Origin of the sequence: Micromonospora sp. NPDC047527, assembly GCF_040643015.1 — a bacterium.
Classification (GTDB): domain Bacteria; phylum Actinomycetota; class Actinomycetes; order Mycobacteriales; family Micromonosporaceae; genus Micromonospora.
Genome location: NZ_JBEYTK010000009.1, coordinates 169,869 through 212,148 on the forward strand (window position 1 = coordinate 169,869; position 42,280 = coordinate 212,148).

The window sequence follows — 42,280 nt, forward strand, 5'->3', positions numbered from 1 at the left end:
CGACAACATCGTGCAGCTCTCCGTGCTGCGCGGCGTCTGGGGGCTGGGCAACGCGATGTTCTTCGCCACCGCCATGGTGGTGCTGGTCAACCTGGCCGTCGACCGGGAATGGGCGGTAGGCCTCTTCGAGACCGCCCTCGGTCTGGGCTTCGCCGTCGGCCCGCTGATCGGCGGCCTGCTCGGCGAGGTCAGCTGGCGGCTGCCGTTCTTCGTCTGCGGCGTGTTCATGGTCCTCGCCCTCGGTGTGGCCGCCCGCAAGCTGCGCGAGCCGACCAACCGGCAGCCCTCGGTACGCCTCGGCCAGATCTTCGCCACCTACCGCCGCCCGGCGTTCATCGTGCTCTGCGTGGTGACCGGCACGTACAACTTCGTGTTCTTCGTGGTGCTCGGCTACACGCCGCTCTTCCTGGGCCTGGACGTCATCCCGCTGGGGTTGGCGTTCACCGGCTGGGGGCTCGGCCTGGCCGCCGGCATCCTGGTGATCGGCCACCGGCTGGCCCACCGGATCGGCGCGGTGCAGACCGTCGGCGTGGCCATCGCCGGGCTGCTGGTCTGCATGGTCCTCTTCGCCACCTCGACCAGCACCGCCGAAACGCTCGTGGTGCTGGTGCTCGCCGGGCTCTGCATGGGGCTCGCCAACGCCAACCTCACCGACCTGGCGCTCGGCCTCGGTTCCAGCGACCGCCGGGTGGCCACCGGCGCGTTCAACCTCGTCCGCTGGGGTGCCGCCGCGCCCGCGCCGATCATCTCCGGCAAACTCGCCGAGCAGTCGCTGTCGCTGCCGTACTGGGTCGGCTTCGGAGTGCTCACCGTCGGTGTGCTGGTCTACCTGGCCTTCGCGCACGTGATGGCCGCCGGCTACGGCGAGCGGGTGCTCTGGTCCCGGTGGAACCGCGCCGCCGCCGACAGCGAGCACGCCGCAGAGGAGCCGGTCGGCGAGGCGTACTGACGACCGTCGGGGCTCCGGCCCCGCCGATCAGTTCAGGGCGCGCCAGAGCAGGTAGAGGCCGATCGTCGTGCCGAACACCACGATCAGCGTCTTGAGCACCACCGGCGGCAGCCGGCGGACCAGCCGGGCACCCGCGTACCCACCGATCAGCGTGGCCGGCGCGACCACCGCGACGGCCGCCCAGTTCACCGGGCCGAACAGGGCGAACACCACAAGCGTCGTGAGCCCCACCACCGCGGAGAGCAGATTCTTGATCGCGGTCACCCGGGCCAGGGTCGCGTCCAACACCAGGGCCAACCCGGCGACCAGCATCACCCCCAGGGCCGCGCCGAAGTAGCCGCCGTACACGGCGCCGAGCGCGACCATCGTCTGCACCGCGACCGTCCGGCGACGCGGCGACAGGTCGCGGGGGTGACCGACCAGCCGGCGCAGCGGGTCCTGGAAGGCCAGGACCGCTGTCGCGCCGAGCACCAGGAAGGGTACGACCACCTCGAACGCGCGGGCCGGCGTGGCCAGCAGCAGCAGCGCCCCGAGGATCGTGCCGACCAAGGTGGTGGGCACGAGAGTGGCAAGCGCCCGCGGGCGCGGCAGATCAGCCCGGCTGCCCGCCACGCTGGCCACGTACCCGGGGAACACGGCGACAGAGTTGCTGACGTTCGCCGGCACCGGCGGCAACCCGACCGCGATCAACGCCGGAAAGGTGATCAGGGAACCACCACCGGCCACCGCGTTGACCGTGCCAGCGGCGAGACCGGCGGCGAGCAGCAGCGCGGCGTGGGGGAGATCCATAGCCCTCAGAGGTTAGCCCTTGCCTCCTGGAACGAATTCGCCGGACCACCGCCCCTGAGCTGCGCGATCTTGCCCGGGCAGGGCGGCAATACCGTCGGCCCGTACGTCGTTAGGATGAGAGCGCGACGGACGAGTCGACCGGGCGGTCGCGTCGGCGGGCTCCGGCCCGCCGCCGAGGAACGTCCGGACTCCACAGGGCAGGGTGGTTGTTAACGGCAACCCGGGGCGACCCGCGGGACAGTGCCACAGAAAACAGACCGCCGACCCCCTCGGGGGACGGTAAGGGTGAAACGGTGGGGTAAGAGCCCACCAGCACCCCGGGTGACCGGGGTGGCTCGGTAAACCCCACCCGGAGCAAGGCCAAGCAAGGGCCGTCACCGCAAGATGACGACCCGGCGCAGACGCTTGAGGGCTGCCCGCCCGATGTCTGCGGGTAGGCCGCTGGAGCCTGCCGGCAACGGCAGGCCGAGATGGATGGCCGCCGCCGGCGCAAACCCTCCGGGGTACGCGCCGAGCACAGAATCCGGCGTACAGGTCGACTCGTCCGTCGCCCGCGTGGTCGCAGCCTTGATCAAGGATGCGACCACGTTTCCGGCCGCCTATGAGCGTCAGTGGTCTTCATCGGTCGCCGTTTGACGCCCTGCAGACGCCCTGACGCCCTGGCAGCGCCCTGATCTTGATCGTTCAGGGAGTTGCCGTTGGATGATCCGATCCGGATGGACTTGCGCATTGTTGGGGCCACTCCAAGCCCTGCAATCGACGTTAAGCCGACAATAAGGTTCCCTAACGCGCTTGAATCAGTTAGGGTCGGACGCTCTTGTGCACCTTACAAATCCTAACCGAGCTTGCGGGGGGCGTGTGACCACTCCAGTAGCCTGGGATCCGAATGACTGGGAACGATGGTGCATCCAGCTCCTCCGTGTGGCTTACGGTGCCGATCAGTTGCAGGAAATGCCTGCACGACACGGCGGAGATTTGGGTATCGAGGCATTCACCTTCAGTGGGCATGCATTCCAATGCTATGCGGCCGAAGAGCCTGCCAGCGTGGCTGACCGCTACGAGAATCAGCGCGATAAGCTCACCCGCGATATGAGAAAGCTCATTACCAAGAAGAAGGAATTCGAGAAGCTTCTAGGTAACGTGAAGCTCAATTGCTATTTCTTCCTTGTGCCATATTTCGATTCTAAAGAACTCGTCCTTCATGCTCAGCAGAAGGCCACAGAGTACCTGGGTACGAATCTTTCGTTCCTTGACGGCGATTTCAGGGTCCGGGTGGTAACTGACGCTGCGTTTAAAGAAGCCAGGTCTGCCCTGCTGAGCCGGCCGAAAGAGCTTATCTCCGTGCCTCCTGTGACCGAAGATGGCTTGAGGGACTGGCTGGACGAAAACACTGAGATGCGCCAAACGGTTGAGCGAAAGCTCTCTCCACTCTTTCCGGTTGCCAGCCAGCGGGAACGCTATGTGGGTGAGGTAATTTCGCACTACCTGGATTCTGAGAACTATCTGCAGAAGCTTCGAGAGCGGTACCCGGATCAGTGGGAAGACGCCTCACGCACTAAGAGCCGCACTGAGCGGCGGCTCAACATGGAGTACCTGTCTTCTGGCGAACCTCACACTGGGCGCCTCATTGTTCAGATTGTGCGCGATCTAGAGACGAAACTTTCCCAGGGTGTCCCAATTCTTGATGGGGACGCAGCGACAGCTCTGGCGTGGGGGGCAATCGGGGATTGGTTGATCCGATGCCCGCTCGATTTTGACGGCGCGGGAGTGTAGCCGTGGGTATTCTCGAAGAGGCATTCGCGAGTGCCGACGGGGTAGTTCGTTTCACTCCTCGGCCCGACCCAATTCCTGGGGACCTACGGCTCAGCTGGCGGTTGTCGGCACTGGTCTTGGTCCTAGACAGGTCACGTGGGAAAACGGCCAGCCTGGAACAGATACATTTCCTCACTTCGGCCATCAGGTCCGAAGAGATGGCGCGTATGGCAATCCGTTGGTTCAATGGCTCGAAAGCGCCAGATGACCCGGTTGTCCGTTACGACCCCGCGATGTCCCGAACAATTGGCTTAGCTATCGCTTGCGGCCTTACTGTCTGGAAGGGGCCATCGGTGTCGTTAACAGGCGATGGACTTGAGCTCGCGACTGCGATTAAGCATAACGAGTTGGTTATGCAACGTGAAAAGTCCTTCTTGTTGGAGCTGCCGAGGGCAATCTCACAGAAGTCCGTACGCGAAATGCTGGAGGTGTAGGTTGCTTCAAGTTAACGCCCTTCAGCTTCGAGCGGAGACGTCTGGGCCTGTCTTCGGCGCCGACATTACTTTTCAACAGGGCCTCAATGTCGTAAGGGCGGACAACTCAAGCGGGAAATCGACTTGTCTCCAGGCGCTCTTATACACTCTTGGTCTTGAGGGCATGTTGAGTCCACGCCGAGAGGTTCCGCTACCTCACGCTATGACGGACTCGATCGAGTTGTCAGGGCGGCGCCTGGATGTTAGGCGTTCGCTCGTCCGCCTAGAGATCCAGAATGGGCGAGGCGACGCTGCCACCGTTGAGCGCGCGGTAAAGGGACGCGACTCAGGCAACGGCCTTGTGAAGGTACTAATGGGCAGGGGCCTGACGGGTGACGGGATCGGGCAACGGCGCGACTACTTCGTCAGACGCAGAGGTGCGGCGCAGAACGAGGCCGGATTTCATCGGTGGCTCGCGGATTTCATAGGCTGGAAGCTACCACGCGTCACCCGCACGGACGGTAGCGAAGGTCTTCTCTACTTAGAGTGTTTGTTCCCCTACTTTTTTGTAGAGCAGAAGCATGGCTGGCTCGGGTTGCAGGCACGAATCCCTACCTACTTCGGAATTCGAGATGTTGTTCGGCGCTCCGCCGAATTTGTCCTAGACCTAGACGCCTACGGCCTAGTTCTTCAGCGCCAGCGCCTTGAATCGGAGGCAACAAACATTGAGTCAGAGTGGCGGCGCCACGTAGAACGTGTCAATACCACTGCTGCCGCAGCCTCGGTGGTGTCAAGGGGGCTCACCTCCCGCCCGCCAACTGATCCTGATTCGGTTACCTTTGATCTACTTATGCCTTCGGGGAGTGAGTGGGTAGATTTGGATGAGGCGATCCGGCGTCTTAGGCTGCAGTTTGCAGAGGCGTCAGCGTTGCCGCTTCGTACGGTAGTAGAAGACCAAGAGGGTCTAGATAGAAACCTTGCGTCGGCTCAGACGGAGTTGACCGTAATAACTGTTGCTCTCTCCGAATCTCTTAAAGAGTACGAGGATTCGCAGGTCAGGGCCAGTAGCTTGAATACCCGGCTGTCGGCGCTCAAGGAAGATTTGCAGCGTCATAAGGATGCGGCGGTATTGCGTGACCTTGGATCGCGTAATGTGCAGGTGTTCGATTCGGAACCCCACTGTCCCACGTGTCACCAATTCCTGCCTGACGGATTTGATGTCACCGAGAATCCGATGTCGGAAGAGCAGAATATCACCTTCATTGAGCAAGAGGTGCGCAGTTTTAGAGCGATGCAGCAGGATGCGGATCGGCTCACCGACGCGCTGCGTGTGCGGGTGCAGACTTTGCGTCAATCGGCTGCTCTGGCGAGGGCTCAGATTCGCGACATTAAAGACAGCCTCGTGGCGCCATCGTCCACTCCTTCCCCTGCTGAAATTGCTGCCAGGATTCGGCTTGAAGCGCAACTTCAGGCACTCGAAAAGCTTCGAAATGAAGCGGAGGGCGTCGAGGATGTATTGCGGGGGATCGCGACGCAGTGGGCAACGAATCGCCGTCTGTTGAGCGAAATCGGTAGGGATCGTCTAAGCCCAACCGATAAGGCTAAGATTGGTGAACTGGGATCCAGTTTCCAACGTCAACTCGACCTTTACGGATTCCGGTCGCTAAGTTCGGCTGATATCCGGATCTCGGAGGAGACGTACCGGCCGACGCATGATGGATTCGATCTAGGCTTCGATCTCTCAGCAAGCGACATGATCCGTTCCATCTGGGCGTATCTACTATCGCTGGCCATGTTGGGTCGCTCGTATGAGACTAACCATCTTGGGTTCTTAGCGCTTGACGAGCCGCGCCAGCAAGAGGTCGAATATCCCGACTTTGTGTCGTTTATTCGCCGTCTAGCTGAGGTTTCGGGAGTTGGTCTGCAAGTCTTAGTCGCAACCAGCGAAGAAGAGTCCCGAGTGCGGGACATGCTGGCAGGCCGCAGGCACACCCTAATTAGTGTTCCACCCCGCCAGAAGTTGTTGCGGCCTGTAGACGAGGAATATGCGGAGTGGTAACCAGTTGCTGGAGTTCGGCATCGCCGTAGAGTGCTTCGGCTTTCCGCCGCCATCCCGATGCTCCTATGGATGTCAAACCCGCGACCCCTTTACCTCAGTCAACCAACACGATTCGCTGACTTGGAGTGGCAGGCGCTCTTAGCCGTGGTGACCATCGATGAACGTCCGTGATTGGGCCCTACCGATCACGCCCGCGTCTCCAACTAGCCACCCGTGCTGCCGACTGGTCGAAGCTTCACCCGTCCACCAGGTCCACGCACGGCAGTGCCCCTGTTCGACAATCGTCACCCGGTTGGCGTGCTCGCTACTCAAGAAATTCTTGCTAGGTAGCCAGGGCCAAGTAGGTCGTAAAAGACACCAAGGTAAGCAGGCCGAGAATGATAACGGCAACGAATACATAGAAGCCGCCGCCCCCATCAGGCCGCGTCCTGTGGTTCCGATAGGCGTCGGAATACTGGGGCGAGCTTTCGACGTCTGTCGATCGGGGGTTAGGCTTGAGTACAGTCCGCTCAGGCAATGTCTGATCGGCACGCCTCCAGGTCTTACCATTGCAATCAACGAAGGTGGCCGTCACACCGAACCCTTTGAGTTCGTCAACCCCAACCGGTCGGGAGACTTCAACTACGCCGGAACAACTTTCCTTTACGACTGCGAATGTTTGAGAGAGGCGGATTGAAAAGACGTCTTGATAGGTAATTCTGACTCGAACACTGAAGATGGGAGCGTCACTGTAGTTGATTACCTCCCACTTCACTTTTTCGATCATTCGCGGCTCATCTGAGCCGCCTGTTCCCGCAGCGTAGTCAACGATCCGTGGAACAACGAGCCGAGCCTGGGCTGCCTCTGCGTCTTGCTGCTCACGGCGACGCGCTCTTACCTCATGGCGAAACAGAAGGCCGGTGAAGAACACTGCGGCAGTGGACATCACGACGCCCGCGATGCTTCCCCATGCTTGCATCCAGTCAGTGATTTTGGGAGCCTCGGCAACGAGCACGCCATAGCTTAAGCAGGCATGCCGCCCACAGTCATCTCCTGATCCATCACTGTCTGCCGCCGACCCACACCTCGGTGGAGCGGGCCAGGGCCGGGGCGACAACGTGGAGCGCCCTACCGGACGTACGACCTTGGCGCCTTGGCCCTGGTCTGCTCGGCTTGCCTGGGTCGGTGGCGGGCGGGATGGCAGCTTCCCAACCACCCACCCACTGGAACCGTTCGGCAACTCCATTCTGGAGTCGTCTGGCCCCCGCCGGAGGCAGCTCTAACCCCGCCCGGTCCCCTCACCTCTCACCCTTCCCACTCCCTCCCCTCCTGCGGCCCCCAGCGGCACGCGTCAGCCCGTTCGGCAAGTCCAGCCCTGCCCTCCGTGGTGGGCTCCGGGCCATCGTGCGTCTCTGGATCGGGGAAAACGGGTGAAGGTGCCCGCCTGGCCCACGGTCACCCCTAGGGCTCGGCAGTGGAGTCGAATCGACAGTGGTGAGGGCGTCTCGCTTGCGATTGCTGATGCGGTGACTGATCAAGCGCTCGGTTCGGTCGTGCTTATGCTTCGGCCGCAGCCGGAGGCGTGGGTGGAGCCGGACAACGAGGCGTCCCGGCGGGTTCTCACCGCGGCTGCCTTCGAGCGGGAAGGTGTGCTGCGCAGCTTCCTGTCTTTCCGGGCCGTCGCGCTGACGCGCTGGTCTTCTCCAGGATCCGCGGCCTTCGTCCTCGGCAGGCCTGACCGTGGCCTGGCCCGGGCTCAGGCGACGTTGGCTTGGCCGTCGATGGCGGTGAGGCGGTTCTTGAGCCGGTAGCTGGGCCCGTTGATCGCGACGACGTCGCAGTGGCCAGATGGCGTGTCCCTTCAGCAGGTATCCGGTCCAGTAGATCGTGAACAGGATCAGGAAGCATGTGAAGAACACTCCCGAGACGATGCTCGCGATTACGAGTGCTTCTCTGCCGTCGGCCAGCCCGTGTGCCGCGAAGCTAACGAGGCCCAGGACGAAGAAGATGACCATGTAGATGGGCAATGTTTAGCTGTCGGCTGGGTGTGGCACGCGCGGCAGCCAGGGGGCGCGTGGATCGTTGCTGATCACGCTGCGAGTATCGGGGTGGTGAAAGCCAGCGGATCACTCCTGCGGCCATACGCAGGCCGCAGAGCCACTTCGCCGCGAGTCCCACACAGCGTGGAGCTGGTCCCTGGTCGGCTCGGCTCTGCCTGGGAAGGCACCATGCTCGGATGAGCAATGCCTACGAGTCGGGCCGCTCCGCTGCCGTCAGCAACCTGGATCAGGTCGTGTCCCGCGCCGATGTGGCGCGAGTCGTCAATGAGATGGCCGACGACCTTCGGCGTCACCCGAACGACTGGGAGAACCTGACTCTGGAGCGCTTCCTCGACGCATTGTCGGCCTCGCTGGAGGCGCTGCCCGGCCTATACGTGAACCGGGGTGACAGTCTTCCCGACCAACCCAACTGGAAGATCTCGCCGAGCTGCTGGTCAGGGCGAGTGGCTATGAGTAAAGGAAGGACACCACTGACGTTGCTGGACGACGCTCCGAGCCCTTCGCAGTGACCTCACGAGGGCGAACGCCGGCAGAGGGAGCGTGCGTAGAACGGTCGGTGCTCACCGCCTCCTGCCGAAGACGACCACGTTGTTGCTACGAACCGAGGCTTCCCGACCCGCCCGGGTCAGGCATGCTCTGTTGGCTCGGTTACTGCTGGGCGGCGACGTGAGCGACGAAGGCCCGCCAGGCCGCCGGGCCGAAGGTTAGGGCCGGGCCGGCAGGGTCCTTGCTGTCGCGGACGCCGACGACTCCGGGCAGGTTGTCGGCGACCTCGACGCAGTTGCCTCCCGACGAACCGCTGCGCTGGGCCTTGCGCCACGTGGCGTTAGTGAGGTCCATGATGGCTGAGTACCTCCTTCATCAGTTCGTTGGACTGTCGGCGCGGAAGGGCTTCGTTCCGGACGTTCTCCCACCTCGCCTGAAGAGTATGTAGCCCATCTTCGCTGTCGACCACGATCCCGCCCAGCTGATTTTCGAGGTGCCCGACCCACGCCCCGTCGCTCGCCCGCGCCAGCGCGAACGGCCCGGACAACCCGATGTGGAGGCCGGCGCCAGCCGGGATCACATGCACGTGGACGTGGGGCAGTTCGGCGACGGCGATGAGGTGGGCGACCTGCTCGGCCATGATGCCGGCGTGTTCCTCGCCTGCGCGGCGGAGTGTGGACTCATCCAGCACGGCCACCACCTGTGGCGGCGAGTCGCCAGTCAGGATCTTGTGCCGACTCATGCGGGCGCTCACCTGCTGGTCCACCTCCGTGGCCGACATGAGGTCGTTCAAGCGCATCACGACGTGCGCGTAGTTCTCGGTTTGAAGAAGGCCCGGGATCAGTAGTGGCTCGAAGAGGCGAAGCTGTCGCGCGCCGCGTTCGGCGTCCAGCCACGGCAGGAACCACGACGGTGCGCCGAGCTTCCCGACCAGGCGTCCGAACAGACCGCCGTTGCCGAAGGCGCGGTCCGCTCCGCGGATCAGGTCCATCGTGAGCGCTCGGGTGCCGCTCTCGACTGCGCTGACATGGGAAGCGCTGAACCCTGCTGCCCGGCCGAACGCCTCTTGCGTCATCCCGGCCGCTCCGCGAGCGCGGCGGATCTCGCTGACGATGAAGTCCGCGAGAGGACTCGGCACATCGCCCATTCAACGCCTCCCAAATCAGAGATCGACTACCCGAGGCGCCACACGCCGGGCACCTGTTCTGCCAGCTCAGCCCGGACGCCGTGAGCACCTTCCGAGCGTAGTGGCCTCCACAGCAGAGTGTCACCAGGCGGCAGTCGGTGGGGACCATGACATCGGCGGCGGCGTCTGTAGCGAAGCCGCACTGCACTCGCGGTTGCGGCTCTTTCCCAACGGCAACCAGGGGGAGCACTGTGCCCGGCGACGAGCATGAGAGCAGAAGACCACCGCCCGCGAACGACGAGTCCGGGAGCCCCGAGCAGTGATCGGGACGATGAAGGCCGGCGACGTGGTCTACCTGACCACCGCCGCGAGCGTGCAGTTCCTGCGCCCGATCTTCGTACGCGTCATCCGTGAGCTGCCCGAGCGGCACACGTACGACGGATGGGTGTGGGTTGAGGGCTACGAGCTGGACGCGGCAGGCGACGCGGTGGCGCGGCGGGAGTTGTTCGTGATGCGCGCGGGCGTGCGGTTGCTGGCGCTGCCCGCCGTACCGTCGGGGCCTGTGAAGCGCCGGCCCGCCCGCCGGGGTCCGGTGCGGGTCGGATGACCGCCCGCCCTCGCCCGCACCTGCCGATGCGCCCGGCGTGGTTGTGCCGCAACTGCGCCGCGCCCTGGCCGTGTGGCCCGGCTCAGCTTGACCTCATGACCGAGTTCTACGGCCACTCGATCGCGCTGGCGTTCTATCTGGCCGCGTCGATGCGCGAGGCGATCGATGACGTACACGGCCTGGGTCTGCGTCCGGACCTGCCCGCCATGCACGCCAGGTTCCTCGGGTGGTTGTCTCTGGCCCGACGGCCTCGCCGGTCAGCAGCGGGGGGCGTTGAGCGGAGCGGCGCCGGCGAGCGCTTCGACGGTCGCCGTTGATGCGATCGATTCGGACGGGGTCGGCGAGGGCGCGATGCTGGGGGACGGCGGAGCCGAGGGTGAGCTGCTGGGCATGGGGGAGGCGAGTACGGCCGTGCTGCGTTGGACCTGCTTCGTGACCATCCGGATGGTGGTGGCGGTCGCCTGGCGTCCGTACACGTCGGTGACCCTGATGCTGTAGGGCCCGGGGCCGAGCCCGCCCTCGACGGTCCAGTAGTTGTCGGTCTGGCGGGCCGCCTTGCGGAAGCCGCCGCTGGGCCCCTTGGCCTCGACCGAGCGGAGCGGGTTGCCGTGGTTGCCGACCTGCACCGCGAACCACCACTGGGAGGCGCCGTCCTTCATCCGGAAGGTGAGCCCTCCGTCGAGCGGCGGGTTCACCACCGCCTGGTACGTCACCTGCGCGATGCCCTGCGCCCGGTCGGCTATCTTCGCGAACGCCTCGTCGGAGAGGTCGATCTTGCCGGACCCGCACCCGCCGCACTGGTCCATGACCATGACCCGGACGGTGCCCTTCGGGCCGGTCACGTCCAGGTAGCTGCCGCAGGCCGCGGCCCCGGAGTATGCCGACGAGCCGAGGGCCACGTAGAGCCGGTCCGCGGGTGGGCCCGGGAAGGAGCAGTTGCCGCCCGAGCGGCCGGCGTCGTAGAAGCTGGCCTTTGCCTTGTGGACGGTGTTTCCGGTCGGTGGCGCGGCGCAGGCCGGGGTGGCGCCGCCACGTACGGCGAGGGTGATGCCGAGTATGGCGGCCAAGGCGGTGATTCCGGCGCAGGCCAACCAGTGTCTGAGCCGCCGAGGCGACTGGCGTGTGCCGTTGGTGCCGGCCGGGGTGTCGTTGTTGGGGTCCGAGTCTGGCGCCGTCACGGTGCCTGATGCTGCCGCAGCGTCCTGCGGTAACGCAAAATCGTCGAGCGGACCGTCACGTGCCGCACCGGCACATTCCCGGGCATCGCAGCCCGGTGAGGGCTCCACGGTCCAGTCCTGTTGCTGATCCGCTCTAGAGTCCCGGCTGTGCACCGTCAACGGCCGAGCCGAACCTTCCTGCGGGTGTTCTCGGTGTGTGGGCTGCTCTTTGCGGTTGCCCTGACAGCCGGGGGCGGCTGGTCCGTCGCGGACGACCATCGGGGATCAGAGGCGGTGGCCGAGGTGCGGGACGTCGAGCATCGCGGAGTGAAAACGTTGCTGACAGTCCAGTTCACCACCGAACGCGGAGAGGCGTGTGAATCGACTCTGCGATCCGCGAGGGACCGGTCTGTGGCTGTCGGTCAGCGCATCCCCGTCCGATACGCAAAGAGCGACCCCTGCCTGAGAGTGCGCGAGCCGGACGATCAGTCCGGTTGGGTGATCCTCCTTATCGCGACGGTGCTCCTGATGGCCTTTGCCGTCCTGAGCTACGTCGCCTGGCGTCGGCCGCGACCCCCACTGCCACTCCGCTACGCGGGCATGCCCTGAGGAGCATGTGCCCCGAGCCGAGGGCCACGTAGAGCCGGCTTGGTCCACTCGGCTTCGAAGAAGCGGTTGCTCAGCGCAGCTACCCTCCGGCCATGCGGCGTGTGCGGAGGTCACGAGCCCGCCGTCCGCGGCTGAGGCATCTGCCCGCGGCGATCCGGGAGGCCGACTGGCTGGACCGTCTCGTGTCCGGCGGCCTGGTTGCGTGCGCCCTTGCGATCGCGTTGGCCTGGTGGCAGCTTGTGCTGCCGGGCGGTTGGGACGGCGTCCGGGCCACCGTTTGGGGTGTGCCCGGATCGGCCGCTGTGGTCTGCGAGGAGGATACGGCCCCAAGGGATCCCCGGTTCTGGACCCTCGGGTGGAGCTGCACCGGCCCGTTCACCTCGAATGCGGGTGATCTGCGCATCGACTCGGTCCGGTTGTTCATGCATGGCGACGAGCCGCCCGGGCCTACCGTGGCCGGTCGGATCAGCGGCCCGGGAGCGACGTGGATGTGGCCTGACGGCGAGACCGAGTGGGTGTTCGCGGTGGCGCTGGCGGTCGTTGTGCCGGTTCTCCCCGGCTATCTCCTGTTCGTGGCGGTCACTGTGCTGGAGCCCTCGAACGGCTGGCCTCGACCGCGCCGGAAACCGCGCGCCGGTCCTGCTCAGATGGGCAATCGTGCGCGGCGTCGTCGTAAACGTCGACCACGGCGTACGGCCGATCCGATGGCGTGACGACGGTCTGGCCGGCCGTCGGACGCTGGCCCCGGACGGGCCTTGCTGGTATGCCCGCGATGACGGGGCGGGCCGTTCTACGCTTCGAGATGTGGCGGCGGGCGTGCCCTGGTTCGACGGGCACCGGAGCCCGGCAGTGGCCTGAGGAACGGGTTCGCGGCGGCCTCTATCCCGCCCTCCCCGGCACAGCAGACGGCACCCTCCAGTGAACTCGAACGGGAGAGGAAGCACGCATGGCTGTCAAGACCAAGACGCGTCCAGGAACCACGGAGATCCGGCCGTTCACGGTCGAAATCCCCCAGGCGGACCTTGACGACCTGCGGAGGCGCATCGCCGCCACGCGCTGGCCGGAAAAGGAGACGGTCGACGACCAGTCGCAGGGCGTGCCGCTCGCGACGATCCAGGCCGTCGCGCGCTACTGGGAGAAGGAGTACGACTGGCGCAAGGTCGAGGCGCGGCTGAACTCCGTACCGCAGTTCATGACGACCATCGACGGTCTGGACATCCACTTCATCCACGTGCGCTCGAAGCATGAGGACGCGCTGCCGCTCATCGTCACCCACGGGTGGCCCGGGTCGGTGATCGAGCAGATGAAGATCATCGAGCCGCTGACCGACCCCACCGCCCACGGCGGGAGCGCGTCGGACGCCTTCCACCTGGTGATCCCGTCGCTGCCCGGGCACGGCTTCTCGGGCAAGCCCAGCGCACCGGGCTGGAGCCCGGAGAAGACGGCGACCGCCTGGATCGAGCTGATAAAGCGCCTCGGCTACTCGCGGTTCGTCGCGCAGGGCGGCGACTGGGGTGCGGTCATCGTGGACCAGATGGGCATACAGGCGCCTCCGGAACTGCTGGGCATCCACACCAACATGCCGGGTGCGGTCCCACCCGAGATCGACCTGTTGTTCCAGGGCGACACCACCGGCGCGAACAACGCCATGGGCTCGCTGCCGTCCGGCCTGTCCGACGACGAGATGCGTGCTGCCGAGGAGGTCAACTACGTCTGGAAGCACGTCGCGTACGCCCTCATGATGGCGACGCGTCCGCAGACCCTCACCGCGCTGGCGGATTCGCCGGTCGGCCTGGCGTCCTTCCTGCTCGACCACGACGCGAAGAGTCTCGCCCTGATCGCGCAGGTCTTCGACGGGGCCAAAGCCGGCCTCACCCGCGACGACATCCTGGACAACATCTCGCTCTACTGGCTGACGAACACTGCGGTGTCCGCGTCCCGGCTGTACGCGGAGAACAAGCTCTCGTTCTTCGCCGCCAAGGGCGTCAACGTCCCGGTCGCCGTGAGCGTCTTTCCAGACGAGCTGTACGAGGCGCCGCAGAGCTGGGCCGAGCAGGCGTACTCGAACCTCATCTACTACAACAAGCTCGACGTGGGTGGGCACTTCGCGGCCTGGGAACAGCCGAAGATCTTCTCCGAAGAGCTTCGCACCGCCTTCCGGTCGCTGCGCTAGATGGCCGTGCACCTGCCCCCGCTGGGCGGGGCGGTCGAGTGGCTCAACTCCGAGCCACTCGACCCCGCCGGGCTGCGCGGGCGCGTCGTCCTGGTGAACTTCTGGACCCTGACGTGCATCAACTGGCTGCGCCAGGAGCCGTACGTCCGTGCCTGGTCCCGGGCGTACCGCGACGACGGGTTGGTCGTCGTCGGGGTGCACACGCCGGAGTTCACGTTCGAGCACCTCGGCGACTGGGTGCGGCCGGCGGTCGCGGCGCGGGGGATCGACTATCCGGTCGCGGTCGACAACGACTACGCGGTCTGGAGCGCCTTCGACAACCACTACTGGCCGGCGCTCTACTTCGTCGACCGCGACGGCGTCATCCGCGACCAGCACTTCGGTGAGGGGCGCTACGAGCAGTCCGAGCGTGTCATCCAGCAACTGCTCGGCATCGAGCGCGAGCCCGTACCCGTCGAGGGCCTCGGCGTGGAGGCGGAGGCCGACTGGGACCAGCTGCGCACGCCGGAGACGTACCTCGGCTTCGGACGCGGCGAACACTTCGCGTCGCCGAACGGCGCGGCGCTCGACGAGCGCCGCGCCTACGACCTGCCGGACAGCCTGCGCCTGAACCACTGGGCGCTGGCGGGGGAGTGGACGATCGCCCCCGAGAAGGCCGTGCTCGGCGAGGCCGGTGGGAGCATCGCGGTCCGGTTCCACGCCCGCGACGCGCACGTCGTGCTGGCGCCGGGCGCCCAGGAGTCGATCCCCTTCCGCGTGCTCCTGGACGGCGAGCCTCCCGGCCCGGCACACGGTGTCGACGTCGACGAGGACGGCAACGGTGTGCTCCGCGACGGCCGGCTCTACCAGCTCGTACGTCAGCACGACGCGGTCCGCGAACGGACCCTGGAGATCACGTTCGGCGCGCCCGGCGCCGAGGCCTACGCCTTCACCTTCGGATAGCGCACGGACGCCGCGCCGTCGTGGTCCGGGTAGCTCAGTCGGGCACGTCGTCCCACGTCGTGCCCGCCTGTAGGTACCCGGCCGACTGGTTCTCGCGCAGCGCGTAGGCGATGACCAGCAGGGCGTGCTTGTCCAGCGCGGGCAGCCGATCCAACGGGAACCACCGCACGGCCAGCGACTCGTCGTCGTTGACCCGGGCGGTGCCGGCGGCCACGCGGCACAGGAAGCCCAGGTTTAGGTATTCGCACTGATCCCCGTTGGGGTAGGCGTGCGGGTGCGAGACGGCGCTGGACAGCCGCACCGGCGTCACGTCCAGACCGGTCTCCTCCCGCACCTCGCGGACCACCGCGGTGGCCGGCTGCTCACCCGGCTCGACGAACCCGCTGATCACCGACCAGCGGCCGTCATCGGCGCGTTGGCCGAGCAGCAGCTCACCGGCGTCGTTGCGGATGACGGCGCTGACGCTCGGCAGCCAGAGCAGGTCGTGACCGACGTGCTTGCGCAGCCCCACGATGTAGTCGGGTGTTCCCATCCGGGGATCATAGGCACGACCCCACCCGCCAGCGTCGTCCCGTCACGCCACGTCGGCGTCAGGCCGACCAGCTGACGGTACGGCGGAAGCGCTCGTACTCCTTGGCGAGCTCGGCGTCGATCCGCTCCATTCGGGCCTCGGTGAGCACCACCGCCGGGTCCTGCAACGGTCGGTCGGTGAGCATCCGGCGGCGCAGTCCGCTCGGTGGGTGGGCGGCGAACAACGACGCCTCGTCGCGGACCGACAGTTGACGCAGCAGCGGCAGCCGATCCGCGTTCGCGGCGCGGGCCTGGGCCAGGGCCGAACGCCACCGGTCCGGGCCGTGTCCCGCCCGGGTCTCCCGGCGCACCGCCAGCGCCATCGACTCGGCGGCGAGCAGGGCATCGAGCAGCTCGGTCGCGGCAGTCGATCCGGCCACCCGCGCGGCCAACTCGTCAGCGAGGTACTCGGCGCGCTGGCTGTCCCGCAGCGCCACAGTCACCAACAGCAGGTGGGCGGCGAACAACACCCGGGACACCACCCACTGGAACGCCCGACCCAGCGCGTCGCCCACCATCTCCACGATCCCGCCGCCTCTGACGGTCTGCACCGGCCGGAACAGGTCGGCGGCCGAGCCGAGCATGGTGAACGCGGGCTGGGTGAGCAGGCCCCGGCGCGGGTCACCGTTGACGAAGTGCCCGAGCTCGTGGCCGAGCAACGCCACCCGCTCGCCGGCGGTGAGGGAGCCCCACAACGGCAGCCCGAGGCACAGCACCTTGCGGCGCCGCAGACCGACCGCACCCGCGTACGCGTTGATGTCGCCGTCGACGCCGACCACGTCCGGCACCGGGGCTCCGATCGCCGTGGACACCTCGTCGATCAGCGCGAACAGTTCCGGCGCGCGGTCCCGGGAGAGGACCTCCAACTCCGGGTCGAGCCGCCCGAACCGGGGCCGCAGCGCGACCGCCAGGCCGATCATCGCGACACCCAGGAGGATCGCCAGGTTGGGAAACGGGAACGCCACGAGCAGCCAGACGCCGGTGACCGCGAGCGCGGCGACTGCCGCGACCAGCACCAGCGACGCCACCGCGGTCAGCGCCCGGGCGTGACCCGAGCCGCTGGTGCCCAGCGGTCGCCCGACCAGCCGGGCGAACTGCCGTCCGGTCGCCCGGTACGCCATCCGATAGGTCCACCGGTCGACCCAGGTCCAGCCGAACTCGCGTTCGCGCCGCACCGGGTCGTACGTGTCCAGATTCCACTCGCAGCGGGGGCACCAGGGCACCGCGTCTCGTACGGACGCCGTCGTTGCCCCACACCCCGGGCACGCCCCCGTGCCGGTCCCCGTGTTGATCACGGCGACCGATGCTGCCCCGCCGCCGCTTGGGGCGGAACCGGCCATTCGGCCGATGGCGTGTGGCGGGCGAAGTGTCCCGACTTGGGGTTCTTTCGCTGTTCCGGCCCGGGAGGCCCTGACGAGCTCTACTGTGGAGAGGGTCGGCGACTTGCGCGATCCGGTGGCGGCCGGTCGGTTCGCGGTGCACAGTGATTCCCATGAGCGACAACGGACGTGGTGGGCAGTTCTACTGGTGCACCCGGCACCACCGGGTCGAGACGGACGCCGACGTGTGCCCGGCGAAGCACGTCCTCGGCCCGTACGACTCGGCGGCCGACGCGGAGAACGCGCTGCAGCGAGTGCAGGAGCGGAACGAGGCGTGGGACGCCGAGGACGCCCGTTGGGCCGGGGAGGACAGGTAGACGGCGCGGGACGGCCCGCGTCGCGGTATTTCGTGCTCCGCGAGGACGCACGCGAGAGCACGTCCCCAAGGAGGGAACCACGATGGCCGAAGCTCAGCAGGCCACCACCCGCCCGGCCGCCCGACGCACCACCGCGAAGAAGACCGCTGCGGCGGAGCGGAACACGGCAGCGAGCCGGACCACTCCCGTCCGTAAGTCCACCACGGCGAAGGCGCCGGCCAGGAAAGCCGCCGGCGGCGCGGGGCGTGCCCCGGCCAAGAAGACCACCACGGCGGCCAAGAAGGCCCCGGCGAAGAAGGCCGCGACCAAGACCACCGCGACGAAGACCACGGCGGCGAAGACCACCGCCGCGGCCAGGAAGGCCCCGGCGAAGACCACGGCCTCCACCCGCAAGACGGCCACCGCCGCCAAGCGGACCCCGGCGTCCGCGACGCGCAAGACCACCGCCGCCGCGACGAAGACGACCGGTGCGGCGCGCAAGACCACCGCCGCTGCGGCGAAGACAGCGGGTGCGGCGCGCAAGACCACCGCCGCTGCGGCGAAGACGACGGGTGCGGCGCGCAAGACCACCAGCCCCGCGAAGAAGGCCACGACGTCGGCGGCGAAGAAGACCACCGCCGCGGCGAAGGCGCCGGCACGCAAGGTCGCGACCAAGGCGTCCGCCGTGAAGAAGACAGCCGCCAAGAAGGCCCCGGCCAAGAAGACGGCCGCCAAGAAGGCCCCGGCGAAGAAGGCCGCGTCCACGCGCCCGAGCGGCGGCACCCGCAAGGCCGCCGCCAAGACGGCGCCGGCCGCGAAGGCCACCGGCACCTCGTCGGCCACCGCCCGCAAGGCGGCGGCGAAGAAGGCGCCCGCGAAGAAGACAACCGCGGCCAAGGCGCCGGCCCGCAAGGTGACCGCCCGCAAGTCGCCGCCCCGCCCGGTCGCCGCACGAGCCACCGCCCCCCGGGGTACGCGCAGCACCGCGCGAAAGGCCACCGGCTGAGCTGGGCGCCCCGCTGGCCCGGCCTTGGCTGACCGGGGATTGGCTGCCGAGTCGCGTCAGCTTGCGGGTTCGTCAGCTCGCAGGTTCGTCGGTTCGCGGGGTCGTTGGCGGATCCGACAGCCCCTCGTGTGGCCCTCTCTGGCGCGCTCGCGTCGCAGGCCGGCCGGAGATCTCGGCCGGTCACCGGAAGCGGATCACCGATGGCGCTGTCAGGATTGACCCGTGGTCATCCGACGCGTACTCGCGCCCCGCATCGACTTCGGCGCGCTGCGCCGCGAGCTCGGCCTGCCCGAGGGCTTTCCGGCAGCCGCCCAACGCGAGGCTGACGAGGCGGCCGCCGCGCCGCCCCGGCCGGCCGTCGACCGCACCGACGTACCGTTCGTCACGGTCGACCCGGCCACCTCGCGGGACCTGGACCAGGCGATGCACCTCGCCCGCCGTCCGGGCGGCGGCTACCGCGTGCGGTACGCGATCGCGGACGTCGCCGCGCACGTCCGCCCGGGTGGTGCCCTGGAGGAAGAGACCTGGCGGCGGGGGCAGACCGTCTACCTGCCCGACGGCCATGTGCCGCTGCACCCGCTGACCCTCAGCGAGGGCGCGGCGAGTCTGCTGCCCGACGACGACCGGGCCGCCGTGGTCTGGACCATCGACCTGGACGCCGACGGCGGTACCGTGGCCGTCGAGCTGGAACGAGCCCTGGTACGCAGCCGGGCCAAACTCGACTACACCGGGGTGCAGGCGGCGGCCGACGCCGGTCGACTGCCCGACCCGATCGCGCTGCTGCCCGAGATCGGCGACCGGCTGACCGCCCGGGGCCTGCGTCGGGGTGCCATCAACCTGCCGCTGCCCGAACAGGACGTGGAGCCCGACGGCGAGGGCTGGCGGCTGGTGCTGCGCGGCCCGGCGCCGATGGAGGAGTACAACGCGCAGATCTCCCTGCTGACCGGGATGGCCGCCGCCGACATCATGCTGGCCGGCGGGGTCGGCCTGCTGCGCACCATGCCCGGCCCTCGGCCGGAGGCGGTGCAGCGGTTGCGGGCCGCCGCCGCGCCGCTGGGCGTGCACTGGCCCGACGGCGCGGCCCCGGGCGAGGTGATCGCCGTGCTGGACCCCGCGCAGCCCCGTGCCGCCGCGTTCATCGACCAGGCAGCCGAGCTGATGCGCGGTGCCGCGTACACCGCGTTCGACGGATCGCCGCCCGAGCAGCCGGAACACGGTGGCGTGGCCGCCGCGTACGCCCACGTCACGGCGCCGCTGCGGCGCCTGGCCGACCGGTACGCCACCGAGGTCTGCCTGGCCCTGCACGCGGGCCGGCCGGTGCCCGACTGGGCGCGCGCCGCGCTGCCCCGGCTGCCCGAGGTGATGGCCAGCACCGACCGAACCGCCTCGGCTGCCAGCCGCGGCGCCGTCGAGCTGGCCGAGGCCGTGCTGCTGGCGGACCGGGTGGGGGAGACCTTCGACGCGGCGGTACTCGACGTCGACGCCCCGCCCAACGGCAAATCCCGGCCCCGCCCACCGGGCGGATCCGTGGCCCTGGACGCCCCGCCGGTCCGCGCCCGCTGCCTCGGCGAACTGCCGCTCGGCGAACGGGTCCGAGTCCGCCTCGTCACCGCCGACCCGGCGGCCCGCACCGTTCTGTTCGAGCTGGCTTGAGCTGCTTGTTCGAGCTGGCCCGGGCCTTCTGGCGCACCTGGCCGAGCCCTCCGATCGTCCTGGCTGGGTCCTCTTCAAGCTGGCGTGACCTTCTGGTCGCACCCGGCTGAGTCTCTTGTTCGTGCCGGCTGAGCCTCTTGTTCGTGCCGGCTGAGCCTCTTGTTCGTGCCGGCTGAGCCTCCTGTTCATGCCGGCTGAGCCTCTTGTTCGCGCCGGTCGACTCTCTTGTTTGCGTCGGCTGGGTCTCTTGTTCGCGTCGGCTGGGTCTCTTGTTCGCGCCGGTCGAGCCTCGTGTGCGCGACGGCTGAGCCTCTGTTCGAGATGGCTGAGCGGCTGCTCAGTCCTGTTGCGCGGCTGCCGGCTGCGTATCGGCGTTGGTTCTGACCTGCTGCGTGGTCCGCAGCCGGGGGACTTCCCAGCGGTCCGGATGGAGAGCCGGATGCTGGCCCACTGGCCAGTGGGTAGTCGCATGGCGTCCTGCCGCAGGCCGGCGGGCGTGCCTGGCACGTGCGTAGCGGGGATTGTCACAGCGCCTAGCAGTGCTGACGCACCGGACGGTTTGCGAGGATGGGCACATGGCATACGACGCGAGCACGCTGCCCGACGTGTCCGGGCTGACGGTCGGCATCATCGGTGGCACCGGCGATCAGGGCCGCGGCCTTGCCTACCGGTTCGCCCGGGCCGGGCAGACGGTGTTGATCGGCTCCCGGTCGGCAGAGCGGGCCGCCGAGTCCGCCGCCGAGATCGCCGCGCTGCCGGGGATGCCGGCCGACGCCAACATCACCGGCGCGGCCAACGACGAGGTGGCTCGCCGCAGCGATGTGGTGATCATCGCGGTGCCGTGGGACGGGCACGCCGCGACCGTCGCGGCTCTCGCCGAGCCGCTCGCCGGCACGATCGTCGTCGACTGCGTCAACCCGCTCGGCTTCGACAAGCAGGGCCCGTACGCGCTCGCCGTCGCCGAGGGCAGCGCCGTCCAGCAGGCCGCCGCGCTGCTGCCCAACTCCCGCGTCTGCGCGGCGTTCAACCACGTCAGCGCCCCGCTGCTGGCCGATCCCGAGGTCGACCGGATCGACCTGGACGTGCTGATCTGCACCGAAGAGCGTGAGCTGGTCGACGTGGTCGGCGCGCTCGCCGCCCGGATCCCCGGCATGCGCGGCATCTACGCCGGCCGGCTGCGCAACGCCCACCAGATCGAGGCGTTCACCGCCAACCTGATCGCCATCAACAAGCGCTACAAGGCACACGCCGGCATCCGCGTCACCGACCTGTAAACGCCCGCTGGCCCGCAGCGGTCGGCATGAGCGACCGGCGCAGGCCGCCGGTCGGCCTCAAGCGCTCCGGCTGAACGTGTGAGAGGTGCGTGCCGCTGACGCCGGCGGTTGAGGGTTGTGGGCCGACTGCTGGCTCTGGCCGTTGCCGCTGAACGTTGGGGACGGCCGGCGTCGCTCAGGCCGGCGCGGGCAGGGCCGCCATGGCCGCCATGGCCGCCATGGCCGCCGCCGCGAGCGAACCGGGCAGCCCCACCGCTACTGCTCGCTGCTGCTGGCTGTCCGCTGCTGCTGGCTGTCCGCTGGCGCTGGCTGGTACCACTGGCGCCGCCCCTCCGGGTCCGTGGGTTGCTCGCCGGTCTGGGGTGGCTCGTAGGCTCCTGCCGTCTGCGGCCGTCTGCGGCCGTCGGTTGGCTCTGGGGTGGGCTCGCTGGTTCGCCTTGCAGACGGGCGCCGTCCGCTGGCCAGGGCTGGCCCGGGTGGGTGGTATCGGTGGTGGCCACCCACTGGGCCGGCGCGGCGGCCTGATGGGGTGAGGGTCGCTGCTGGTCATGTTCATGTCCGTCGGTGGTACTGGTTGCGGCGGGGAAGCTGGTCGGGGTCGAGCCAGGCCGGTGGGATGAATTCGGGATGGCCGTCGCCGGCCAACTGGACGGCCCAGTCGCCGTAGTGGATGTGACGGTGGTGGTGGGCGCAGAGCAGCACCGCGTTGCGCAGGCTGGTGTCGCCGCCGTTGGCCCAGTGGTGGATGTGGTGGGCGTCGCACCAGCGGGGTGGGCGGTCGCAGCCGGGGAAGGCGCAGCCACGGTCGCGCAGCACCAGGGCGCGTCGAAGAGGTCCGGTGATGAGGCGGCGTTGTCGGCCGACGTCGAGGACCTGGCCGGTGCTGCCGAGGACGGTGGGCAGGATGGCGGCGTCGCAGGCGACGCGGCGCACGGTTTCTGGGGTGAGTGTGAGGCCGGTGTCGAGGGTGCCGGCGTTGAGTTGCTGTGTGAGGCCGTCGAAGCTGGTGGTGACGACGAGTTGGGCGGGTTCGCCGCCGTGTTCGGGTAGCTGCCCGGTGCGCAGGGTGAGTCGGCACAGGTCGGCGAGGGCGTCGTGACGACGTTGCCCCGGGCTGCGTGTGTCGTCCGGGCCGGACGGCGCGGTCAATGGCTCGATGGCGGCGCGTAGGAGGCTGGCTGCTTCGGTGTCGAGGCTGCCGGCCAGCCGGAGTCGGCCGTCGGGTAGTTCGGACAGGGTGACGTGCCGGTCCCGGGCACAGCGTTGGGCCTCTGCTTCCAGTGCCGCGCGGGTGGCGGCCTCCGCGATCTCCGGGGCGACGTGATCGAGGATCCGGGTGCCCAGCCTGCGCAGCAGGGTCGGATCGAACTGCCCGGCCCACCCGATGAGCACGTCTACGGCCTTGTCGGCGGCCGGGGCGTCAGCGGCGGCGCGGACCGTGGCGACGGTGTCGCCGATGACGCGGGCCTGCTCCAGGGTGATGGCCCCGTCGGCGAGGGCCTGCCGGATCTCGGGGGCACCGCCATCAAGCGCAGCGGCGAGGTCGACCAGCCGGCGGGCGGCGGGGACGGTGAGCCGTAGCCGCTCGCGTAGCCACACGGGCGTGGAGGACGCGCCCTGGCTCTGGGCCGTGCCGCGGCCGTCCAGCTCGCGGACCAGGGCGAGCTTGACCGCTGCGAGCCGCTGTTCGAGCCGATGCGTGGCGTCGAGTGCCGCGATCAGGTCGGGCTCGGTGAGGGCCCAGGCGGCCGTGGCGACGCACGCCGCCACGGCTTGGTCTGCCTGCGTCAGCTCCTCAACCACCACCCGAGACTAGAACAGGTGTACGACACTTTCAGTCACCAAGATCGATATGATCCCGCCGCTCCCGGCCCGCAGCTGTCGCCGCCGCTCCAGAGGGGCCCGGCAGCCCACGGCCGCCAGCCACGGCAGGCAACCGCAGCCCACGGCCGACGGCCGCCAGCCCACGGCCAGCCCACGGCCGGCAGCCCACGACCCGCATGCGCAGCCGGCGGCCCGCAACCCCAGCCCGCGGCGCACGGCCTGCGGCGCACGGCCCGCGGCGCACGGCCCGCGGCGCACGGCCCGCGGCGCACGGCCCGCGGCGCACGGCGCACGGCCCGCGGCCCGCGGCCCGCGGCGCACGGCCCGCGGCCCGCGGCCCACGGCCCGCGGCGCACGGCCCGCGGCGCACGGCGCACGGCCCGCGGCCACGACCCACGGCTCACGGCCCGCAGGCCCGTGCAGCCTGGCGGCTGTGCCGGTCCGTGTCTGTTAGAAGGTGTGTTCGGCTGCGGGGAACTCGCCGCCGCGGACCTCGTCGGCGAAGCGGCGGGTGGCCTCGGTCAGGGTGCCGGCCAGGTCGGCGTATCGCTTCACGAAGCGCGGGGCCTTGCCGGTACGCAGGCCGGCCATGTCCTGCCAGACCAGCACCTGGGCGTCGGTGTCCGGGCCGGCGCCGATGCCCACCGTGGGGATCGGCAGTTCGTGGGTGATCTGCTTGGCGACCTCACCCGGCACCATTTCCAGGACCACCGCGAAGGCGCCCGCCTCGGTCACCGCCCGCGCGTCGGCGAGCACCTCGTCGGCTGTGTCTCCGCGGCCCTGCACCCGGTAGCCGCCCAGCGTGTGCTCACTCTGCGGGGTGAAGCCGATGTGCGCCATCACCGGAATGCCGGCACCGACGATCGCGGCGATCTGCGCGGCGCAGCGTCGGCCGCCCTCAAGCTTCACCGCGTGGCAGCCGCCCTCCTTCATGAACCGTACGGCGGTGCGCAGCGCCTGGGTCGGGCCCTCCTCGTACGAGCCGAACGGCAGGTCACCGACGATCAGGGCCTGCCGGGTCGAGCGCACCACGGCCCGTACCAGCGGGAGCAGGTCGTCGGTGGTGACCGGCAGGGTGGTCTCGTAGCCGAACACGTTGTTCGCGGCCGAGTCGCCGACCAGCAGCACCGGTACGCCGGCCTGGTCGAAGATCGACGCGGTGTACTGGTCGTACGAGGTGAGCATCGGCCACCGTTCGCCGCGCTCCTTGGCGGCGATCAGGTCCCTGGTGCGGACGCGACGGGTGGCCGGTCCGCCGTACAGCGCGGTCACCTCGTTCGGAGTGGACTCCACCATCACTGTCTCCTTCCTCGAGGCCGCCTGCGCGGTCCCCGGGTTCTGTCGCGATCGTCGCACCGGGGGAGGGGGTGACGGCAGGGCGCAGTGGAAGATCTCACTCCCGTACGGTGGCGGGGCGCCGGGTCGGGTCAGCGACCCGGCGCCCCCGGGGACGACTCAGCCGTCCTCGCGCCACCGGTTGGTGATGGGGAGCCGGCGGTCCCGGCCGAACGCCTTCATCGAGATCTTCGCGCCGGGCGCGGACTGCCGTCGCTTGTACTCGGCGGTATCCACCAGCCGGAGCACCTTGTCCACCACCGCCGGGTCGTGGCCCGACTCGACCAGCCCGTCCCGGCCGAGGTCGCCGTCGACGTAACCGATGAGGATCGGGTCCAGTACGTCGTAGTCGGGCAGGCTGTCACTGTCCAGTTGGCCCGGGCTCAGTTCGGCGCTCGGTGGCTTGCCGATCGAGTTCTCCGGGATCGGTGCGGTCTCGCCCCGGCGGGCCGCGTCCGCGTTGCGCCATTTCGCCAGCCGCCAGACCAGCGTCTTCCAGACGTCCTTGATCGGGTTGAAGCCACCCACCGAGTCTCCGTACAGGGTGGAGTAGCCGACCGCGAGCTCGCTCTTGTTGCCGGTGGTGAGCACCAGGTGGCCCTCCTGGTTCGACAGGGCCATCAGGATGACGCCACGGACCCGGGCCTGGAGGTTCTCCACGGCGACACCGGACAGCGACAGGTTGGCCAGGAAGCTGTCCACCATCGGCTGGATCGGCTCGACGCGGTAATCCAGACCGGTGCGCTTGGCCAGGTCGGCGGCGTCCTCGCGGGAGTGCTCCGAGGAGTGCTGGCTGGGCAGCGACACCCCGACCACCCGGTCCGGGCCGAGCGCGTCGACCGCCAGGGCGGCCACCACCGCCGAGTCGATGCCGCCGGAGAGGCCGAGCACCACGGACGGGAACCAGTTCTTGTTGACGTAGTCGCGCAGGCCGAGCACCAGCGCCTGCCACACCTCCGCCTCGTCGGCCACCGGCTCGATCAGCCCGCCGGAGGCGGCCGGGCCGGTCGGTGCGGGCGGGATCGTCTCCACGGTGCTGTGCACGACCCGCATGTCGTCGGCGACGCTCTGGCTGCCCGGTGCCGTGGTTGCGGCCGGCAGTTCGACGTCGTGTACGAGCAGGTGTTCGACGAACTGCGGGGCACGGGTGAGCAGTTCGCCGTCGGCCGTGACGATCATCGAGTCGCCCTCGAAGACCAGCTCGTCCTGGCCGCCGATCATGTTGACGTACGCGACGGTGGCGCCCGCCTCGGCGGCCCGACGCCGGACCAGCGGTAGCCGGACGTCGTCCTTGTTCAGCTCGTACGGCGAGCCGTTGATGTTGACCACCAGGCCGACGCCGGCCTGCCGGGCGGCGGCGAACGGACCGCCGGCCTGCCACAGGTCCTCGCAGATGGTCAGCGCGACGTCCACGCCGCCGAGGCGGACCACGGTCAGCTCGTCGCCGGGGATGAAGTAGCGGTCCTCGTCGAAGACGCCGTAGTTGGGCAGGTGGTGCTTGAAGTAGCGGGCGGCCACCGCGCCCCGGTGCAGCAGCGCGGCGGCGTTGCGGGCACCCCGGCCCGGCTCGGCGTCCCCGCTGACCTGTGGTGGGCCGTCGGCGTCGAGGTAGCCGACCACGACCGGCAGGTCACCGAGGCCGTCGGCGGCGAGGTCCGCGGCGAGCCGCTCCAGGGCGGCCCGGGACGCGGCGATGAAGGAGCGCCGGAAGACGAGGTCCTCGACCGGGTACCCGGTCAGCATCATCTCCGGGAAGAGCACCAGTTGGGCGCCGGCGTCGGCCGCCTGGCGGGTCCAGCTGCGGACCAGGTCGGCGTTGCCGGAGAGGTCGCCGACTCTCGGGTTGACCTGGGACAGGGCGAGACGCAGGGTGGGCATGTGCTCATCTTGCCCCAGCTTCGCCGGGGCAATCCGTACCCTCGAACGAGATGACGGCCACGCTGCGTCGCGCCCGGCCGCCGGGCGGGACACGAGGGGACGGGCGGCGGTGGTTCGCGTAACGTCTGCGTAACCAGGCCCGGGAACACTGGGCGATCAGGTCGGGTGCACCCGACCAAGGCGGACAAAAGAGTGTCGCGAGGGGTTGGGGAAGTGGACCGTCAGCAGGAGTTCGTCCTCCGTACGCTGGAAGAGCGGGACATCCGGTTCGTCCGGCTGTGGTTCACGGACGTGCTGGGCACGCTCAAGAGCGTCTCGGTGGCGCCCGCGGAGCTGGAGTCGGCCTTCGAGGAGGGCATCGGCTTCGACGGCTCGGCGATCGAGGGCTTCGCCCGGGTCTTCGAATCGGACATGGTGGCCATGCCCGACCCGACCACCTTCCAGGTCTTCCCGTTCGAGGGCGGGGTCAGCGGCGAGAGCGCGCGGATGTTCTGCGACATCCTGCTGCCCGACGGCGGGCCCTCCTGGGCCGACCCCCGGCACGTGCTGCGCCGCGCGCTGTCCAAGGCCGCCGAGAAGGGCTTCACCTTCTACACCCACCCCGAGATCGAGTTCTTCCTGCTGGAGAACGGTCCGCAGGACGGCTCGGTGCCCACCCCGGTCGACACCGGCGGCTACTTCGAGCACACCACCCACGCGGTGGCCCGCGACTTCCGCCGTCAGGGCGTGCTGGCGCTGGAGCGGATCGGCATCTCGGTGGAGTTCAGCCACCACGAGGTCGCCCCCGGCCAGCAGGAGATCGACCTGCGCTACGCCGACGCGCTCACCACCGCCGACAACATCATGACCTTCCGGCACGTGGTCAAGGAGGTGGCGCTCTCCACCGGCGTGCAGGCCAGCTTCATGCCGAAGCCGTTCACCGACCAGCCGGGCAGCGGCATGCACACCCACCTGTCGCTGTTCGAGGGCGAGCGCAACGCCTTCCACGACGCTGGCGACCCGATGAAGCTCTCCAAGGTGGCGAAGTCGTTCATCGCCGGCCTGCTGGTGCACGCCCGGGAGTACACGGCGGTCACCAACCAGTGGGTCAACTCGTACAAGCGGCTGTTCCCGCAGGCCCTGCCGGACCGGATCACCGAGAGCCCGGCGTACGTCTGCTGGGGTCACCTGAACCGGTCCGCGCTGGTCCGGGTGCCCGCGTACGGCAAGCCCAACTCGGCCCGGGTCGAGGTCCGCTCGCCGGACTCGGCGGCCAACCCGTACCTCGCCTTCGCGGTGCTGCTCGGCGCCGGCATGAAGGGCATCGAGGAGGGCTACGAGCTGCCGCCGGGCGCCGAGGACGACGTCTGGTCGCTGAGCAGCGCCGAGCGGCGTGCCATGGGCTACGAGGCGCTGCCGGAGAACCTCGCCGAGGCGATCGACGTGATGGCCGAGTCCGAGCTGGTCGCCGAGGTGCTCGGCGAGCACGTCTTCGACTTCTTCCTGCGCAACAAGCGGGCCGAGTGGGAGCAGTACCGCCGCGAGGTCACCCCGTACGAGCGGCAGCGCTACCTGGCGCTGTAGTGCGGGGATGACGCGGTTGCGCACTGCCGCTATCGTCTCGATCACCGCGCCGGTACCCCTCCGGGCGGAGAGTCGGGAGGCAAGTCGGTGCTGGAGGACCTGTTCAGCGGTGCCTGGCAGAGCGTCGTGTTCGGAGTCGTGGGCGTCGGGCTCATGGCGGCCGGGTTCGGGCTGGTCGACCTGCTGACTCCGGGCCGTTTGCGCGACCTGATCTGGGTCGAGCGCAACTCCAACGCGGGTCTGCTGCTCGCCGCCAACCAGCTCGGCATCGCCGGGATCGTCTTCACGGCGATCCTGACCAGCTACAGCGACTTCGGCAAGGGGCTCGCCTCCACCGTGGTCTTCGGCCTGGTCGGGCTGGCCATCATGGCGCTGGCCTTCGTGGTGCTCGACCTGCTCACCCCCGGAAAGCTCGGTGAGATCATCTGCTCGTCCGAGCCGCACCCGGCGGCCCGGGTCAGCGCCGCCACGCACTTCGGCGCGGCCCTGATCGTCTGCGCCTGCATCGCCTGAGGCTGCGCTTATCCCGGGTCCGGACGCCGAGCGCGGCGCCGGCCATCGCCGCCGAGCGCGGCGCCGGCCATCGCCGCCGAGCGCGGCGCCGGCGGTCGCCGCCGGGTGGGACTCCGGCCATCGCCGTCGGGTCGGACGCCGAGGGGCAGTGCCCGCCATCGCCCCCGCGCCGGTCGCTGCGGCGGCAGCGCGCCGCCGGGCGAGCGCTGCCGCTGCGGTACGCCGACCGCTGGTACGCCGACCGCTGGTACGCCGACCGCCGGTACGCCGGTCGCTGGTACGCCCGATCGCGCCGTGCCGACTCGGCGCGAGCCGCTGACCAGGGTTTCGCCCAGACGGTGAGACGCGCCGGTACCAAGTTCACTGCCGAACCCGTGAAACATCTCACTGGATCGTGCTCTTGTGGACGGCCGGGAGCGGCCCTGTCGAGGTGATCAAGGCGGGGCAAATGGTGAGGACTGCGCTCACCAGGGCGGACGTACTGGTCCCCCTGGTCAGAGGGTGCCTGCCTGCCCTCCGGCCATCGCCCAAACGGATCTTGGAGGCATGCCGGGATATGGATAGGTTCTAGCTTCTTCGAGCCTGGTCAGCCAGTCGTCGACCGGGCTCGACACCGTAAGGAGAGGCACATGACCAACGGCGGTTACCCCAATTCACCCGTTACCGAGTCCTCAGGCTCCACTGTGAACCGGCGTCGCATGCTGACCATCGCTCTCGGTGGTGCGGCCACTGTGGCTCTTCCGGCCCCGGCCTGGGCGGCCAACGACAAGCGCCCCGGCGCCCACCGGCCGCCGAAGCTCACGCCGGACGATCGCAAGATCATCGCTCAGGCCTCGGCCGTGCGGGCGCTGAAGCACCTGCGTGTCCTCAGCGAGGACATCGGACCGCGCATCGGTGGGACGCCCTCCGAGCGTCGCGCCGCGGACTACATCGCCAAGGAGTTGGGCCGCCTCGGCTACCGCGTCAAGCTGGAGCCGTTCGCGGTGGCGGACAAGTTCCTCGCCCAGCTCTCCTCGCCGACTCCGCTGCCCCGCGACCTGAACTGGCAGGCAGGTGCCTCGGCGCACGGCGCGCTGAACACCACGGTTCGTGGCGATGTGGTGGACGCGGGCGCGGGCGCGCCGGAGAACTACCCCGCGAACGCGGCCGGCAAGATTGTCCTGGTCGACTACGTGGCCGCCCGGCGTGAGCAGTTGGTCGCCACCGCACTGGCCCAGGGCGCGGTCGCCGTGGTTCTCCTCGCCGCCGACGGCGTACCGCCCCGGCGTAGCGGGACGTTCTCGCCGACCCTGCCCGGCTCGGCCAACTCGCCGGTGCCGATCCCGGTGGTCGGTGTCGCGCAGGCGCAGAAGGAGCGGCTGCGTGCCCTGCTCGCCCAGCGGCGGCGGCTCACGCTCACCATCTCCACCGTGGCGCACCGCAACTTGACGTCCAACAACGTCATCGCCGAGCGGGTCGGGCGCTCCGGCGCCAACGGGCCGGTCGTGATGGTCAGCGCCCACTACGACACGGTCATCGGCGCTCCCGGTGCCAACGACGACGGCTCCGGCACGGTGCTCTGCCTCGAGCTGGCCCGCGTGATGAAGGCGATCCCGCTCAACGCCACCCTCCGGTTCGCCCTGTGGGGCTCGGAGGAGCAGGGGCTGCTCGGCTCGCGTCACCACGTCCGGCAGCTGCCGCAGGCAGAGCGGGACCGGTTCCTCGCCGTGTACCAGAACGACATGGTCGCCACCAGCTGGGACCCGGCGACTCTCTACTGGCTGCTCTCCTTCACCGGGCAGGCCAACCGCGCCACCGACGAGGTGTCGGCTGCGGGCCTGCGCCTCGGCTACGACCCGCGCATGTCGCCGGTGACGCAGCGCGGCGCCAGCGACCACCAGTCCTTCCAGGAGGTCGGCATCGCCAGCGCCAACTTCTCCTGGCGTGGCGAGGAGAGCCCGGCGCTGCTGGAGCCTCCGTACCACACGCCCGAGGACACCATCGCCAAGAACATCAGCCTTGAGCGGCTCCAGGTCTCGCTCGAGCTGATCGGTTGCGCCGCGTACGCGACGGCTCGCTGAGGACTGTCCCGCACCTGGTGACGTGCCAGGGACGGGACAGGACGACGGGCGCCGCATCCGGGTACGTCCCGGTGCGGCGCCCGTTCGCATGTGGAGCTTCAACGTGGTCCGTCCGACGGACTCCGGGCGCGTTCGTTGTCGTCAGGACGGCAACGAACGCACCCGAGCCGGTCGGTGCGGGGGTGGCGGCCCCGCCGGTGCCGGCCGGGAGGAGGTTCGGCCGGCGAGGGGCGGCGGGGCCACCTGTCACTTGCCGGTCTGGCCGGACTCGGCGTCCTGACCGGGCTCGCCCTTCGGGGCGTCCTGACCGGGCTTGCTGTCCTGACCGGGCTTGCCGTGCGGGCCGCCGTGGCCGGGCTTGCCGTCGTGGCCGCCCTTGCCCGGGCCCGGGAACACGCCGGCCTCGGCGGCCTTGAGCACCGCGTCGGCTTGCTCCTGGGTCAGCTTGCCGTCCGTGACGGCCTGGTCCAGCCGCTCCTTCAGGGCGTCCTGCCGGTCCTGCGTCGAGGGCCGTTCCGGCCGGTCGCCCTGCCGCTGCTCGTGCAGCTTCTCCAGCGCCGCGGTGACCTGGTCGGTCGACACACCCAACTCCTTGGCAAGGGCCTCGGCGAACTCGGCCTGCCGGTCGGCGTGCCGCTGCTGGCGGTCGCCGCCCTGGTCGGTGGTGCTGGCGCTCGGGGACGGGGTCTTGTCGTCGGCGAGAGCCACCGTCGGGGCGGCGATCCCGACGCCGAGCACTCCCGCGGCGGCGAAGCCGGCCAGCAGGTGCTTCTTCGACATCTTGCGGATCATGCGAATCTCCTATTCGGTGGTGATGCGATGACGTCACCGACAGTGACCGCCGGAGCTGAGGGTCACCCATGGCGAACCTGTCAGCGGGCTGGCAATTCGCGGGAAAGGCCGGATTTATTCGGGTTGCGTCACCCTCGGGGAGGCCGGAAGGCTGGGCGAAACCCGACGAAAGGGCACTCCATGACGCAGCCCGCTATCCGCGAGGTCGCGCTCACCGGGCCGGGCTCCGGGCCGTACGCGATCACGGTCGGTCCCGACGGCGCGCTCTGGCTGACGCTGGCCGGCTCCGGCGGCGTCGCCCGGCTCGGCCTCGACGGCGAGGTACGCACCTACCGCGCCGACCCTCCGCAGAGCCGACCTCTGATCATCGTCGCCGGCCCGGACGACGCGCTCTGGTACACCCGCTCGGGTGACGACCGGCTCGGCCGGGTGACCGTCGACGGCCGGGTCGACTCGGTGGAGCTGCCTGCGGGCTGTGCGCCCTGCGGCCTGGCCGTCGGTCCGGACGGCGCCCTCTGGTACGCCGGCATGGGTGACGACACGGTCGGCCGGGTGACCGTCGACGGGGCCGTCACCACCTACCCGCTGCCGGTCGCCAAGGGCTTCCCGTCGATGCTGGCCGCAGGCCCGGACGACGCGCTCTGGCTCACGCTCAACCAGGCGAACGCCATCGCCCGGGTGGACCTCGACGGTGCGATGACTGTGCACCCGCTGCCCACCGAGGCCGCCGGGCCGGTCGGCATCACGCTCGGCGGCGACGGCGCGCTGTGGTTCGTCGAGATCGCCGCCGGGCAACTGGGCCGGATCACACCTGAGGGGCGGATCGACGAGTTCCCGCTGCCGGACCGCACGGCCCGCCCGCACGCGATCGTCGCCGACCCGGACGGCGGCTGCTGGTTCACCGAGTGGGGCGCCAACCGGATCGGCCACATCGACCCGGACGGCGGCATCACCGGCCACGACCTGCCGACCCCCGCCTCCGAACCGCACGGCCTCACGGTCACCCCGGACGGCGCGGTCTGGGCCGCCCTGGAAACCGGCGCCGTGGCCCACCTGACCCCCGTCCGACCTTGACCCCCCTGCCCCGCCAACCAGGGTCGGGGAGGGGTTACTGGACCGCTGAGGCGACTGTGAGGGTTGCGGTTGTTGTGTCAAGGGTGGCGGCAGTGCCCACCGGGACGGTGAGCTGGCCGGGGCCGTGGCCGACCGGCAGGCCGCCGAGCACCGGTACGCCGAGGTCACCGAGCCGTTCGCTGAGCACGTCGGTGACCGTGGTGTCCCACCCGTCGGCGCAGTTGGTGAACTGCCCCACCGCCACCCCGGCCAGCCCGTCGAGCGCACCCGCCCGGCGCAGTTGGGTGAGCATCCGGTCGACCTTGTACGGGGGCTCCTGCACGTCCTCGATCAACAGCACCGCTCCGGTCAGGTCGGGCAGGTCCGGCGTGCCGACCGACGCGACGATCATGCACAGGTTGCCGCCGAGCAGGGTGCCGGTGGCCCGACCCGGCACGCGTACGCCGAAGGTGTCCTCGCCGGGCACCGCCGTGACCGTCACCGGTTCGGTGGTCATCAGCGCGGCGTGCAGCGACTCGGCCGACCGCAGCGGGGTCCGCTCGTCCCGCCAGGCGGCCCCCGGGCCGTGCACGCCGGCCAGCCGGGCGCCCCGCCAGAGCGCGAACTGCAACGCGGTGATGTCGGAGAAGCCGGCCACCACCTTCGGGTCGCGGCGGACGGCGGCCAGGTCGAGGGCGTCCACGATCCGCTGCACGCCGTACCCGCCCCGGGTGCAGATCACCCCGCGCACCTGCGGGTCGGTGAACGCCGCGTTCAGGTCGGCGGCGCGCAGCTCGTCCGTGCCGGCCAGGTAACCCCGCCGTGCGTACGCGTTCGGCGCCAGCACCGGCCGCAACCCCCAGCCGGTGAGCAGCTCCACCCCACGGGCCACCCGCTCCGGCGAGGTCGGCCCGGACGGCGACACCAGCAGCACCGTGTCGCCCGGGCGCAGCACTGGCGGGCGGACGACGCCGTTCACGGCACGATCATCGGGCACAGCGGCAGAGCTTAGCCGCGCTAACGACCCGCGTGTCGGCGTACCGTCCGGGCCGGTCGGGACGCCGGCCGACCCGCGCCGGGCCGGTGCCGCGCCGGCCGCCCCGCGAACCGGCTGGGCCGCCGGCCGGGACGCCGACCGACCCGCGCCGGGCCGGTGCGTCGGCCGCCGCGCGAACACGACGGGTGGCGCGACTCGGGACATCCGGCGCCCACCGGCTAGCCTCGACGGGTGGCAACCGCGCTGGTGATCGAGAACGACCCGACGGACGACGCGCGCCGGCTGGGTGAGTGGCTGACCGAGGCCGGGCTGGAGCTGTGGGTGGTTCGCCCGCACGCCGGTGACGAGCTCCCCGCCGACCTGGAGGGGTACGCGGCGCTGGTGGTGCTCGGCGGCGACCAGCAGGCGTACCCGCTGCCGGACGGCTCGCCCGGTGCGCCCTGGTTCCCGGCGGTGGAGGGCCTGCTGCGCAAGGCGGTCCGGTACCGGGTGCCCACCCTGGCCGTCTGCCTGGGCGCGCAACTGCTCGCCACCGCGCACGCCGGCCTGGTGGAGCGTAGCCCGTCCGGGCCGGAGATCGGCCCCGGCGTGGTCGGCCGCCGCGACGCCGCCGAGAGTGATCCACTGTTCCGGTACGTGCCGTTGATCCCGGACGTGCTCCAGTGGCACTCCGACGAGATCACCGAGCTGCCCCGGGGCGCCACCCTGCTGGCGGCCTCCACCCGCTACCCGCATCAGGCGTTCCGGCTCGGCGACCGGGCCTGGGGTCTCCAGTTCCACATCGAGTGCGACACCGCGATGATCGCCGACTGGGCCACCGACTCGACCCAGCTCGCCGAGCTGGGCTACGACCCGGAGCTGGTGGTGGCGGCCTGCGACGCGGTGATGGTCGACGTCGAGGAGGTCTGGCAGCCGTTCGCCGCCCGGTTCGCCGCGCTGGCCCTCGGCGAACTGGACGACAGCATGATGCGGCGCGGCCTGCCGCTGCTCGGGCACTGATGAGTCGGCCGACCAGGACGCCCGGGCGGCTCGCGCGCTACGGCTTCGGCGTCGCGGACGGCGACGGTGGGGCACGCGCCGCCGACCTGCTCGGCCCGGACGGGCTGAACCTGTGGCGGCTGGCCGAGCAGGAACCGGTTGACGAGGCGGCCGGGGAGCTGCTCGCCGTGCTGTCCCGGGCCGCCGACCCGGATCTGGCGCTGCGTCAACTGCACCGCATCGTCGAGGCCGAACGTCGCGTCGACGGCGGCACCGAACGCACCGACGGCGTCACCGCCGGGCCAGGGCTGTTGGCGGAGCTGCACACCGACCCCGGGCTGCGGCGGCGACTGATCGCGGTGCTCGGCGCCTCGGCGGCGCTCGGCGATCACCTGGTTGCCCACCCCGAGCACTGCCTGACGTTGCGTACCGCCCCGGACGGGCTCGCGCCGATCGCCGAGGGCCGGCTGGAGCCGACCGACGGTGGCAACCCCGTGGCGGTGCTGCGGACCGCGTACCGGCTGGCGTTGCTGCGGATCGCGGCGGCCGACCTGACCGGCGGGCGCGCCCTGGAACAGACCATGGCCGCGCTGTCCGCGCTGGCTGACGCGACACTGGCCGCAGCGTACGAGATCGCCGTCGCGGAGCTGGCGGACGGCACCGAGCGGCCCCGGCTCGCGGTGGTCGCGATGGGCAAGTGCGGCGGCGGCGAGCTGAACTACGTCTCCGACGTGGACGTCATCTTCGTGGCCGCCGAGGACGTCGACCTGTCCGCCGCGACCCTGGTGGCGACCCGGCTGATCCACATCTGTGGGCTTGTCGCGTGGCCGGTGGACGCCGCGCTGCGCCCCGAGGGCAACCGGGGCCCACTGGTGCGGACCCTCGCCAGTCACCTCGCCTACTACCGGCGGTGGGCGCGCACCTGGGAGTTCCAGGCGCTGCTCAAGGCCCGCCCGGCCGCCGGTGACCTGCCGCTGGCCCAGGAGTGGATCGACCAGCTCGCGCCGCTGGTCTGGCGGGCGGCCGAACGTCCCGAGGCGGTCGAGGACGTCCGCGCGATGCGGCGTCGGATCATCGACCACATCCCGCCGAAGGAGTTGGAACGCGAGATCAAGCGCGGTCCGGGCGGGTTGCGCGACATCGAGTTCGCCGTCCAGTTGCTGCAACTCGTGCACGGTCGCGGTGACGAGACGCTGCGGGCGCCCGGCACCATCCCGGCGCTGCGTGCGCTCGTCGCCGGTGGCTACGTCGGTCGGGCCGACGGCGAGGCGCTGCTGCGCGGCTACCGCTTCCTGCGCAGCGTCGAGCACCGCCTCCAACTACAGGCCCTGCGCCGCACGCACACCGTGCCCACCGAGCCGGGCGCGCTGCGCTGGCTCGCCGCCGCGCTGGGCTTCACGGCCGCGCCGGGGCGCAGCGCCGTGGAGAGCTTCCGGGCCGAGTGGGTCACCCACGCCGCAGAGGTACGACGGCTGCACGCCAAACTGCTCTACCGGCCGCTGCTGGAGTCGGTGGCCCGGGTGCCGGCCGACGGGCTGCGGCTCACCCCGGAGGCGGCCAGGCACCGGCTGGAGATCCTCGGCTTCGCCGACCCGGCCGGGGCGCTGCGCCACCTGCAGGCGCTCACCGGCGGGGTGAGTCGCACGGCGGCCATCCAGCGGACCCTGCTGCCGGTGCTGCTCAGCGAGTTCGCTGACGCGCCGGAGCCGGACCGGGGGCTGCTCAACTACCGCAAGGTCTCCGACAAGCTGGGCAGCACCCCCTGGTACCTGCGGCTGCTGCGCGACGGCGGCCCGGTCGCCCGGCGGCTCGCCCGGGTCCTCGCCCTGTCCCGGTACGTCGCCGACCTGCTCGCCCGGGACCCGGAGGCGCTGCGGCTGCTGGCCGAGGAGAACGAGCTGGCGCCGCGCCCGCGCGAGGTCCTCCGGGAGGGTTTCCTGGCGGCGGCGGCCCGGCACACCGATCCGGTCGAGGCAACCCGGGCGGTACGCGCGCTGCGCTGCCGGGAGCTGGTCCGGGTGGCCTGCGCCGACGTGCTCTGCCGGGCGGGCGCGCTCGCACCCACCCCCACCGGGCCGGACGGCGCGAACCGGCCCGCCCCGGGGCTGGCCGACATCACCGGGGTGGGGACAGCGCTCGCCGACGTCACCGACGCCACCCTGGCCGCCGCGTTGCGCGCCGCCCGGGCCAGCCAGTCGGCGCCCTCCGGGCTGCGGTTCGCGGTGATCGGCGTGGGACGGCTCGGCGGGTACGAGTCGAACTACCTCTCCGACGCCGACGTGCTCTTCGTCTACGACGCGCCCGCCGGCAGCGGCGACGGCGCGGCCAGCGCCGCCGCGCACGCGATCGCCGAGGAGCTGCGCCGGCTGCTCGGCGTGCCCGCCCCCGACCCGCCGCTGGGCGTCGACGCCGACCTGCGCCCCGAGGGCCGGCAGGGTCCGCTGGTGCGCAGCCTCGCCGCCTACGCGCAGTACTACGCCCGCTGGTCGCGGGTGTGGGAGGCGCAGGCGCTGCTGCGCGCCCGGTTCGTCTGCGGTGACGCCGACCTGGGCGCCGAGTTCGAGGCGATGATCGACCCGGTGCGCTACCCGGCCGACGGGCTGACCCGCGAGCAGGTCGTCGAGATCCGCCGGATCAAGGCCCGGGTGGAGACCGAGCGGCTGCCCCGGGGCGCCGACCCGGCCACCCACACCAAGCTGGGCCGTGGTGGGCTGGCCGACGTGGAGTGGGCGGTGCAGCTCGTCCAGCTCCGGCACGCGGGGGCCGTCCCGGCGCTGCGTGGCACGCGTACCCTCGACGCCCTCGCGGCCGCCGAGCGGGCCGGCCTGATCGACCCGGCGGACGCCGCGGAGATGGCCGCCGGATGGTCCCTGGCCGCGCAGGTCCGCAACGCGCTGATGCTGGTGCGCGGCCGGGACGGCGACCAACTGCCCCGGCACGGGGTGGAGTTGGCCGGGGTCGTCCGGCTGCTCGGCCGCGACGACCCGGGGGAGTTCCTCGACGAGTACCTGCGCGTCGGCCGCCGCTCCCGCGCCGCCGTCCAACGCGTCCTGGAGGCGTAGGGCCCTCTCAGCTGCCGAGGGTGTACTCGCCGGGGCGGGGGACCGTGACGGTGGTCCAGTCGCCGTCGGCGGTGACGGTGGCGCCACCGGACGCGGCCAGCCAGCGGCTGTGCCGGACCCGGACCGCCACCGGGCCGGCGGCCGGTGCCCGGAAGGTCACCGCCGCGCCGTCGGCGCGGACCAGTTCGGCGGGTGCGGCGACCAGCGGCGTCGGGTCGGCCACCGCCCAGACCCGCCAGTGCGCGCCCGACCAGACTGGCGTCAGGTACGGCAGCCCGCCCTCCACCAGCTCCGCCTCGGCCCGCCCCACCCACGACAGGGGTGCGTCCGGCACGGCCACGAACTGCACGGCGTTCTCCGCCAGCCAGGCCCGGTAGGTGGCCGCGGTCAGCGGTACGCCGGTGCCGTCCGCGCCGGGCACCGTCGTGAAGAACAGCGGGTTGCGGTCGATGTCGGCCTGCCGCAGCCACCCCCGGGCGAGCGGCACCTCACCCAGCCGGGCCGCCTCCCAGTAGTTGCGCGTCGGCGGCACCTCGACCCGGCCGGTGACCCGCTGCCCGGCGAGGAACGCGCGCAGCGGCGCGTGGTAGCCGGGCGCGCTTGTCGGATCGCCGATGCCCCGCAGGTCGGCGGGGACCACCGGCGGCTGCCAGACGCAGACCGCCACCAGCAGCGCGGCCAGACCGACGCCCCCGACGAGCCGGGCGCGGGCGGGTCGTGCCGCCCGTGGGGCCAGCCAGGCCGGCGGGCGGGCGGCAGCGGCCAGCACCGGCAGCGCGAACATCGTCGCCAGCCGGGTCGCGTTCAACCCGACCGGCGTGTGCACCAGGGCGGCGGCGAGCACCCCGGCGGCGGAGAGCAGCGCGCCGAACCGCACCGGCCGGTACGCCACCAACGCGGCCACCACCAGACTGGTCAGCGTCGCGCGCACCGTGTCGGTGCGGCTGATGTTCATCCAACCGCCGTCGCCGAAGAACAGCGCCGTCGCGGCGAGCGGCACGGCCGCCGCGACGCCGAGCGCCAAGCCGTCGGCGTACCGGCGGCTGAGCAGCAGCGCGACACCCGCGAGGCCGACGAAGAGACCCGCCACCGGGCTCGTCGCCGAGGCCAGCAGCGCACCGGCGGCGGCCAGCCCGATCCTTCGACCCGGGGGTACGCCCCGAGTCAGCGCGAGCAGCGCGGCCAGCCCCAACGCCACACCCAGGGCGTAGGTGACCCGGCCGGAGACCAGGTTGCCGGCCAGCGTGACCACCCCGACCAGGCTGCCCAGCAGCGGCCGGGGCACCGGGCTGCGGACCAGCAGCGCGGCCAGCGCGGCGGCCGACGCCACCAGCGCCAGGGCACCGGTCACCCGCACGCCGAGCAGCGCCATCACCGGCTGGGACACCAGGCTGTAGCCGAACTGCTGCACCCCGCCGTACCAGCGCAGATCGACCGGGGTGGGACCGTGCGCGGCGAAGAAGTCCGCCCGTGCGACCTGCGCGGCGAGGTCCGAACCCATCAGCGGCAGAGCCAGCCAGAGCGCGCCGAGCACGGCGGCGGCACCGGTGGACACCGCCACCACCCGACTGCGTCGCATGCCCACCTCCGTACCGCGACCACCGTACTGGCAGCATGTCCGGCGTGCCTCACCACCTCGCGCGTTGGACCGGACTGGCAGGATCAGCCCTGCTCGCCGTCGCCGCGTTCCTCGGCGGCGCCCTGCCCGACTCACCCCTGCGGCCCACCCCGGTAAGCATCTGGCAGGGCCCGAACGGGCCGCTGGTGATCGCCACCTGGCTGGTCGGTACCGGGCTGATGGCGTACGCCTGGTGGTCGCTGCGCGACGGCGTGCCGTCGACCCGCTGGGCGCTGGTCACCGTCGGGCTGTGGCTGCTGCCGCTGCTGATCGCGCCGCCGCTGGCCAGCCGAGACGTCTACGCGTACGCCTGCCAGGGCGCCAGCTACGCCGCTGGGCTCAACCCCTACGAGCAGGGCGTCTCCGTGCTGCCCTGCCCCTGGCTGGACAGCATCTCCTACATCTGGCGGGACACCCCGGCGCCGTACGGGCCGCTGTTCGTGGTGCTGTCCGGCGCGGTGGTGAAGGCCACCGGATCGCTGACCGCCGCGATCGTGGCGTTCCGGCTGATCGCGGTGGCGGGGGTGGCGCTGACCGCGGTCAGTCTGCCGGTGCTGGCGCGACGGGCCGGCGTACCGGCCGGTCGGGCGGTCTGGCTGACGCTGGCCTGCCCGCTGGTCGCCGTGCACCTCGTCGCCGGCGCGCACAACGACGCCCTGATGGTCGGCCTGCTGGTCGCCGGGCTGGCCCTGATCGCGTCCCGGCCCGGCCGCCCCGGCCCGCTGCTCGCCGGTGGGGCGCTGCTCGGCCTGGCTGCCGCGATCAAGGTGACCGCGCTGGTCGTGGTGCCGTTCGCCGCGCTGGCCGCGATCGTCGGCGGGTACTCGATCCGGGCGCTGATCCGGCACGGCGGGTGGGTAGTCGGCAGTTCGGTCGCCGTCGTGGCCGGCGTGACAGTCGCCGCCGGGCTGGACTTCGGCTGGGTCGGTGGGCTGGCCCGGGGTGGCGACGTGATCGCCTGGACGTCGCCGTCCACCGCAGTCGGGCAGACCGTCGGCTACCTGGCGGTGCCGTTCGGCGGGCACATCGACGCGCTGCCGGTCACCCGGGCGATCGGCATGGCGGTGCTGGCGGTGCTGCTGGTCTGGCTCTGGTGGCGGGCCCGCACCCGGGAGCCGCTGTGGCACGCCGGCCTGGCGCTGGCCGCCACGGTCGCCCTCGCGCCGCTGTTCCACCCCTGGTACTGGATCTGGCCGCTGGCCGTGCTGGCGGCGACCGCCCGACGGACCGGCTGGTTCACCGTGATCGCCCTGGTGTCGTCGTTCCTGGTGCTGCCCGACGGCACCGGCCTGCCCCGGTTCACCAAGTCCGTCGGTGCGCCACTGATGACGCTGTTGGTGATCGTGCTGGTCGTCCGGTTGGTACGGTCGGCTCGGGCGGCCCGTCAGCCGGTCGCCGCCGACTGAGGGAAGGTGCGCCGGTGACCGCTCCCGGCGCACCCCCGCCGCCGGCTGGTCCACAGGTCCCACGCCTCGCCCGGTACGTGGGGCTGGCCGGCGCGGTCCTGCTGGCCGTCGCCGGGTATCTCGGCGGTGCGCTGCCTGACTCCCCGCTGGGCGCGACGCCGGCGTCGATCTGGCGAGCCCCGGGTGGCCCGGCGACGCTGATCTGCTGGCTGGTCGGCACCGCGCTGCTGGTCGGCGCGTGGTGGTCGCTGCGCGAGGGGGCGCCGTCGACCCGCTGGGCGTACGTCACCGCTGGGCTGTGGATGCTGCCGCTGCTGGTCGCGCCGCCGCTGGGCAGCCGGGACGTCTACTCGTACGCCTGCCAGGGCTGGACGTACGCGCACGGCGTCGACCCGTACGCGACGTCGGTGGCGGCGGCGGGCTGTCCGTGGCTGGACACGGTGGCGCCGATCTGGCGGGACACCCCGGCACCGTACGGGCCGCTGTTCGTGCTGCTCGCGGCGCTCGCGGTCGGCCTCGGCGGCGGGCTCACCGGAACGGTCGTCGCGCTGCGGGTGATCGCCGTGGCGGGGCTGCTGCTGGCCGCGCTCTGCCTGCCCGGCCTGGCCCGGGCGGCAGGGGTGCCGACCCGGCGGGCAGCCTGGCTGGCACTGGCCAGCCCGCTGGTCGGAGTGCACCTGGTGGCCGGGGCGCACAACGACGCGCTGATGCTCGGGCTGCTGCTGTGCGGCCTGCTGATTGTGGTCCGCCGACCGGGCCGGCCGTCGGCGTTGCTGTTCGCCGGGGCGCTGCTCGGGCTCGCGGTGACGGTGAAGGCCAGTGCCGTGGTGGTGGCGCCGTTCGCCGCGCTGGCTGCCGTGCACGGTCGCTACACCGTACGGGCGCTGCTGCGCGACGGCGGCTGGCTGGCCGGCGGGCTGCTCGCCGCGCTCCTGGTCGCCTCGGCGCTGTCCGGCCTCGGCTTCGGCTGGGTCGGTGGGTTGACCCACAGCGGGGACTCCGAGCAGTGGACGTCGCCGCCCACCGCCGTCGGCCTGGTGGTGGACTACGCGGGCGCACTGGTCGGTCGGGACCCACAGGCGGTGCCGGTGGTCCGGGCGACCGCGCTGCTGCTGCTCGCCGGGGTGCTGGTGGTGCTCTGGTGGCAGGGCTGGCAGGCGCTGCGCGCGTTGAACGACGTCCGGCAGTGGGTGACCCGGATCGAGGCGGCACGCCCCCGGGTGGCGCTGCACGGCGCGGCGCTGGCGCTGGTCGCCACCGTCGTCCTGTCCCCGGTCTTCCACCCCTGGTACGCCACCTGGCCCCTGGCCCTGCTCGCGCTCACCGCATCTCGGACGACGTGGTTCGTGTTGCCGGCCTCGGCGGCGGCCTTCCTCGCCCTACCAGACGGCACCAACCTGGCCCGCTTCACCAAGGCCCCCGGCGCCCTGGCGATGACCGCCCTGCTCCTGGTGCTGCTCCTGCTGCGCGTCCGCCCGCGCCGCCGATGATCCCCGCGCTGCCGCCCGCCCCTCCCGCCCCGCCGATGCTCCCCGCGCCGCCGACGGTGCCCGTGCCGCCGAAGGTGCCGATGGTGCCCGCGCTAACCGCGACCCGCGCCAGCGCCGGTGATCGAGCGACTTCCGGTTGGGCAAAACGGACAAAATGTCTCCCTAGTTGCGTGTCCAACGCAGCCCACGGTCATGATCGTGCTTGATCCAGGATCGAGTGGTGTCGGCGCGTCGGTGAGGCCACTACATCGTGGATCGAGCACGATCTTGGCGCAGGGGCGCAGGGGCGCAGGGGCGCAGGGGCGCAGGGGCGCAGGGGCGCAGGGGCGCAGGGGCGCAGGGGCGCAGGGGCGCAGGGGCGCAGGGGCGCAG

34 protein-coding genes and 1 other RNA gene (1 of these 35 running past the window's edge) are annotated in these 42,280 nt (G+C 70.8%); 22 read left to right on the top strand and 13 right to left on the bottom strand.

The window, feature by feature from the left end; genetic code table 11:
- Positions 1-949: the 3' portion of an MFS transporter gene (locus ABZ808_RS27595; protein ID WP_357011928.1), read on the top strand. Its footprint begins 284 nt before the window's first position; 949 of the gene's 1,233 nt are visible here — the last part of the coding sequence; the start codon falls outside the window, past its left edge; its stop codon occupies positions 947-949.
- Between the two features lie 27 nt (positions 950-976).
- Here the strand turns inward: ABZ808_RS27595 and ABZ808_RS27600 are convergent, their stop codons facing one another.
- Positions 977-1,738 carry a sulfite exporter TauE/SafE family protein gene (locus ABZ808_RS27600; RefSeq protein ID WP_357011930.1) on the bottom strand — a complete coding sequence of 254 codons (762 nt, stop codon included), beginning with the start codon at positions 1,736-1,738 and terminating at the stop codon, positions 977-979.
- Between the two features lie 130 nt (positions 1,739-1,868).
- On the opposite strand from ABZ808_RS27600, the gene rnpB reads away from it, so the two are divergent.
- The 3 genes from rnpB to ABZ808_RS27615 all read left to right on the top strand — a co-directional run bounded on the left by rnpB (position 1,869) and on the right by ABZ808_RS27615 (position 6,022).
- Positions 1,869-2,285, top strand: an RNA gene (gene rnpB, locus ABZ808_RS27605) — RNase P RNA component class A.
- 374 nt (positions 2,286-2,659) lie between these two features.
- On the top strand, positions 2,660-3,511 hold the full coding sequence (locus ABZ808_RS27610) for a hypothetical protein (RefSeq protein ID WP_357011932.1): 852 nt from the start codon (positions 2,660-2,662) through the stop codon (positions 3,509-3,511).
- A gap of 675 nt (positions 3,512-4,186) precedes the next feature.
- On the top strand, positions 4,187-6,022 hold the full coding sequence (locus ABZ808_RS27615; protein ID WP_357011934.1) for a hypothetical protein: 1,836 nt from the start codon (positions 4,187-4,189) through the stop codon (positions 6,020-6,022).
- 322 nt (positions 6,023-6,344) lie between these two features.
- On the opposite strand, the gene ABZ808_RS27620 is transcribed toward ABZ808_RS27615, so the two are convergent.
- Complete coding sequence (locus ABZ808_RS27620) at positions 6,345-7,016, bottom strand: hypothetical protein (protein WP_357011936.1); 672 nt, start codon at positions 7,014-7,016, stop codon at positions 6,345-6,347.
- A gap of 1,221 nt (positions 7,017-8,237) precedes the next feature.
- Here ABZ808_RS27620 and ABZ808_RS27625 point away from each other — a divergent pair.
- Complete coding sequence (locus tag ABZ808_RS27625) at positions 8,238-8,570, top strand: hypothetical protein (protein ID WP_357011938.1); 333 nt, start codon at positions 8,238-8,240, stop codon at positions 8,568-8,570.
- A 139-nt stretch (positions 8,571-8,709) separates the two neighbouring features.
- Here the strand turns inward: ABZ808_RS27625 and ABZ808_RS27630 are convergent, their stop codons facing one another.
- Together ABZ808_RS27630 and ABZ808_RS27635 are read right to left on the bottom strand one after the other, a co-directional pair.
- Positions 8,710-8,901, bottom strand: a complete 192-nt coding sequence (locus tag ABZ808_RS27630) for a DUF397 domain-containing protein (RefSeq protein ID WP_357011941.1) — start codon at positions 8,899-8,901, stop codon at positions 8,710-8,712.
- Positions 8,888-9,694: a helix-turn-helix transcriptional regulator gene (locus ABZ808_RS27635; protein ID WP_306273730.1), complete on the bottom strand. Its 807-nt coding sequence runs from the start codon at positions 9,692-9,694 to the stop codon at positions 8,888-8,890. Before ABZ808_RS27635 ends, ABZ808_RS27630 begins: the two co-directional genes overlap by 14 nt.
- Before the next feature lie 310 nt (positions 9,695-10,004).
- Here ABZ808_RS27635 and ABZ808_RS27640 point away from each other — a divergent pair, with 310 nt between their 5' ends.
- Entirely contained in the window at positions 10,005-10,280 is a 276-nt protein-coding gene (locus tag ABZ808_RS27640) for a hypothetical protein (protein ID WP_357012025.1), read from the top strand.
- Between the two features lie 257 nt (positions 10,281-10,537).
- Here the strand turns inward: ABZ808_RS27640 and ABZ808_RS27645 are convergent, their stop codons facing one another.
- Positions 10,538-11,458: an expansin EXLX1 family cellulose-binding protein gene (locus tag ABZ808_RS27645; protein ID WP_357011943.1), complete on the bottom strand. Its 921-nt coding sequence runs from the start codon at positions 11,456-11,458 to the stop codon at positions 10,538-10,540.
- 183 nt (positions 11,459-11,641) lie between these two features.
- Between ABZ808_RS27645 and ABZ808_RS27650 the strand changes: the two genes are divergently transcribed.
- From ABZ808_RS27650 to ABZ808_RS27665, 4 genes are all read left to right on the top strand, one after another.
- Entirely contained in the window at positions 11,642-12,046 is a 405-nt protein-coding gene (locus ABZ808_RS27650; RefSeq protein ID WP_357012028.1) for a DUF3592 domain-containing protein, read from the top strand.
- A 182-nt stretch (positions 12,047-12,228) separates the two neighbouring features.
- Entirely contained in the window at positions 12,229-12,759 is a 531-nt protein-coding gene (locus ABZ808_RS27655) for a hypothetical protein (protein WP_357011946.1), read from the top strand.
- Between the two features lie 233 nt (positions 12,760-12,992).
- On the top strand, positions 12,993-14,219 hold the full coding sequence (locus ABZ808_RS27660) for an epoxide hydrolase family protein (RefSeq protein WP_357011948.1): 1,227 nt from the start codon (positions 12,993-12,995) through the stop codon (positions 14,217-14,219).
- Entirely contained in the window at positions 14,220-15,161 is a 942-nt protein-coding gene (locus tag ABZ808_RS27665) for a redoxin family protein (protein WP_357011950.1), read from the top strand.
- Between the two features lie 34 nt (positions 15,162-15,195).
- Here ABZ808_RS27665 and ABZ808_RS27670 read toward each other — a convergent pair whose 3' ends face one another.
- Positions 15,196-15,693, bottom strand: a complete 498-nt coding sequence (locus tag ABZ808_RS27670; protein ID WP_357011952.1) for an NUDIX domain-containing protein — start codon at positions 15,691-15,693, stop codon at positions 15,196-15,198.
- A gap of 58 nt (positions 15,694-15,751) precedes the next feature.
- Positions 15,752-16,954, bottom strand: coding sequence for a M48 family metallopeptidase (locus tag ABZ808_RS27675; RefSeq protein WP_357011954.1), 1,203 nt, complete (start codon positions 16,952-16,954; stop codon positions 15,752-15,754).
- A 269-nt stretch (positions 16,955-17,223) separates the two neighbouring features.
- On the opposite strand from ABZ808_RS27675, the gene ABZ808_RS27680 reads away from it, so the two are divergent.
- The 4 genes from ABZ808_RS27680 (at position 17,224) to npdG (ending at position 21,339) form a co-directional block, all read left to right on the top strand.
- Complete coding sequence (locus tag ABZ808_RS27680) at positions 17,224-17,427, top strand: hypothetical protein (RefSeq protein WP_357011956.1); 204 nt, start codon at positions 17,224-17,226, stop codon at positions 17,425-17,427.
- Between the two features lie 82 nt (positions 17,428-17,509).
- Positions 17,510-18,412, top strand: coding sequence for a histone (locus ABZ808_RS27685; RefSeq protein WP_357011959.1), 903 nt, complete (start codon positions 17,510-17,512; stop codon positions 18,410-18,412).
- 222 nt (positions 18,413-18,634) lie between these two features.
- On the top strand, positions 18,635-20,065 hold the full coding sequence (locus ABZ808_RS27690; protein ID WP_357011962.1) for an RNB domain-containing ribonuclease: 1,431 nt from the start codon (positions 18,635-18,637) through the stop codon (positions 20,063-20,065).
- A 575-nt stretch (positions 20,066-20,640) separates the two neighbouring features.
- Positions 20,641-21,339, top strand: a complete 699-nt coding sequence (npdG, locus tag ABZ808_RS27695) for an NADPH-dependent F420 reductase (protein ID WP_357011964.1) — start codon at positions 20,641-20,643, stop codon at positions 21,337-21,339.
- 552 nt (positions 21,340-21,891) lie between these two features.
- Here the strand turns inward: npdG and ABZ808_RS27700 are convergent.
- From ABZ808_RS27700 to ABZ808_RS27710, 3 genes are all read right to left on the bottom strand, one after another.
- On the bottom strand, positions 21,892-23,142 hold the full coding sequence (locus ABZ808_RS27700; RefSeq protein ID WP_357011967.1) for a DUF222 domain-containing protein: 1,251 nt from the start codon (positions 23,140-23,142) through the stop codon (positions 21,892-21,894).
- 471 nt (positions 23,143-23,613) lie between these two features.
- Positions 23,614-24,459 (bottom strand): 3-methyl-2-oxobutanoate hydroxymethyltransferase, encoded by an 846-nt coding sequence (panB, locus tag ABZ808_RS27705; protein ID WP_357011970.1) that lies wholly within the window; start codon positions 24,457-24,459, stop codon positions 23,614-23,616.
- Positions 24,460-24,618: 159 nt separating this feature from the next.
- On the bottom strand, positions 24,619-26,376 hold the full coding sequence (locus ABZ808_RS27710) for an NAD+ synthase (protein ID WP_357011973.1): 1,758 nt from the start codon (positions 26,374-26,376) through the stop codon (positions 24,619-24,621).
- Between the two features lie 213 nt (positions 26,377-26,589).
- Between ABZ808_RS27710 and glnA the strand changes: the two genes are divergently transcribed.
- From glnA to ABZ808_RS27725, 3 genes are all read left to right on the top strand, one after another.
- Entirely contained in the window at positions 26,590-27,939 is a 1,350-nt protein-coding gene (glnA, locus tag ABZ808_RS27715; protein WP_357011975.1) for a type I glutamate--ammonia ligase, read from the top strand.
- Between the two features lie 87 nt (positions 27,940-28,026).
- Positions 28,027-28,452 carry a DUF350 domain-containing protein gene (locus ABZ808_RS27720; RefSeq protein ID WP_357011978.1) on the top strand — a complete coding sequence of 142 codons (426 nt, stop codon included), beginning with the start codon at positions 28,027-28,029 and terminating at the stop codon, positions 28,450-28,452.
- A 698-nt stretch (positions 28,453-29,150) separates the two neighbouring features.
- Positions 29,151-30,512, top strand: coding sequence for a M28 family peptidase (locus tag ABZ808_RS27725; RefSeq protein WP_357011980.1), 1,362 nt, complete (start codon positions 29,151-29,153; stop codon positions 30,510-30,512).
- A 246-nt stretch (positions 30,513-30,758) separates the two neighbouring features.
- Here the strand turns inward: ABZ808_RS27725 and ABZ808_RS27730 are convergent, their stop codons facing one another.
- The gene (locus tag ABZ808_RS27730) at positions 30,759-31,304 is read right to left on the bottom strand and encodes a hypothetical protein (protein WP_357011982.1); all 546 of its coding nucleotides are present in this window, start codon (positions 31,302-31,304) and stop codon (positions 30,759-30,761) included.
- 180 nt (positions 31,305-31,484) lie between these two features.
- Between ABZ808_RS27730 and ABZ808_RS27735 the strand changes: the two genes are divergently transcribed.
- Positions 31,485-32,378 (top strand): virginiamycin B lyase, encoded by an 894-nt coding sequence (locus ABZ808_RS27735; RefSeq protein WP_357011984.1) that lies wholly within the window; start codon positions 31,485-31,487, stop codon positions 32,376-32,378.
- Between the two features lie 34 nt (positions 32,379-32,412).
- Here ABZ808_RS27735 and ABZ808_RS27740 read toward each other — a convergent pair whose 3' ends face one another.
- The gene (locus ABZ808_RS27740) at positions 32,413-33,336 is read right to left on the bottom strand and encodes an LD-carboxypeptidase (RefSeq protein WP_357011986.1); all 924 of its coding nucleotides are present in this window, start codon (positions 33,334-33,336) and stop codon (positions 32,413-32,415) included.
- Positions 33,337-33,585: 249 nt separating this feature from the next.
- Between ABZ808_RS27740 and ABZ808_RS27745 the strand changes: the two genes are divergently transcribed.
- The gene (locus tag ABZ808_RS27745) at positions 33,586-34,353 is read left to right on the top strand and encodes a type 1 glutamine amidotransferase (RefSeq protein ID WP_357011989.1); all 768 of its coding nucleotides are present in this window, start codon (positions 33,586-33,588) and stop codon (positions 34,351-34,353) included.
- Entirely contained in the window at positions 34,353-37,394 is a 3,042-nt protein-coding gene (locus ABZ808_RS27750) for a bifunctional [glutamine synthetase] adenylyltransferase/[glutamine synthetase]-adenylyl-L-tyrosine phosphorylase (protein WP_357011992.1), read from the top strand. Before ABZ808_RS27745 ends, ABZ808_RS27750 begins: the two co-directional genes overlap by 1 nt.
- Positions 37,395-37,401: 7 nt before the next feature.
- On the opposite strand, the gene ABZ808_RS27755 is transcribed toward ABZ808_RS27750, so the two are convergent.
- Positions 37,402-38,973 carry a hypothetical protein gene (locus ABZ808_RS27755; protein ID WP_357011995.1) on the bottom strand — a complete coding sequence of 524 codons (1,572 nt, stop codon included), beginning with the start codon at positions 38,971-38,973 and terminating at the stop codon, positions 37,402-37,404.
- Between the two features lie 44 nt (positions 38,974-39,017).
- Here ABZ808_RS27755 and mptB (ABZ808_RS27760) point away from each other — a divergent pair, with 44 nt between their 5' ends.
- Together mptB (ABZ808_RS27760) and mptB (ABZ808_RS27765) are read left to right on the top strand one after the other, a co-directional pair.
- Entirely contained in the window at positions 39,018-40,418 is a 1,401-nt protein-coding gene (gene mptB / locus ABZ808_RS27760) for a polyprenol phosphomannose-dependent alpha 1,6 mannosyltransferase MptB (RefSeq protein WP_357011997.1), read from the top strand.
- Positions 40,419-40,432: 14 nt separating this feature from the next.
- Entirely contained in the window at positions 40,433-41,908 is a 1,476-nt protein-coding gene (gene mptB / locus ABZ808_RS27765; protein WP_357011999.1) for a polyprenol phosphomannose-dependent alpha 1,6 mannosyltransferase MptB, read from the top strand.
- Positions 41,909-42,280 lie beyond the last annotated feature (372 nt).

Coding starts and splice junctions, on each gene's coding strand:
- ABZ808_RS27670 (WP_357011952.1), bottom strand. CDS start 15,693: ATGGGAACACCCGACTACATCGTGGGGCTGCGCAAGCACGTCGGTCAC.
- ABZ808_RS27680 (WP_357011956.1), top strand. CDS start 17,224: ATGAGCGACAACGGACGTGGTGGGCAGTTCTACTGGTGCACCCGGCAC.
- ABZ808_RS27600 (WP_357011930.1), bottom strand. CDS start 1,738: ATGGATCTCCCCCACGCCGCGCTGCTGCTCGCCGCCGGTCTCGCCGCT.
- ABZ808_RS27630 (WP_357011941.1), bottom strand. CDS start 8,901: ATGGACCTCACTAACGCCACGTGGCGCAAGGCCCAGCGCAGCGGTTCG.
- ABZ808_RS27615 (WP_357011934.1), top strand. CDS start 4,187: ATGACGGACTCGATCGAGTTGTCAGGGCGGCGCCTGGATGTTAGGCGT.
- ABZ808_RS27660 (WP_357011948.1), top strand. CDS start 12,993: ATGGCTGTCAAGACCAAGACGCGTCCAGGAACCACGGAGATCCGGCCG.
- ABZ808_RS27735 (WP_357011984.1), top strand. CDS start 31,485: ATGACGCAGCCCGCTATCCGCGAGGTCGCGCTCACCGGGCCGGGCTCC.
- ABZ808_RS27625 (WP_357011938.1), top strand. CDS start 8,238: ATGAGCAATGCCTACGAGTCGGGCCGCTCCGCTGCCGTCAGCAACCTG.
- ABZ808_RS27750 (WP_357011992.1), top strand. CDS start 34,353: ATGAGTCGGCCGACCAGGACGCCCGGGCGGCTCGCGCGCTACGGCTTC.
- ABZ808_RS27685 (WP_357011959.1), top strand. CDS start 17,510: ATGGCCGAAGCTCAGCAGGCCACCACCCGCCCGGCCGCCCGACGCACC.
- ABZ808_RS27755 (WP_357011995.1), bottom strand. CDS start 38,973: ATGCGACGCAGTCGGGTGGTGGCGGTGTCCACCGGTGCCGCCGCCGTG.
- npdG (WP_357011964.1), top strand. CDS start 20,641: ATGGCATACGACGCGAGCACGCTGCCCGACGTGTCCGGGCTGACGGTC.
- ABZ808_RS27710 (WP_357011973.1), bottom strand. CDS start 26,376: ATGCCCACCCTGCGTCTCGCCCTGTCCCAGGTCAACCCGAGAGTCGGC.
- ABZ808_RS27635 (WP_306273730.1), bottom strand. CDS start 9,694: ATGGGCGATGTGCCGAGTCCTCTCGCGGACTTCATCGTCAGCGAGATC.
- ABZ808_RS27665 (WP_357011950.1), top strand. CDS start 14,220: ATGGCCGTGCACCTGCCCCCGCTGGGCGGGGCGGTCGAGTGGCTCAAC.
- ABZ808_RS27730 (WP_357011982.1), bottom strand. CDS start 31,304: ATGATCCGCAAGATGTCGAAGAAGCACCTGCTGGCCGGCTTCGCCGCC.
- ABZ808_RS27725 (WP_357011980.1), top strand. CDS start 29,151: ATGCTGACCATCGCTCTCGGTGGTGCGGCCACTGTGGCTCTTCCGGCC.
- ABZ808_RS27640 (WP_357012025.1), top strand. CDS start 10,005: ATGAAGGCCGGCGACGTGGTCTACCTGACCACCGCCGCGAGCGTGCAG.
- panB (WP_357011970.1), bottom strand. CDS start 24,459: ATGGTGGAGTCCACTCCGAACGAGGTGACCGCGCTGTACGGCGGACCG.